The sequence below is a fragment of the Streptomyces sp. NPDC048275 genome (assembly GCF_040652275.1).
Taxonomy (GTDB): domain Bacteria; phylum Actinomycetota; class Actinomycetes; order Streptomycetales; family Streptomycetaceae; genus Streptomyces.
Window position 1 is genome coordinate 1 of sequence record NZ_JBEZLR010000030.1, and the last position, 56,392, is coordinate 56,392.

The 56,392-nt window shown below is 69.9% G+C and carries 53 protein-coding genes and 4 pseudogenes (1 of these 57 cut by a window edge); 32 read left to right on the plus strand and 25 right to left on the minus strand.

Going from position 1 to position 56,392, the window contains the following annotated elements; translation table 11 throughout:
* Positions 1–126 precede the first annotated feature (126 nt).
* On the minus strand, positions 127–702 hold the full coding sequence (locus AB0D57_RS19490) for a dihydrofolate reductase family protein (protein ID WP_362073883.1): 576 nt from the start codon (positions 700–702) through the stop codon (positions 127–129).
* Positions 703–1,070: 368 nt separating this feature from the next.
* On the opposite strand from AB0D57_RS19490, the gene AB0D57_RS19495 reads away from it, so the two are divergent.
* Positions 1,071–1,406, plus strand: a complete 336-nt coding sequence (locus AB0D57_RS19495) for a hypothetical protein (RefSeq protein WP_362073886.1) — start codon at positions 1,071–1,073, stop codon at positions 1,404–1,406.
* The gene (locus AB0D57_RS19500; RefSeq protein ID WP_362073889.1) at positions 1,403–1,798 is read left to right on the plus strand and encodes a PIN domain-containing protein; all 396 of its coding nucleotides are present in this window, start codon (positions 1,403–1,405) and stop codon (positions 1,796–1,798) included. The genes AB0D57_RS19495 and AB0D57_RS19500 overlap by 4 nt, the downstream gene beginning before the upstream one ends.
* 55 nt (positions 1,799–1,853) lie before the next feature.
* On the opposite strand, the gene AB0D57_RS19505 is transcribed toward AB0D57_RS19500, so the two are convergent.
* From AB0D57_RS19505 to AB0D57_RS19565, 13 genes are all read right to left on the minus strand, one after another.
* Positions 1,854–2,501 (minus strand): OmpA family protein, encoded by a 648-nt coding sequence (locus AB0D57_RS19505; RefSeq protein WP_362073892.1) that lies wholly within the window; start codon positions 2,499–2,501, stop codon positions 1,854–1,856.
* Between the two features lie 2 nt (positions 2,502–2,503).
* Complete coding sequence (locus AB0D57_RS19510; RefSeq protein ID WP_362073895.1) at positions 2,504–3,100, minus strand: hypothetical protein; 597 nt, start codon at positions 3,098–3,100, stop codon at positions 2,504–2,506.
* A gap of 15 nt (positions 3,101–3,115) precedes the next feature.
* Positions 3,116–3,727 (minus strand): pilus assembly protein TadG-related protein, encoded by a 612-nt coding sequence (locus AB0D57_RS19515; protein WP_362074117.1) that lies wholly within the window; start codon positions 3,725–3,727, stop codon positions 3,116–3,118.
* Entirely contained in the window at positions 3,724–3,930 is a 207-nt protein-coding gene (locus AB0D57_RS19520) for a hypothetical protein (protein ID WP_362074120.1), read from the minus strand. Before AB0D57_RS19520 ends, AB0D57_RS19515 begins: the two co-directional genes overlap by 4 nt.
* Positions 3,931–4,035: 105 nt before the next feature.
* Positions 4,036–4,767, minus strand: coding sequence for a response regulator transcription factor (locus AB0D57_RS19525; protein ID WP_362073898.1), 732 nt, complete (start codon positions 4,765–4,767; stop codon positions 4,036–4,038).
* The gene (locus AB0D57_RS19530) at positions 4,760–6,175 is read right to left on the minus strand and encodes an ATP-binding protein (RefSeq protein WP_362073901.1); all 1,416 of its coding nucleotides are present in this window, start codon (positions 6,173–6,175) and stop codon (positions 4,760–4,762) included. Before AB0D57_RS19530 ends, AB0D57_RS19525 begins: the two co-directional genes overlap by 8 nt.
* On the minus strand, positions 6,172–7,065 hold the full coding sequence (locus AB0D57_RS19535) for a DUF5936 domain-containing protein (RefSeq protein WP_362073904.1): 894 nt from the start codon (positions 7,063–7,065) through the stop codon (positions 6,172–6,174). The genes AB0D57_RS19530 and AB0D57_RS19535 overlap by 4 nt, the downstream gene beginning before the upstream one ends.
* 10 nt (positions 7,066–7,075) lie before the next feature.
* Positions 7,076–8,017, minus strand: coding sequence for a type II secretion system F family protein (locus AB0D57_RS19540; RefSeq protein ID WP_362073907.1), 942 nt, complete (start codon positions 8,015–8,017; stop codon positions 7,076–7,078).
* A 37-nt stretch (positions 8,018–8,054) separates the two neighbouring features.
* The gene (locus tag AB0D57_RS19545) at positions 8,055–9,395 is read right to left on the minus strand and encodes a CpaF family protein (RefSeq protein ID WP_362073910.1); all 1,341 of its coding nucleotides are present in this window, start codon (positions 9,393–9,395) and stop codon (positions 8,055–8,057) included.
* A 30-nt stretch (positions 9,396–9,425) separates the two neighbouring features.
* A complete protein-coding gene (locus AB0D57_RS19550; protein WP_362073913.1) occupies positions 9,426–9,818 on the minus strand; it encodes a TadE family protein in 393 nt (130 codons plus the stop codon).
* Positions 9,818–11,428: an AAA family ATPase gene (locus AB0D57_RS19555; protein ID WP_362073916.1), complete on the minus strand. Its 1,611-nt coding sequence runs from the start codon at positions 11,426–11,428 to the stop codon at positions 9,818–9,820. The genes AB0D57_RS19550 and AB0D57_RS19555 overlap by 1 nt, the downstream gene beginning before the upstream one ends.
* Before the next feature lie 39 nt (positions 11,429–11,467).
* Positions 11,468–12,181, minus strand: coding sequence for a Flp pilus assembly protein CpaB (gene cpaB / locus AB0D57_RS19560; RefSeq protein WP_362073919.1), 714 nt, complete (start codon positions 12,179–12,181; stop codon positions 11,468–11,470).
* An 84-nt stretch (positions 12,182–12,265) separates the two neighbouring features.
* Positions 12,266–12,424 (minus strand): Arc family DNA-binding protein, encoded by a 159-nt coding sequence (locus AB0D57_RS19565; RefSeq protein ID WP_362073922.1) that lies wholly within the window; start codon positions 12,422–12,424, stop codon positions 12,266–12,268.
* A gap of 50 nt (positions 12,425–12,474) precedes the next feature.
* Between AB0D57_RS19565 and AB0D57_RS19570 the strand changes: the two genes are divergently transcribed.
* Positions 12,475–13,701, plus strand: a complete 1,227-nt coding sequence (locus tag AB0D57_RS19570; protein WP_362073925.1) for a transposase — start codon at positions 12,475–12,477, stop codon at positions 13,699–13,701.
* A 185-nt stretch (positions 13,702–13,886) separates the two neighbouring features.
* On the opposite strand, the gene AB0D57_RS19575 is transcribed toward AB0D57_RS19570, so the two are convergent.
* Positions 13,887–14,762: a hypothetical protein gene (locus AB0D57_RS19575; protein WP_362073928.1), complete on the minus strand. Its 876-nt coding sequence runs from the start codon at positions 14,760–14,762 to the stop codon at positions 13,887–13,889.
* A 382-nt stretch (positions 14,763–15,144) separates the two neighbouring features.
* On the opposite strand from AB0D57_RS19575, the gene AB0D57_RS19580 reads away from it, so the two are divergent.
* From AB0D57_RS19580 to AB0D57_RS19645, 14 genes and pseudogenes are all read left to right on the plus strand, one after another.
* Positions 15,145–16,845 (plus strand): glycosyl hydrolase family 18 protein, encoded by a 1,701-nt coding sequence (locus AB0D57_RS19580; protein WP_362074123.1) that lies wholly within the window; start codon positions 15,145–15,147, stop codon positions 16,843–16,845.
* Between the two features lie 267 nt (positions 16,846–17,112).
* A pseudogene (locus AB0D57_RS19585) lies at positions 17,113–17,489 on the plus strand (iron-siderophore ABC transporter substrate-binding protein); the annotation flags it as partial.
* The gene (locus AB0D57_RS19590; protein WP_362073931.1) at positions 17,486–18,283 is read left to right on the plus strand and encodes a 2,3-dihydro-2,3-dihydroxybenzoate dehydrogenase; all 798 of its coding nucleotides are present in this window, start codon (positions 17,486–17,488) and stop codon (positions 18,281–18,283) included. The pseudogene AB0D57_RS19585 and the gene AB0D57_RS19590, both read left to right, overlap by 4 nt.
* 62 nt (positions 18,284–18,345) lie before the next feature.
* The gene (locus AB0D57_RS19595) at positions 18,346–19,542 is read left to right on the plus strand and encodes an isochorismate synthase (RefSeq protein WP_362073934.1); all 1,197 of its coding nucleotides are present in this window, start codon (positions 18,346–18,348) and stop codon (positions 19,540–19,542) included.
* Entirely contained in the window at positions 19,539–21,185 is a 1,647-nt protein-coding gene (locus AB0D57_RS19600; RefSeq protein ID WP_362073937.1) for a (2,3-dihydroxybenzoyl)adenylate synthase, read from the plus strand. The genes AB0D57_RS19595 and AB0D57_RS19600 overlap by 4 nt, the downstream gene beginning before the upstream one ends.
* A gap of 11 nt (positions 21,186–21,196) precedes the next feature.
* Positions 21,197–21,829: an isochorismatase family protein gene (locus AB0D57_RS19605; RefSeq protein WP_362073939.1), complete on the plus strand. Its 633-nt coding sequence runs from the start codon at positions 21,197–21,199 to the stop codon at positions 21,827–21,829.
* Between the two features lie 5 nt (positions 21,830–21,834).
* A complete protein-coding gene (locus tag AB0D57_RS19610; protein WP_362073941.1) occupies positions 21,835–22,062 on the plus strand; it encodes a phosphopantetheine-binding protein in 228 nt (75 codons plus the stop codon).
* Entirely contained in the window at positions 22,059–26,051 is a 3,993-nt protein-coding gene (locus tag AB0D57_RS19615; RefSeq protein ID WP_362073944.1) for an amino acid adenylation domain-containing protein, read from the plus strand. Before AB0D57_RS19610 ends, AB0D57_RS19615 begins: the two co-directional genes overlap by 4 nt.
* A complete protein-coding gene (locus AB0D57_RS19620; RefSeq protein WP_362073947.1) occupies positions 26,048–26,236 on the plus strand; it encodes an MbtH family NRPS accessory protein in 189 nt (62 codons plus the stop codon). The genes AB0D57_RS19615 and AB0D57_RS19620 overlap by 4 nt, the downstream gene beginning before the upstream one ends.
* A 277-nt stretch (positions 26,237–26,513) precedes the next feature.
* A complete protein-coding gene (locus tag AB0D57_RS19625) occupies positions 26,514–27,014 on the plus strand; it encodes a hypothetical protein (RefSeq protein WP_362073950.1) in 501 nt (166 codons plus the stop codon).
* 308 nt (positions 27,015–27,322) lie between these two features.
* Entirely contained in the window at positions 27,323–27,847 is a 525-nt protein-coding gene (locus tag AB0D57_RS19630) for a SigE family RNA polymerase sigma factor (protein WP_362073952.1), read from the plus strand.
* A gap of 82 nt (positions 27,848–27,929) precedes the next feature.
* The gene (locus AB0D57_RS19635) at positions 27,930–29,204 is read left to right on the plus strand and encodes a hypothetical protein (protein ID WP_362073955.1); all 1,275 of its coding nucleotides are present in this window, start codon (positions 27,930–27,932) and stop codon (positions 29,202–29,204) included.
* Between the two features lie 223 nt (positions 29,205–29,427).
* Entirely contained in the window at positions 29,428–30,798 is a 1,371-nt protein-coding gene (locus tag AB0D57_RS19640; RefSeq protein ID WP_362073958.1) for a M14 family metallopeptidase, read from the plus strand.
* A 179-nt stretch (positions 30,799–30,977) separates the two neighbouring features.
* Complete coding sequence (locus AB0D57_RS19645) at positions 30,978–31,430, plus strand: lipoprotein (RefSeq protein WP_362073961.1); 453 nt, start codon at positions 30,978–30,980, stop codon at positions 31,428–31,430.
* Positions 31,431–31,489: 59 nt separating this feature from the next.
* Here AB0D57_RS19645 and AB0D57_RS19650 read toward each other — a convergent pair whose 3' ends face one another.
* The 5 genes from AB0D57_RS19650 to AB0D57_RS19670 form a co-directional block, all read right to left on the minus strand.
* Positions 31,490–32,140 carry a hypothetical protein gene (locus AB0D57_RS19650; RefSeq protein WP_362073964.1) on the minus strand — a complete coding sequence of 217 codons (651 nt, stop codon included), beginning with the start codon at positions 32,138–32,140 and terminating at the stop codon, positions 31,490–31,492.
* Between the two features lie 64 nt (positions 32,141–32,204).
* A complete protein-coding gene (locus tag AB0D57_RS19655; protein WP_362073967.1) occupies positions 32,205–33,689 on the minus strand; it encodes a gluconate:H+ symporter in 1,485 nt (494 codons plus the stop codon).
* Between the two features lie 166 nt (positions 33,690–33,855).
* Positions 33,856–34,266, minus strand: a complete 411-nt coding sequence (locus tag AB0D57_RS19660; protein ID WP_362073970.1) for a RidA family protein — start codon at positions 34,264–34,266, stop codon at positions 33,856–33,858.
* Positions 34,263–35,033, minus strand: coding sequence for an IclR family transcriptional regulator (locus AB0D57_RS19665; RefSeq protein ID WP_362073973.1), 771 nt, complete (start codon positions 35,031–35,033; stop codon positions 34,263–34,265). Before AB0D57_RS19665 ends, AB0D57_RS19660 begins: the two co-directional genes overlap by 4 nt.
* On the minus strand, positions 35,030–36,067 hold the full coding sequence (locus AB0D57_RS19670; protein ID WP_362073976.1) for a sugar kinase: 1,038 nt from the start codon (positions 36,065–36,067) through the stop codon (positions 35,030–35,032). The genes AB0D57_RS19665 and AB0D57_RS19670 overlap by 4 nt, the downstream gene beginning before the upstream one ends.
* Before the next feature lie 136 nt (positions 36,068–36,203).
* Between AB0D57_RS19670 and AB0D57_RS19675 the strand changes: the two genes are divergently transcribed.
* Positions 36,204–37,487 carry an alanine racemase gene (locus AB0D57_RS19675; RefSeq protein WP_362073979.1) on the plus strand — a complete coding sequence of 428 codons (1,284 nt, stop codon included), beginning with the start codon at positions 36,204–36,206 and terminating at the stop codon, positions 37,485–37,487.
* Positions 37,488–37,590: 103 nt separating this feature from the next.
* Positions 37,591–39,183 (plus strand): D-aminoacylase, encoded by a 1,593-nt coding sequence (locus AB0D57_RS19680; RefSeq protein WP_362073983.1) that lies wholly within the window; start codon positions 37,591–37,593, stop codon positions 39,181–39,183.
* Positions 39,184–39,253: 70 nt separating this feature from the next.
* On the opposite strand, the gene AB0D57_RS19685 is transcribed toward AB0D57_RS19680, so the two are convergent.
* Positions 39,254–40,147: a serine protease gene (locus AB0D57_RS19685; protein WP_362073986.1), complete on the minus strand. Its 894-nt coding sequence runs from the start codon at positions 40,145–40,147 to the stop codon at positions 39,254–39,256.
* A 143-nt stretch (positions 40,148–40,290) separates the two neighbouring features.
* Complete coding sequence (locus tag AB0D57_RS19690; RefSeq protein WP_362073989.1) at positions 40,291–40,953, minus strand: hypothetical protein; 663 nt, start codon at positions 40,951–40,953, stop codon at positions 40,291–40,293.
* Positions 40,954–41,079: 126 nt separating this feature from the next.
* Between AB0D57_RS19690 and AB0D57_RS19695 the strand changes: the two genes are divergently transcribed.
* The 9 genes and pseudogenes from AB0D57_RS19695 to AB0D57_RS19735 all read left to right on the plus strand — a co-directional run.
* The gene (locus AB0D57_RS19695) at positions 41,080–42,291 is read left to right on the plus strand and encodes a pyridoxal phosphate-dependent aminotransferase (RefSeq protein ID WP_362073992.1); all 1,212 of its coding nucleotides are present in this window, start codon (positions 41,080–41,082) and stop codon (positions 42,289–42,291) included.
* A 103-nt stretch (positions 42,292–42,394) separates the two neighbouring features.
* Complete coding sequence (locus AB0D57_RS19700; RefSeq protein WP_362073995.1) at positions 42,395–42,814, plus strand: hypothetical protein; 420 nt, start codon at positions 42,395–42,397, stop codon at positions 42,812–42,814.
* Positions 42,815–43,103: 289 nt separating this feature from the next.
* Positions 43,104–44,177 carry a hypothetical protein gene (locus AB0D57_RS19705; protein WP_362073998.1) on the plus strand — a complete coding sequence of 358 codons (1,074 nt, stop codon included), beginning with the start codon at positions 43,104–43,106 and terminating at the stop codon, positions 44,175–44,177.
* A gap of 13 nt (positions 44,178–44,190) precedes the next feature.
* Positions 44,191–45,366: a toxic anion resistance protein gene (locus tag AB0D57_RS19710; RefSeq protein ID WP_362074001.1), complete on the plus strand. Its 1,176-nt coding sequence runs from the start codon at positions 44,191–44,193 to the stop codon at positions 45,364–45,366.
* A pseudogene (locus tag AB0D57_RS19715) lies at positions 45,363–46,903 on the plus strand (VWA domain-containing protein). The gene AB0D57_RS19710 and the pseudogene AB0D57_RS19715 overlap by 4 nt, the downstream one beginning before the upstream one ends.
* Entirely contained in the window at positions 46,890–47,495 is a 606-nt protein-coding gene (locus tag AB0D57_RS19720) for a hypothetical protein (protein WP_362074004.1), read from the plus strand. Before AB0D57_RS19715 ends, AB0D57_RS19720 begins: the two are co-directional and overlap by 14 nt.
* Positions 47,496–47,585: 90 nt before the next feature.
* Positions 47,586–47,834 (plus strand): annotated as a pseudogene (locus AB0D57_RS19725) (sulfatase-like hydrolase/transferase); the annotation flags it as partial.
* An 18-nt stretch (positions 47,835–47,852) separates the two neighbouring features.
* The gene (locus AB0D57_RS19730; RefSeq protein ID WP_362074007.1) at positions 47,853–48,287 is read left to right on the plus strand and encodes an NUDIX hydrolase; all 435 of its coding nucleotides are present in this window, start codon (positions 47,853–47,855) and stop codon (positions 48,285–48,287) included.
* A 57-nt stretch (positions 48,288–48,344) separates the two neighbouring features.
* Positions 48,345–48,558 (plus strand): annotated as a pseudogene (locus AB0D57_RS19735) (hypothetical protein); the annotation flags it as partial.
* An 18-nt stretch (positions 48,559–48,576) separates the two neighbouring features.
* Here the strand turns inward: AB0D57_RS19735 and AB0D57_RS19740 are convergent.
* Complete coding sequence (locus AB0D57_RS19740; RefSeq protein ID WP_362074011.1) at positions 48,577–48,888, minus strand: hypothetical protein; 312 nt, start codon at positions 48,886–48,888, stop codon at positions 48,577–48,579.
* A 670-nt stretch (positions 48,889–49,558) separates the two neighbouring features.
* Entirely contained in the window at positions 49,559–51,382 is a 1,824-nt protein-coding gene (locus tag AB0D57_RS19745; RefSeq protein WP_362074014.1) for a phosphoenolpyruvate carboxykinase (GTP), read from the minus strand.
* Positions 51,383–51,717: 335 nt separating this feature from the next.
* Here AB0D57_RS19745 and AB0D57_RS19750 point away from each other — a divergent pair, with 335 nt between their 5' ends.
* The 4 genes from AB0D57_RS19750 (at position 51,718) to AB0D57_RS19765 (ending at position 54,101) form a co-directional block, all read left to right on the plus strand.
* A complete protein-coding gene (locus AB0D57_RS19750) occupies positions 51,718–52,440 on the plus strand; it encodes a hemolysin III family protein (RefSeq protein ID WP_362074017.1) in 723 nt (240 codons plus the stop codon).
* Positions 52,441–52,580: 140 nt separating this feature from the next.
* Complete coding sequence (locus tag AB0D57_RS19755) at positions 52,581–52,703, plus strand: hypothetical protein (protein WP_362074020.1); 123 nt, start codon at positions 52,581–52,583, stop codon at positions 52,701–52,703.
* 5 nt (positions 52,704–52,708) lie between these two features.
* Entirely contained in the window at positions 52,709–53,371 is a 663-nt protein-coding gene (locus AB0D57_RS19760) for a TetR family transcriptional regulator (RefSeq protein WP_362074023.1), read from the plus strand.
* 4 nt (positions 53,372–53,375) lie between these two features.
* Positions 53,376–54,101 carry a Mut7-C RNAse domain-containing protein gene (locus tag AB0D57_RS19765; protein ID WP_362074026.1) on the plus strand — a complete coding sequence of 242 codons (726 nt, stop codon included), beginning with the start codon at positions 53,376–53,378 and terminating at the stop codon, positions 54,099–54,101.
* Positions 54,102–54,112: 11 nt separating this feature from the next.
* Here the strand turns inward: AB0D57_RS19765 and AB0D57_RS19770 are convergent, their stop codons facing one another.
* Positions 54,113–56,392, minus strand: partial view of a galactose oxidase-like domain-containing protein gene (locus AB0D57_RS19770; protein ID WP_362074029.1) — the 3' portion only. It continues 138 nt past the right edge of the window; the window shows 2,280 of its 2,418 coding nt (coding positions 139–2,418); the start codon falls outside the window, past its right edge; it ends in the stop codon at positions 54,113–54,115.

Below are 56,392 nucleotides of genomic sequence, written 5' to 3' on the forward strand. Positions count from 1 at the left end.
CGGGGTCTGGTGCGTGCAGCTGCAAGGCGGAGGAGGGAGTGATGGCGGAGCCATCGCGACCGACGACAACGCGGCAGATGTGCGTGCCAGACCCCCGCGACGCCGCCCACCAATTGCCGGTCGGCCTTAGGATTCAGCGGCGTTGGCACGCTCGTACCGCAGCTGCACCACCCCGTTGCCGAAGACCCGCGCCTCGATGAGCCGGAGCCGGGTCAGAGCGTCCGCCTCCGGGAACAGCGGCTTGCCGCGCCCGAGCAGCACCGGATGGACGTACACCCAGAATTCGTCCACGAGATCGTGTCGCATGAACGCGGCGGCGAGATCGGCCCCGCCGAGCCCCAGATGCCCGCCCGGCTGCTCCTTGAGGGCCCGGATCTCCTCAGGCACGACCTCCCGCACGATGGTGGTGTGCCGCTCGGCGCGCTCGATCGTCCGCGAGAACACCACCTTGGGCATGTTCCGCCAGATCCCGGCGAACTCGACCACTTCGGGCGCAGCCTCCGGATCCTTGTCGGCCGTCGGCCAGAACCCGGCCATCAGCTCGTACGTCATCCGCCCGCTCAGCAGAGCGCCCATCTTCCGGATCTCCCGATTGAAGTGCCGGTGCAGCTCGGCGTCGACCACATGCCAGTCGATCTCACGGTTCGGCCCCTCGATGAATCCGTCGAGGGACACCGACATCATCAGGACGATCTTTCGCATGCGCGGGCCTCACCTGGTCGTGTGGGAGTCATTGCTGGGGCATCGTGGCAGGAGACTCGACCGTTCGACCGGATGCCGCCGACCGTGTCGGCATGCCCCGCCGGCATCCTCCGGATACAGCGGAGTGGGAAGTCGGCCGCCCCGTGTTACTCGGCCCTACTCGGCAATTGGCACGTTTGGGCCACGCTCCTGCCGCCCAGTGCGGCTATGAGCGGGCCTGCGTTGGCCCAAATGCGCCAATCACCCAGACGAGAAGGCGGAGAGGGGCCGCCGATGACGGGCGGGAGAGGGCACGAGGGCAGGCTCGGGGACACTCCCCTGAGCACAGGTTTACCACTTTCTTTGCCACTCGGCGCTAGCCTGGTGACATGACCGGCATCGAGGAGTACGGCAAGGACGAGGGCCCGGCCCAGAAAGTCAGCGTGTCCATGCCCGCAGGGCGCATCGCGGCGGTCAAGCAACGAGTGGGCGCACGCGGCTTCTCGGCGTACGTCAGCGCGGCGGTGGAGCGGCAGATACAACGCGATCTGCTGGAGGAACTACTCCAGGCGAAGGAAGCGGAGATCGGCTCGCCATCCCCGGAGATTCAGGAGTGGGCCGCGGAGATCTTCCGCGAGGCCGAGGCATTGGCGGCGAACGAGCCGTCGACAGACACTCCCGATGGGGACGAGGACCCGGAATGGCGTGCGCACAAGGCCGGTTGAGTCACGGCATCCTGCTCCTCGACAGCGATGGACTGACCAAGTTCATGGCCGACGACCCGTACGTCACGGGATTGATCCGCACCGCACAGGCCAAGGACACGCTCGTTGCCGTGAGCAATCTGACGCTGATCGAGGCGTGGCACGCAAAGGCCCGCATGGACGGCCTCCGGTGGCATGCGTCGCGGCTGGAGGTTCTCCCCGTCACAGACGCGGTCACCTGGCGGGCCATCGACCTGTTGCGGAACGCGGGCCTACACGGCCACAAGTACGCGATCGACTCCGTCGTGGCTGCGACAGCCCTGGGCTACTCGGGGCCGCGCATCATCGTCACATCCGACGCGGACGACATGAACAAGCTCTGCGGGGACAAGGTCCGCGCCGTGGGTGTTTGACGGCGGAGCGGAGTTCCTCGGGCGAGGAGAGGGGCAGGCTCGCCCCCGCAAGGCCTCAGCTTTCGTTGGAGGCTGCCGACGCACCCCTCGGGAACGTCACCTCCACCCGGCGGTTCTTCCTGCGGCCCTGCTCCGACGCGTTGTCCGCGATCGGGTAGTCCTCGCTGTAGCCGCGCACCTCGAAGGTGACGTCCGTCGAGCCGAGCGCCGCCGCCAGCTCGTCGTGGACGATTTCCGCGCGGTTCTTGGAGAGGGTCAGGCCGTGGGCGTACGAGCCGAGGTTGTCGGTGAAGCCGAAGACTCTGACCGTCGTCGCGTTCTGGGCCTTGATCTCGTCCGCGATCGCCCGGATACGGGAGCGGGCTTCCGGGTTCAGTTTCGAGCTGTCCTTGGGGAAGAGGACCTCGGCCTGGAGAGCGAACGTCACGTTCTCGTTCGTGTCCACACGCCGCTCCTCACCACCCAGGTCTTCGACGATCGACTTGATGTCCAGCACCTTGGCAGCCGCGAGCGTCGCACCGTCGGCGAGCTTCAGCCCCGGGCTGTTCCCGTCCACTTCGGGCGGCGGGGAAGTGGTGACACTGCCCGGTGGAGCACTGGGGTCGGTGTCATCGGCGTACGCCGGGCCGACGGGGAGGCTCAGGGTGACCAGTACGGCGAGGGCCGTGAGCGTCGTCGCGGCGGTGCGGGGCGGGAGGGCCATGGCTACTCGCCCTCGGAGAGTTCGATGGTGGCGGGGGGCATGGACCCCACGAGGAAGTCGACCTGGGTGGTGTCCGCTGGGGGTGCCGGGAACTGAGCGAACCACGTGGCGGTCGCCCCCTGCTGGACGCCGCCGCTGAATTGGGTGCACAGGCAACGGCCCGAGGTGTCGCGAAGGATGAAGTACTTCTTCTTGCCCTTCTGGTCGATCAGGGTTGCGCCCGCGATGGAGGCACCGTTCTTCGCCAACTCGCGCTCGTCGCCACGCCAGTTCCCCGCGATCCAGATGTTGTCCGTGTTGTTCGTGACCGTCCCCTCAACGGTCACGAAGCCCCCCTCGGCACGCTTGGCGGACGTGACGGCGAGCGTCAGGCCGTTCTCGCCCTTGACCTCAGCGAGCGCCGAGTCCGCCGCCGGCTCCTTCGAGTCCGACGCGTCACCGTTGCCGCTGCTCTTCGCCGGAGCCGACGGCGTCGAGCCCTCCTTCTCGGACTCCCCGTCCCCTCCCCCGCCACAGCCGGCCACTGTGAGGAGCAGCCCAGCCGTGATCGCCACCGCGCTCAGCGCCCTGCGGCCCTTCATAGTGTGCCGAAAGTCCATCGGTACGGCTTCCTCTCACTCGGCCAGACGCACGGAGAACAGCACGGACGCGTCCGGAAGGTCGACCGGATCGAAATCTCCCGGGTCGATGTTCACGATCTCGCCGTCACAGTTCAGTTCAACGGGCTTTTGAGGATCCGCGTCCAGATCGAAATCGCAGCGCGGCTGGATGATGGCGACGGCATGGGCCTGTGCGTGCATGTCCTCAGTACCGGGGATGAACGACTTGCCGACGGTGTAGTTGGTCTGAATGTCGACCCGGTAGCCGGGATAGCCCCCCGTCTCAGTGGGCTGAACTCCCCCCTGGAGGGTCGAGTCGTTTTCGGCAGCCAACAGTTGAGCCGCTGCGGTGGCGCCCGCACCCTCTGGGTCCAGTATGCCGTCTATCCAGTCAAGCCAGTTGTCGTCCTCGCCGATGGCGTCACCCAGCTTGTCCATCAGCTCATCCCGCGCATCCTGCGCCGCGGCCAACGCCGCAGCGTCCGCCGCGGATTGAGCTCCATTGCGGGCGGACGCTGCTTGGGCGAATGCGAAGAAGGCGAATGCGGCAAGGAGCAGAATCCCCGTCAGCCAGATGTAGATGGGGAGAGTCTGCCCTCTGTCACTCCGCAGTTGTGCGGAGGTCAGCCGCCGCCGATGACGTCCGTAACCGCGTTGAGGATCGCGGTCGAGATCAGGTTGTCCAGCCCCAGGCTGTCGACCAACGTGAAGATCCCCGCAATGATGATCAGTAGGCCCGCATACTCCACAAACCCCGCCCCCGCATCCCGCCCCTTCCCCCGCATCCGGGAAACAACGGTCCGCGCCCACCTGCTGAACCCGTCGCTCATCGTCACAGCCCTCCCGCCCGACGCCACAACCATCAACCTGAGCACCGTACGTGAGAACGCGCGTACTCCGGGTGGGTCCAGGGGCCCAACTTCCGGCCGGCGGAGTCATCGGCTCCACCCCTCCCGTGCCGTACCCAACCAGTGGGCGATCGCTTCGCTGCGCGAAGTACTGTGCAGCTTTGCGAAGATGCGGTTGATGTGGTTCTTGACGGTCTTCTCGCTGATGAAGCAGGTGGCGGCGATCTGGCGGTTGCTCATGCCGGTCGCGATGAGGTCCATCACCTCCACCTCCCTTGAACTCAGGCCGAAGTCGAGCCGGTTGGGCACGCGGCGGTGGAGTCGTGCCGCGAAGCCGGGGTGAGCCTTTGACGACTGTGCCACAGATGGTTGCAGATGCGAAGAGGATTCGTTCGGTTCGTACGAAACACCGAGTGAAACCGGGACAGTCGGCTTCGCGTACCGCACCTCGCGTACGGCGGTGATCAGTTCGGCCGCCGTGAACTCGCCGTGGACGAGATAGCCGACGGCACCCCGGCGCAACGCCTCGGCCACGACCTCGGGTTCACGGCTGTACGTCAGCATCATCACGGGGGCGATCCGGGCCAGGTCGGGCAGGGCCGTGAGGCCGTCCGTGCCGGGCATGCGGACGTCGAGGAGGACGACGTCCGGGGTGAGGCGGTCGGCGGACCGGAGCGCCTCCTCGCCGTTCGCCGCCTCCGCGACCACCTCGAGATCCGGGTGGCCGCCCAGCAGCGCGGTCAGGCCGGCCCGGACGACCGGGTTGTCGTCGGCCACGAGTACACGGAGGGGCGGGCCGGGAAGTGCCTGGTCAGGCATGTGCGGCCTCCTCTTGGGGAGTGGGGGGACGGTGGAGGGCGGCAGTGCGGAGCGGGAGGGTCAGGTGGACCTCCGCGCCTCCTTGCGGGGAACGGTTCAGGTCGATGCGGCCGCCTACGGACGCGGCTCGTTCCACCATGCCGAGCAGGCCGAAATGGCCGGTTCTGGTCAGGTCGTCGAGGGTGGGGGTGCGGGGGATGCCCACTCCGTCGTCCTCGACTCGTAGGACGAACTCGTCGTCCGTCACCGCCAGTTCGACCGTCACCGTCGTCGCGCCGGCGTGTCGGTGGGTGTTCTCCAGGGCCTCGGACACGATCGCCAGAACGTGGTGGGCGGTGGCGTAGGGCAGGATCGGGCGGCGCCCGCCCCGGTGCCGGAGGGTGGTGGTGAGGTGTGTACGGGATGCGAATTCGCTGACACATGGCGCCAGTTCGGACAGGACGTCCGTGTCCGGGGTCGTCAGGTCCGTATGGCGGCGCAGGTCGGACAGGAGGTCGCGGGACTCCGCCGCCGCCCGGCGGGCCGCCCCCGCGACGATCGTCGCCTGGCTCTTCAGCGTGTGCGGGTCCGCGTCCTGCGCCGACGCCGAGGCCGCCAGCGCCTCCGCCGCCAACGCCAGGCCGTGCAGGGTCTTCGCGACCGAGTCGTGCATCTCCCGGGCCAGCCGGGCCCGTTCGGATTCCACGGCCTCCGCCACCGCCAGGCGGGAGTTCGCCTCCGACAGCGCCTGGCTCGCCGTACCGAAGCGGAACATGAGGTTGCGCAGGGTCACGCCGATGATGCCCGCGCCGATGCAGAAGCCCGCGATCAGGAGGGTGTTGGCGCCGGCTCCCGGGTGGTGTTGCCACGCCCTGTAGACCGTCACCAGGACGATCAGTTGCAGGCCCGTGAAGACTCCCGAGCCGCGCCACCCGTACAGCAGGCCCGCCAGGAGCGGCGTGCAGACCGTCGCGTAGGCGAGGGGGGACGCGGGGGAGGCCGTCAGGATCAGGATCGCGCCGAACGTCAGGTCCACGGCCATGAGAGTGGGGTGGGCCAGCAGGCGGGGGCCGAAGCGGTCCCAGTCCCTGAGCATGGCGTACGAGCCCATGACGCCGAGGACGGCGGCGGCCAGGACCGTGTAGCCGGGCGGGCCGTCCGTCGCGTTGGCCATCGCGAAGGGGGCGCCGATCGCGATCGCGGCGAGGCGTACGGCGAAGGCCTGGCGGCACAGGGCCTGGAGGGCGCTCAGCTGGAGGCGGATGCTGGCGGGGGCCGGAGCGTCGTCCGCCAGGTATCCGGCGCCGCCCCGGCGCCAGCCCGTGCCTGCCCCGGCTTCCGGCGACACCTTGCCGGTATCGCCGCACGGCCACCGGCGCCCGGCTTCCGGGTGCTTCGCGGCGGGGTGGGTACGGCGGCTGCTCATCATCGGCCCAGAATCGAGCCGAAGTCCGAGCCCGAGCCCAGGAACATGCCCGTCGCGATCAGGATCATCGTCGCCGGGAGCATGAAGACGAGCGTCACCATCGTCGCCTTGGGGATGGTCTTGGCGGCGCGGCGGCGGGCGTTCTGGGCATCCGTTCGGCGCATGTCCGTGGCGAGCTGGATGAGGGTCTCGGCGATCGGGGAGCCCAGCTCCTCGCCCTGTTGCAGGGCCGACACGAACTGGGCGACCTGCTCGGAGGAGTTGCGCTTGCGCAGCTCGTCGAAGGCCTGACGGCGGCTGACGCCCATGTCCATCTGGCGCAGGGTGATGCGCAGCTCGTCCGCCCACGGGCCCTCGTACTTCTCCGCCACCCGGTCCAGCGCCTGCCGGAAACCGAGGCCCGCCGAGACCACGACCGCGAGGACGTCGAGGAAGTCGGGAAGGGTGCGGTCGATGACCTCCTTGCGCTCGCGGACGGCCTGCCAGATGAGGGCGTCGGCGGCGACGAGGCCGAAGGCCAGCGTGAGGGCGGCGAGGAGGAGGCTGCCGTTGGAGAGGAAGACGAGAGCGAGTACGACGCCGAAGATGCCGTACACCGCGCGGCGGGCGGCGTAGCGGTTGAGGGTCAGGCCGCCGGGGTTGCCCGCCATGTCGATACGGCGGCGCTTGGCGTCGACGCGGCGGGGGCCCATCAGACGCAGGACCGTGGGCGCGAAGCGCATGCCGAGGCGGTCGACGGCGGAGTCCGCCTTGGAGACGCGGGTTCCGCCGACCTCCAGGGCGAGCGCGAGGTCGCTGGGGAGCTTGGCGTCGGCGCGGATCATGCGGATGCCGAGGAAGACGCCCGCGACAGCCGCGCCCATCAGGAGAGCTAGCAGCAAGGCCGGCAACATAACCCCTCCCTCATACTTCGATCTTGCCGAGGCGGCGGATGACGAAGAAGCCGACGGTGTAGAGGCCGAGCGAGATCAGGATCAGGGCCTGGCCGAGTCCTGAGCCGGTGACCCGGGCGAGGGCGCCTTCGTTCGAGGAGTTGATCAGGAGAAGTGAGCCGAGGCCCAGGAGGGGGACGGTGAAGGCCGTCGCGTTGACCTCGGAGAGCATCGTGCGGACCTCACGGCGGGTCTCCTTGCGGTCCTCCAGGGTCTGGGTGAGGTTGCGCAGCGAACTGACCACCGAACCGCCCGCCTTGTTGGCCAGGACCAGCGTCGTGACGAGGACGATCAGTTCGCGGGAGGGGAGGCGTTCCGCGAGTTCACCGAGGGCGTCGTCGATGGTGCGGCCCAGCATCAACTGGTCGGCCACATAGGCGAGTTCCTCGCCCGCTGGGGCCTCCAGTTCCTCCGCCGCCATGGCGAGTGCGGTGCGCAGGGCAAGGCCCGCCGCCGTCGCGTTGGCCAGCAGACGGGCCACGTCGGGGAGTTGGTTGATGAAGGCCTCGATGCGTTTCTGACGCTGCCAGTTGAGGAAGATGGCCGCGCTCCAGACGCCGACGAGCGCGGCGATCGGGCCGAAGAACGGCGCCAGCGCCGATGCCGCGATCAGCCACAGTGCGACGACGACCGCGGTGACGTACGTGGCGAACTCCCCCGCTGTCACATCGAGGCCGGTCGCCGACAGCCGCAGCTGGATGGTGCGGCCGAGGCGGGTGCGGCGCAGCCGGCGGTCGACGGCCGCGAAACGTCGTGCGCGCCCGGCCGCCGTACGCAGCGGGCCGCCGCCGGCGAGACGGTCGACGAGGGCCTGCCGCTGGGCACGCCCGGACGCGTACGTGTGCACGCCCGCGACGGCGAGGGTGCCGCCGAGGACGGTGGCACCGAGGGCGAGGAGGGCGGGGTCGTTCATGGCCGGCTCCCTTCCGGGGTGTCGGAGGTGGGGGATGTCATCCGATGGCCTGCCTTGTGTCGAGTACGTCGATGGCCTCGACCACGCCGAAGGCGGGCGGCAGCGGCTCGCCCGCGACGTACAGCTTCTCGGCGACCGGACGCGGCAGCGGGAGGTGCTCGAAGTGGCCGTGGACGACGCGGTCGGGGCCGGCGGGTCGGGTGACGAAGCGGGTGACGGGCACGATGCGGAACTGTTCGCGGCCGTGCGAGACCAGCAGGGCGATCTCGGTGACCTTGCGGGAGCCGTCGGCGTGCCGGGAGAGCTGGACGACGACCTCCACGGCCGAGTTGATCTGGTCCTTCAGCGCCTCGAAGGGAATCTGCACCTCGGACATCGAGCCGAGGGTCTGGAGCCTCATCAGGGCGTCCTCGGCGGAGTTCGCGTGGACGGTGGCGAGGGAACCGTCGTGGCCGGTCGACATGGCCTGGAGCATGTCGAGGGTCTCACCGCCGCGGACCTCACCGACGATGATGCGGTCGGGGCGCATACGCAGGGAGTTGCGGACCAGGTCGCGGATGGTGATCTGGCCCTTGCCCTCGACGTTCGGGGGGCGGGACTCGAGGCGGATGACGTGCTCCTGCTGGAGCTGGAGTTCGGCCGAGTCCTCGATGGTGATGATGCGTTCGTGGGACGGGATCAGGCCGGACAGGGCGTTGAGCAGGGTCGTCTTGCCGCTGCCGGTGCCGCCGCTGACGATGACGTTGAAGCGGGCGCGGACGAAGGCCGCGAGGAGCATGAGCATCTGCTCGTCGAGGGAGCCGAGGCCGATCAGCTCCGGGAGCGTGTACGCGCGGGGGAAGCGGCGGATGGTGAGGGTGGGGCCGGTGAGGGAGAGCGGCGGGATGATGACGTTGACGCGTTCGCCGGTGGGGAGGCGGGCGTCGACCATCGGATTCGACTCGTCGACACGCCGGTTGACCGTGGAGACGATGCGCTCGATGGTCTGCATGAGCTGCTCGTTCGAGGCGAAGCGGAGGGGGAGCTGTTCCACGCGTCCCGCTCGCTCCACGAAGATGGAGTCCGGCCCGTTGACCATGATCTCGGTGATCGACGCGTCGGCGAGGAGCGGTTCGAGGACACCGAGGCCGAGCGCTTCGTCCACGACGCGGCGGATCAGCTGGGCGCGCTCCGCGGAGGAGAGGACCGGGCCCTCGCGGCTGATGATGTGGCCGAGTACGCGCTCCAGGCGTACCCGGCGTTCGGCCGCCGCCAGGCTCGACATCTCGGCGAGGTCGATCTCTTCGAGGAGCTTGGCGCGGTAGATGGCGACGAGGTGTCCGTCTTCGCGGGCGGGGCCTGACTCGTCGGGGGTGGACAGTCGGCTGCGCAGGCTCATGGGTTCAGCTCCTCCCGGTCGGTCGTGGGGTCAGTCGTCGGTGGGCATGGTGGCGTGGCGGCTTATGGGCACGTCGTCGAAGAGGGGGATGATGTTGGGGACGGTGACCGTGACCTTCGCCGTGGTCAGGTCGGGGTCCTCGTAGAGCTCCGGCACGGTCGGGCTGAGCCAGCCGCTCACCGCGGCCTGTCCGGCCGCCGTGCCGTCGCCACCCTGCGAGGCGACCCGCGCGGCGGCTCGCGCCCCGGAGCCGGCCTGGTTGATGCCGTACCCGATGAGGCCGAGCTGGATGGCGGCCATCCCGATGACGAGCAGGATGGGCAGGAACCCGGCGAACTCCAGTATGGAGACGCCCCGGTCGTCGCGGAGCCTGCGCCTCAGACTCCTGTTCGGCCTCCCCCTCAGCTTCCGGATTGGCCTCATCAGTTGTCCCCCTCCAGCGCCGCGCCCGCCTTCCCGCTGACCTGCCACCCCGCGTCGAACCCCGGGAAGAACAGCGGTACGTCGACGTCGACGGTGGCCGTCATGACCGAGCCCGCCGGGTTGCAGTTGATCTCGGCGCCGTTCCACGCGCTGGGCAGGTGCTGGTTCCCTGCCGTCGCGCACGCGCCCTGGAAGGCCGCGGGGTCGAGCGCGTACGCCGCCGTGGCCGCCCGAGCCGCCTCGTCCGCCGCGTTCCCGGCCAACGAGTACGAGTAGCCGTACAGCACGCACTGCCACAGGATCGTCATCACGACGAGGAGGAGCGGGAACATCCCGGCGAATTCGAGGGTCACCGCGCCCCGGTCGCCGCCCCGGCGCCGCAGGGCCGGCACCCCGCGGTCGGCGGATGCCTTACGACGCCTGCCGCCGGTCTCCTGGGTCACGACGAGCCCCAGCTCCCCCGCAAGCGCCCACAGCGCCTGCTTGACCGTGGAGCGGGCGTCGAGGTCCTGGAGCCGGCCCGCGTCGACCACCGACTGGAGTTCCTTGAACGCGGCGGGGACCGCGGAGCGGGCGACCTTGGTGCCGGTGACGCGTTCGACGAGGGAGGGCTGGATCTCCGTACCGCGCGCGAAACGGTTGACGACGGTCGTCGTCTCCTCCGCCTTGCGGATCTGGAGGCGGTCCCACATGCGGACCATGCGTTTGGCGGCGCGGACGGCGACGACGTCGGGAGTGACGAGGAGCAGCGCCTGGTCGGCCATCTCGACGGCGGCCGCGGTCGCGGAGTTCATCTGTGAACCGCAGTCGACCACCACCACGTCGTGGCGGGAGCGCAGGGTGGACAGGACCTGGCGGGTCACCCGGTCGGTGACCTCCTCGCCGCGTTCGCCCTCGGCGGGGGCGAGGAGGAGGCCGATGCCGCTGTCGTGGGTGTAGACGGCGTCCTGGAGGACGCGCGGGTTGATGTCGCTGATCGCGGCGAGGTCGGCGACCGACCTGCGGAACTGGACGTCCAGGTAGGAGGCCACGTCCCCGGACTGGAGATCGAGGTCGACCAGGGCGACGCTGCGGCCCGACGCCTGGGCGGCGAGGGCGAGTTGGACGGCCGTGACCGTCGCGCCGACGCCGCCCTTCGCCCCGGTGACGGCGACGACGGTGCCGCCGGGGCCCGCGTACAGCTCGGGCGTACCGCTGCCGAGGTGGCGGCGCATGCCCAGCGACCAGCCCGCCGCGGCCTGGACGCGTTCGGCGAGGGCGTCGTAGCCCAGAGGCAGGCCGATGATGCCGCGGGCGCCGGAGTCCATCGCGGCGGTGAGGACGCTGGTGCTGGTGTCGGCGGTGATGAGGACGACGCCGACCGCCGGGAAGCGCAGCACCAGGTCGCGGATCAGGTCCAACGCCGGGACGGGGCCTATCCGTTCGTGGACGAGGACGACCTCGGGCAGCTCGTCGAGCGACTCGGCCGCGAGGCGGGCGAGGGTGTCGAGGAGGGCTGTGGAGTCGGGGACGGGAGGGGCGGGTTCGGCGTCCGCGAGCTGGCTCAGCAGCGTGGCGAGCGCGCGGGCCGAGTCGATGTCGCCGACGGCCGGGAGGATACGAATGGTCATCGGCACAGCCCCGTGGGCGTGGACCTCATGCGCGGCCTCCTACTTGTCCTCGTCGAGGGTGTACGTGCGGTCACCGGGGGCGACGGCCGGGTCGGAGCCGCCCGCGACCAGGGCGAGCCGGACGTGTTCGGCGAACGACTCGGCGTACGCGACGCGTTGGGCGTCGGCGGTACCGAGCGCGAAGGTGATGGGGACGGCCTGGGTGGCGGTGCGGCTGCGTTCGGAGCTGGACTGGTCGGGGTCGAGGGCGGTGAGCTTGCCGACGTCGATGACGCGGGCGCCCTCGACGATGACCCTGGACTGGTCGGTGCCCTTGCCGTCCTCGGCCTTGAAGGTGGCGTAGATGTTGACCCGTGAGCCCGGGTCGATCTTTCCGGCCACGCCCGTCGCCGCGTCGATCATGATCGCGATCTCCTGCTGGCCGGCCTCCAGTGCGGGCCGGTCCACGATCATGTCGCTCTGGAGCAGGGAGCCCTTCTCCAGCGTGGTGACCGCGATCTTCCCGCGGATCTGGGAGAGGTCGGTGACCGCCGTGTCCGACAGCCACCGCTCGGGCATCGAGATCTTCTGGAACTGATCGGCCGACAGCTCCTTGTAGGGCGCGATGTCGCTCTTCAGGCGGTACGCCGCCACCTCCGGGCCGACCTTGGAGTTCACGTCACGGATCACCGAGAGCACTCCGGCGAAGGCGCCCAGGGCGCACAGGACCGAGAGGACCAGCAGGATGATGCCGCGGCGCTGGCGCGAGTTCACCGGACTCCTCCGAGGATGCCCCGGCCTTCAGGCCGGGGAGGAAGCGGACTCCTGCGGAGCAGGGCAGGGAAAGGCGAATCGCCGTCAGGGCGATTCGCCGTCTGCTGACGGATCGGTGAGGGCGACCTCCAGGAGGTACACGATCTCGCCGTTGACCGACCTGCGGTCCCGCTTCGCCTGAGCGGCGAGGCGTTCGTGGAGCTCGGCGGGGAGTCTGACGGTGATGCGTTTCTCTTCATCCATGCCACCACTGTAGTTGCCTGAACATGCAATAGTGCCGTATATATGACGTCATGGCGACAGCAAAAGGACAGGCCGGGGATGCTGGGCACGCCCGGTACACCTACCGCCTGCGTGTGTCGTCGACCGCCCGCACCGCCCTTGAGGCGGAGTGGGCGCGGTGCCGGTGGGTGTGGAACGAGTGCTGCGCCCGCTCGAAGAAGGCGTACGCCGAGGACGAGAAGTGCGGCCCGGCCCACCTGGACAGGATGCTGACCGAGGCCCGCACCACGAACGCGTGGCTGCGTGAGGGCAGCTCGGTGCCGCAGCAGCAAATCATCCGCGACTTCGCCAAGTCCCGCGCGAAGGCTCTGAAGGACATCAAAGCCCGGCTGCCGCAGCGGCAGCGCGCCGGGATGCCGAAGTACAAGAAGAAGGACGCGGCCGATCCGACCCTGAACTACACGCAGCGCGGATTCCGGATCAAGGACGGGCGTCTGCACCTCGCGGGCGGCATCAGACTGACGGTGGTGTGGTCGAGGGACCTGCCCCAGCCGCCGTCCTCGGTCCGTGTCCACCGCGACAGCCTCGGCCACTGGTACGCCTCGTTCGTCGTGGCGGCGACCACCGCGGCCCTGCCCGCCACCGGCCACGTGATCGGCATCGACTGGGGCGTGAAGGAGACCGCGACCACCACCTCGGACACCCACGACCTCCCGCACGCGCAGCACGGCAGGACCGCGGCGCAGCGCCTGGCCCGCTACCAGCGCCAGATGGCCCGCCGCAAGCCCCAGCGCGGCCAGCCCGGGTCGAAGGGCTACCGCAAGGCGAAACGGCAGACCGCGAAGCTCCACAAGAAGGTCGCGCGGCAGCGTGAGGACACCGGCCGCAAGTGGGCGAAAAAAGTCGTGACCGACCACGACCGCCTCGCGGTCGAGGACTTCCGCCCGAAGTTCCTCGCCAAGTCCACCATGGCCCGCAAGGCCGCCGACGCCGCGATCGGCGCGACCAAGAAAGCCCTCGTGCACATGGCCCGCAAACACGGCCGCGAACTCCACCTCATACACCCCGCGCACACCACCATGGACTGCGCACAGTGCGGAGCGAGAACCAAGCACGCGCTACCTCTCTCAGAACGAACCTACGCCTGCACCGCATGCGGAGCCGTGTCCCCCAGGGACAAGAACTCCGCCCGCGTGATGCTCGTCCGGGCTGGTCTCAACCCGGCTGGTGCTGATCGTGTAAGAGCTGCTGGACCGCCGGTCCGCAGCCAACGTGAGCCAGGAATCCCCTCCCTTTAGGGAGGGGAGGATTCAATACATCTCACCTCGTGGGGCGTTGGGCGTACCGGGTAGTCGAGCGGGCCTGCTTTTTCTGCCGGGGGTCCAAGGGTTGTCCCCCGGGGGTGATGCAGCATGACGCGGACAGTTCAGGTGTAGCGATGTGTAGCCAGGTGTACAGGTGTGCATGGACGTGCCTGTGCGGCTTATGTGGCGCCTCGTGGCAGGGCGCGTACAGAAGATGCTGCCCGGATGGCCGGGGCCGGAAGCTCCTGTGGGGGCGGGAGTGGCGCGGCGCAGAACCCGCAACGGTCACCGATGAGTTCGAGGCCGCACCAGTGGCACTCCTCCCTCCTGACGGACGACACGAGCTGGTAGAGGACGGAGACGTCGTACAGACCGGCGGCGAACTCGGCGAGCTTGGTGGTGCCCCACCAGCGCGCCGACTCCTGCGGCAGCGGCACGGTCTCGACTCCCTGCACCCGCCAGGCGGGCGCGAGCGTGGCCGTGACCCAGTCGGACGGCGGCTGACCCGAGGCGACGAGCAGCCGGGTGCCGAACTCGGGTCCGGCGAGTTCCTCCTGGCCGATCCGCGCGAGCTGCGGTCGCGGATTGGCCAGTACGGCGAACTGGGCGCCCGGCACCCAGGACTTGGCGTGCGACTTCAACGTCACCGGGACCCGGTCGAGCTTGGCGACCGAACCGAGCAGGGCGCCGGCGTAGATGTAGTGGGCGAGCAGCCGGGCGGAGGAGGCGAGCACGCCCGGACTGAAGTCGCAGACCGACAGCTGCCGCAACTGCTGGGCGAGCAAGGCGACTCCGAGCGGCGGCAGGTCGATGCCGAGCAGGGCGATGCGGTCGCTCTCCAGGACGGAGCGGACGGTGCGCAGTCGGCGCGTGACCTCGGTGGGGACGGACGCCGGGTAGAGCGAGATGACGTACCCGTGCTGCTCGATGAGGGCGTGCATCGCCGTGAGGGAGCTTTCGAGGCTGTCCAGGGGCTGGACGACCGCGGGCGGGGTCTGCCGGTCGAGCGGTGGGAGCACCAGGTCGGGACTGGTGACGGCTATCGCGGTCGGCACGCTGCACACACCCCGTTCACTGCGGCGGGGTGGTCAACCACCGCCTCAGATCGCCCCTGTTTCGCCACGAACATTCACAGATGGCCGCAGATCGTCACTGTGACGTCCCCTTGCATCAGCACCATATCCAGGGCATGCCCCGCTCAACACCGACTTCGGAAGATCAACTCACTGAAGGTGTGGCTTGATCCACGGAGAGTGAGACGCATATGCCTCAACTCGACATGCCCGCAAGGGGGTTGACGGCATCGACGGACGCCGGGGGCCTTGACAACCACATTGGTCTGGACCACCTTGTACGTCCAGCGGTGGCCACCGTTCCGTATCCCCTCCCCCCCGCCCCCTCCCCTCACCGGAGGTCCCAGTGGACCGCGCGATACGCATGCCCCGACTGCCCCGACGGAGACAGAAATGGGCGGGAGTTCTCGCCACCGCCGTCACCGCCTCCGTCCTCTCCCTCACCGGCCTGGCGGGCCAGGCCCAGGCCGCGGACGTCAACAACGCCAAGAACGCCGGCTACGAGTCGGGCCTGGGCAACTGGACCTGTTCCGCGAGCAGCGGTACGACCGTCTCCTCGCCGGTGCACGGCGGCTCGGCCGCGCTCAGGGCGACGCCCGCCGGGCAGGACAACGCCCGGTGCACCCAGTCCGTCGCGGTCCGGCCCAACTCGACGTACACGCTGAGCGCCTGGGTGCAGGGCGGGTACGCGTACCTCGGCGCGACCGGCACGGGCACGACGGACGTGTCGACCTGGACGCCCGACTCCTCTTCCTGGAAGCAGCTGACGACCACCTTCACCACAGGCGCGTCAACGACCTCGGTGACGGTGTACACGCACGGTTGGTACGGGCAGGCCGCGTACTACGCCGACGACCTCTCGGTGTTCGGCCCCGATGGCGGCGGGGGCGGCGACCCGGCCCCGACGATCCCCGCGGCGCCGACCACTCCGGCCGTCTCGTCCACCACCTCCTCGTCCGTCTCCCTGTCCTGGAACACGGTGTCGGGCGCGACCGGCTACAACGTCTACCAGGGCGGTACGAAGGTGCAGTCGACGACGGGAACGTCGGCGACCGTCTCCGGCCTCGCCGCCTCGACGTCGTACTCCTTCCAGGTCACGGCGACCAACTCGGCCGGTGAGTCGGCGAAGTCGGCGGCGGTGACGGGCACGACGAAGGCGTCGACCGATGGTGGCAGCGCCTTGCCCAAGCACGCCGTCACGGGGTACTGGCAGAACTTCAACAACGGCGCGACGGTGCAGAAGATCTCCGCTGTGCAGTCCGCGTACGACATCATCGCGGTGGCGTTCGCGGACGCCACCGGCACGCCGGGCGCGGTGAGCTTCACCCTCGACTCGGCCGGGCTCGGCGGCTACACGGTCGACCAGTTCAAGGCCGACATCAAGGCCAAGCAGGCGGCCGGCAAGAAGGTGATCATCTCGATCGGCGGCCAGAACGGCACGGTGGCCGTCACCGACGCGACCTCGGCGACGAACTTCGCGAACTCCGTCTACTCGCTCATGCAGACGTACGGCTTCGACGGCGTCGACATCGACCTGGAGAACGGCCTCAACGCGACGTACATGACACAGGCGCTGAGGTCTCTTTCGGCAAAGGCGGGAGCCTCGCTGATCATCACGATGGCGCCGCAGACGATCGACATGCAGTCCACGTCGAACGCCTACTTCCAGACCGCCCTGAACATCAAGGACATCCTCACCGTCGTCAACATGCAGTACTACAACAGCGGTTCGATGCTGGGCTGCGACGGCAAGGTGTACAGCCAGGGCTCCGTCGACTTCCTGACCGCGCTGGCCTGCATCCAGTTGGAGGGCGGCCTCGCCCCGTCCCAGGTGGGCCTGGGCCTGCCGGCCTCGACCAGCGGCGCGGGCAGCGGTTACGTGTCGCCGTCCGTGGTGAACAACGCGCTGGACTGCCTGGCCAAGGGCACGGGGTGCGGCACCTTCAAGCCGTCGCGCACCTATCCGGACCTGCGCGGCGCGATGACCTGGTCGACGAACTGGGACGCGGGGGCGGGCAACGCGTGGTCGAACGCGGTGGGACCGCACGTGCACGGATTGCCGTAGGCCTCACGGGGTCTCGCCCTCGCCTCCTCCTCACGGAAGGGACGCTGCATCCCCTCGATCCGCGCCTCGGTATTCGACTCGGGGCGCGGATCGGTCTTGGTCGACACGGATTACCCCCGGACGTGCAGTGTCGCGAGCGCGGTCATCGTCGATGACACCTTCACGCTAGCCCGGGGTCCTCGTTGGCGCATCGTGGGGACGACGTGACGGGTCGGTGTCCCCGCGCCGGGTGCCCACCTTGTTGTGGAGTACGGCGTGATCAGAGGGTCCGTGGCCCGCTGCTCGGCGTACGGCACGGCCGTCGTGCGGCAGGGTGTGATGATCGGCGATATCCTGAAGCGCATCGGTTTCGAGCAGCCCGGTATCCAGACCGAGAAGGGCGAGGGGCACTCGACGCCGATCAGCGAGGAGGAGATCGACGGCGACTGATCGACGGCGACCGGCTGTTCATCGGCACCCTGTCTTCGACCTGCTCGGACGCCGAACTCCTCGACGAGCTGGCCGAGAAGCCTGCCTACCGGCAGCTGAACGCCGTACGCGACAAGCACGCGACCGCGATGAACGGCTCCAAGTGGACGAGCCGGGGCGGTGTTCAGGCGGCGGTCTCGGTGCTCGACGACATCCGGAAGGGGATGGTCAAGTGAGTACCGACCCTGAACTCTCCGAACGGCTCGCCCTCGTGACCGGCGCGGGCCGGGGTATCGGCAAGGCGGTAGTGACGGCGCTCGTGGAACGCGGCGCCCGCGTACTCGCCACCGACGTGGATCCCGAGGGCGTGGAGGAGCTCGCCGGAAAGTACGGCGACCAGGTCACCGCCCGCCCACTGGATGTCACGGACGCCGCGGCCGTCGAGGCCCTCGTGGCCGAGGCCGAGCGGGCGCTCGGCGCGATGGACATCGCAGTCAACGTCGCCGGAATCCTGCGGGGTTCCCAGGTCGTGGACCTGACGGACGAGGACTGGGCGGCCACGTTCGCCGTCAACACCAGCGGCGTTTTCCACGTCTCACGATCGACCGCCCGCCGCATGGCCGCGCGCGGCCGCGGCACCATCGTCACCGTCGCCTCGAACGCGGCCGGCATTCCCCGCGCGGGCCTGTCCGCCTACGCCGCCTCCAAGGCCGCCGCTGTGATGTTCACCAAATGCCTGGGCCTGGAAGTGGCCTCACGGGGCGTCCGCTGCAACACGGTCTGCCCCGGCTCGACTCTGACCGACATGCAGCGCGCGATGTGGACCGCCGCCGACGAGCAGGACCCGGCAGCCGCCGAGCGACGCGTCGTCGAGGGAGACCTCGCGACGCACCGCACCGGCATCCCGCTCGGCCGGATCGCCGACCCCTCCGACGTCGCCGAGGCGGTCGCCTTCCTCGTGTCCGACCGCGCGCGTCACATCACCCTGCACGACCTGTACGTCGACGGCGGCGCCACCCTGCGGGCCTGAGCCCGCCCGCGCCACAGCGGCTCCGCCGACCCCGGGCCGTTCCCTCCCCGCAGGAGACATCGATGTCCACTTCTCTGCGCGAACCCACAGCCACCCCTCTGGTCTCGCCCGGCGCGGCAACCGCCCTGCTCGACGCCTACCGCCCGGGCATCGACCGGTTCCTCGCCTCGCCCCACCACACCCTGCTGGGTAAGGGAGCCACCGCATACGTCCCCCACGACACGCGGCCGTTGACATGGCGGGTGCGCGACGTGCTGAACGCACTGCGGCGGGCGGGCGCCGTGGCACCGATCGTCGTCGGCTCCGTGCCCTTCGCCCCGGACGCGCCGCACTCGCTGGCCTCCCCCCGGTCCGTCCAGTGGGCGCCGCCGCTGCGACAGGACCCGCTCATCGCCCTGCCCGGGCCGCTCCCCCTGGAAGACACCGTCTGGCAGGTGCGGGAGGTTCCGACGGCCGAGCGGTACAGCCAGGCGGTCGCCGACGCGGTGGAGCGGATGCGGGCCGGGGAGTACACCAAGGTCGTCCTCGCCCGCACACTGGAGCTGACCGCACCCGACGAGCCGGATCTGGCGGCCATGCTGAGCCGCCTGGCCCGCCGCGACCCTGCCGGATACACCTTCGCCGTCCCCAGCGGCCCCGGTCGCACACTCATCGGAGCCAGCCCCGAACTGCTCGTCGCCCGCAGACGCGGCCGCCTGATCGGCAACCCACTGGGCGGATCCGCGCCACGCAGCCCCGACCTGGCCGAGGACGTCCGACGCGCGGCCGCCCTGCTGGAGTCGCCCAAGGACCTGCACGAACACGCCGTCGTCGTCGACGCCGTACGCGAGGCGCTCGCGCCGTTCTGCACCCGCCTGGAGGTGCCCGAGCGGCCCACACTGGCGCGTACGGCGGCCATGTGGCACCTGTCGACCACGGTCACGGGCGCGCTCGCCGACCCTGACGTCACCGCCCTGGAGCTGGCATCCGCCCTGCATCCCACCCCGGCGGTGTGCGGCACCCCGACCGACGTGGCCCGCGCCGTCATCGCCGAGTCGGAGCCCTTCGACCGCGGCCCCTACACCGGCATGGTCGGCTGGCAGGACGCGGACGGCGACGGCGAGTGGGTCGTGACGATCCGCTGCGCCGAGGCCGAAGGGCACTCGCTCAGGCTGTTCGCGGGCGCCGGGGTGGTGGCCGCCTCGTCGCCGGAGGCCGAGACCGCGGAGACCGGCGCCAAGTTCCGTACGTTCCTCGACGCTGTGGGAGCTTCGCTGTGACCGTGTCCGCCACCACCCCGGGGATCGACGCACCCACGTGGCCCCCGGAGTTCGCCGAGCGCTACCGCGCCGCGGGCTACTGGCGCGGCGAGACCTTCGGGGGCATGCTGCGCGAGCGCGCCGCCGCCCACCCCGACCGGATCGCCCTGGTCGACCCGGCCCCCGAGCGCCGTACCTGGACCTACCGGGAACTGGACGAGCGCGCCGACCGGCTGGCCGCCGGATTCGCGGCGCGCGGGATCTCCCGGGGCGACCGGGTCGTCCTGCAGCTGCCGAACATCGGCGAGTTCATCGAGGTCGTCTTCGCACTGTTCCGCATCGGCGCGCTGCCGGTGTACGCGCTGCCCGCGCACCGGGAGACGGAGATCGGCCACTTCTGCACCTTCGCCGAAGCCGTCGCCTACGTCGTCCCCGACCGGCACGCGGGCTTCGACCACCGCGAGCTCGCCTCACGGATCAAGGAGCGCACGCCGGGCCTGCGGCACGTCTTCGTCGTCGGCGACCCGGGCGAGCACACCGCACTCGCCGAGGTGCCGTGCGATCCGGTCGTCCTGCCCGTCGGGCCACAGCCGCACGAGCTGGCGTTCCTCCAGCTGTCGGGCGGTACGACGGGAGTGCCGAAACTCATCCCGCGCACCCACGACGACTACCTCTACTCGCTGTGGGGCTCCAACGAGATCTGCGGAGTCGACGCGGACACCCGCTTCCTCGTCGTCCTGCCGGCCGCACACAACTTCCCGATGAGTTCGCCGGGTTGGCTGGGCACGCTGTACGCCGGAGGCACCGTCGTACTGTCCCCCCGCCCCGACCCGGCGACGGCGCTGCCGCTCATCGAGCAGGAGCGGATCACGATGACGGGGCTGGTGCCGCCGCTCGCCCTCCTGTGGACCGAGGCCGGTCCGGCGACGGAACACGACCTGTCGAGCCTGGACCTCGTGCTCGTCGGCGGCGCCAAGTACAGCGAGCAGGCGGCGCGCCGTCTGGAACCCGCCCTGGGCTGCCGGCTGATGCAGGTCTTCGGCATGGCCGAGGGCCTCGTCAACTACACACGACTGGACGACGACGAGGAGACCGTCGTCACCACACAGGGCCGCCCGATCTCCCCGGACGACGAGATCCGCATCGTCGACGACACCGGACAGGAAGTCCCCGAGGGCGCGTTCGGGCACCTGCTGACCCGCGGCCCCTACACGATCCGCGGCTACTGGCGCGCCCCCGACCACAACGCGCGCGCCTTCACACCGGACGGCTTCTACCGCACTGGTGACATCGTGCGCCGCACCCCGAGCGGCCATCTCGTCGTCGAGGGCCGGGCCAAGGACCAGATCAACCGGGGCGGGGAGAAGTTCGCACCGGAGGAGGTCGAGAACATCATCCTCGCCCATCCGGCCGTGCACGACGTCTCCGTGGTCGCGGTGCCCGACGCCTACCTCGGGGAACGCTCCCTCGCCTACGTCATCCTCCGTGACAGCGCAGAGCTGCTGAAGCCGGTCGCCATCAAGCGGTTCGTCCGTGACCGCGGCATCGCCGACTACAAGGTCCCCGATCTCGTCGAGTTCGTCGACGCCTTCCCGCGGACGGGGGTCGGCAAGGTCAGCAAGAAGGGGCTGCGGTCCGCCGCGGCCGCCACCGAGCGGCACTGAAAGGATTTGCCATGGCACTTCCCGCCATCGCCTCCTATCCGCTGCCGGCAGCGGACGAGCTGCCGGACAACCGCGTCGCCTGGACCGCGGACCCCGCCCGCGCCGTGCTGCTCGTCCACGACCTGCAGAACCACTTCCTCGGCGCGTTCCCGTCCGGCGAGCAGCCGCTGACGGGGATGCTGGGCAACACCGGCCGGATGCTGGAGCGCGCCCGCGGCCTCGGCGTGCCGGTCGTGTACTCGACGCAGCGCGGCGGTCAGACGCCCCAGCAGCGCGGGCTCCAGCTCGACTTCTGGGGCCCCGGCGTCGCCGACGACGCCGATGCGCTCGCCGTGCCGGACGAGGTCGCGCCACAGCCAGGCGACAGGGTTCTGACCAAGTGGAAGTACAGCGCGTTCGTCCGCACCCGGCTGGCGCAGCTGCTGCGTGAGACGGGCCGCGACCAGCTGGTCGTCATCGGTGTGTACGCGCACATCGGGGTGCTGGTGACCGCCTGCGACGCGTGGATGCGGGACATTCAGGCGTTCGTCGTCGCCGATGCCGTCGCCGACTTCTCCCGCGACGACCACGACATGGCCCTGCGCTGGGCCGCCGGCCGCTGCGCGTTCGTGACCACCACCGACGCGCTCATCAAGGAGTTCTGAGCACCGTGGCCCTCACTCTGGAGCAGCTCCGCAGCGATATCGCCGACTGTCTCGGCGAGGACCCCGCCGACATCCCCTTCGATGAGAACCTCGTGGACTTCGGACTCGACTCGGTCCGCATCATGGCGCTGCTCGAACGATGGCGCCGCGAGCACGGCGTCGAAGCGGAGTTCGTGGACCTCGCCGAGCAGCCGGCCATCAACGCCTGGGCACCGCTGCTGAGGGCGTCATGACCGCCCCCACGACCGTCGGCACCGGCACCGGCCCCCCGGCCACCGTGCTGCCGCTGACGGCGGCCCAGTCGGGCATGTGGTACGCGCAGGCCCTCGATCCGCTCAGCCCCACGCACAACACCGCGGAGTGCCTGGACATCGACGGGCCGCTCGACCCGGACCTCTTCGCCGCGGCCCTGCGTCGCGTCACCGCCGAGGCCGATGCCCTGCGGGTGTGCATCGAGAACGGCCGGGACGGTCCGCGCCAGCGGGTACGCGCCACCGTCGAGCTGCCGCTGACCGTGCACGATCTGCGCGGCGGTGACGGCACCGACCGGAAGGCCGAGATGTGGATGCGCGACGGTGAAGGCGACGCCGAGCGCAAGGCCGAGATGTGGATGCGCGCCGATCTCGCCAAGCCCTGCGATCTGGCGACCGGCCCGCTCTTCCGCCATGCCCTGTTCCGGATCGGCGAGCGGCGGTGGCTGTGGTACCAGCGCATCCACCACCTCGTCATCGACGGCTTCGGCTACTCGCTCCTCGTACGACGCACCGCCGAGGTCTACACGGCGCTCGTCCGCGGCGAGGAGCCCGCCCCGCGCACCTTCGGGACCCTCGCCGACCTCGTCGCCGAGGATGCCGTCTACCGCGCGTCCGACGCCTTCGCGGCCGACCGCGCCCACTGGACGAAGGCGTTCGCCGACCGGCCCGAGGCGCCCCGGCTCGCGGGCCGCGGCGCGCTGCCCTCGCGCACGTTCCGTCGCCGCACGGCTCATCTGCCTCCCGAGACCACCGAGCGTCTGCGCGAAGTGGGCGCCCGGCTCCGCGCGACCTGGCCGGAGATCCTGATCGCCGCGCAGGCCCTCTACACCTCCCGCGCCACCGGCCGCTCCGACGTCGTGCTCGGACTGCCCCTGATGGGCCGTATGGGGTCGGTCTCCCTGCGCGTGCCCGGCATGGTGATGAACGTGCTCCCGCTCAGGCTGGCCGTCTCCCCCGACGCCACCTTCGCCGACCTGGTGCACCAGGTCGTGCTCGGCATCCGCGAATCGCGCCGCCACCAGCGCTACCGCTACGAAGACATCCGCCGCGACCTGAGCCTGCTCGGCGAGAACCGCGCGCTGATCGGCCCGGTCGTCAACGTCATGCCCTTCGACTACGACGTCGACTTCGCGGGTGCGCCCGCGAAGGCCCACAACCTCGCCACAGGCCCTGTCGACGACCTGACGGTCCACATCTACGACCGCGCCGACGGCCGCGGCCTGCGCATCGACCACGACGGCAACCCGGCCCTGTACGAGGACGCCGAACTCGCCGCCCACCAGGAGCGCTTCGTACATCTGCTGGACCGTCTCGCCGACACCGACCCGCGGCAGCCGCTGGCCGTTCACACCATCGCGACGCCCGCCGAACACACCTTGGTCCTGAACGAGTTCAACCAGACCGAACGCGCACTGCCCGCGACCACGCTCATCGGCCCCATCGAGTCGCGCGCCATACGCACCCCGGACGCGACCGCGCTGGTGTACGGGGACACCTCATGGACGTACGCGGAGCTGAACGCCCGGGCCAACCGGCTGGCCCGGCACCTGCAGAGCCTCGGCGCCCGGCCGGGTGCGGTGGTCGCGGTCTCGGTGCCCCGCTCGGTGGAGCTGGTCGTCGCCGTGCTCGCCGCGCTCAAGTCGGGTGCCGCGTACCTGCCGCTCGACCCGGACTACCCGGCGCAGCGACTCGCGTACATGATCCAGGACGCGGCGCCGGTGTGCGCCGTGGTCGACCGTGCGGGACGCCTTCCCGAGGACACCGGCACGGTCCCACTCGTCGTCCTTGACGGACTCGACGTCTCCCCCTACCCGCCGGTGAACCCGGCGCGTCCGCTCACGCCCGCCCACCCCGCGTACGTCATCTACACCTCCGGCTCCACGGGCCGCCCCAAGGGCGTCGTCGTCTCGCACGGAGCGATCGACAACCGGCTGCGCTGGATGCAGCACACCTACCCGCTGACCGCCGAGGACCGGGTGCTGCAGAAGACTCCGTCGTCGTTCGACGTGTCCGTATGGGAGTTCTTCTGGCCGCTGCGCGAGGGCGCGGCGATCGTCGTCGCCGAGCCGGAGGTCCACCAGGAACCGGCCGAGCTCTCCCGCCTGATCCGTGAACAATCCATCACCACCTGCCACTTCGTGCCGTCGATGCTCCAGGTCTTCCTGGCCGAGGCCGACACGGCCGCCTGCGCGGGGCTGCGCCGGGTCTTCTGCGGCGGTGAGGCCCTGCCCCGCGAGACGGTGAACGCCTTCGTGCGGGCGCTGCCCGACGTCGAACTGCACAACCTGTACGGGCCGGCGGAGGCCGCCGTCGATGTCACGTACCACGCGTGCGCCCCGCCCACGCTCCCGGACAGCGGCGGCCCGGTGCCGATCGGCAGCCCAGTCTGGAACACGCGCCTGTACGTGCTGGACGCGGCGCTCCAGCCGTGCCCACCGGGCATCACGGGTGAGCTGTACCTGGCAGGCCGGCAGTTGGCCGACAGCTATCTGAACCGCCCCGCGCTGACGGCGTCCCGGTTCGTCGCCGACCCCTTCGGGCCGCCCGGAAGCCGGATGTACCGCACGGGCGATCTGGCGCGCTGGACCCGGCAGGGCGAGATCGAGTACCTCGGCCGCACCGACCACCAGGTGAAGCTGCGCGGGCAGCGCATCGAACTGGGCGAGATCGAGGCCGCGCTGGTGGCGCAGCCCGGCGTGGAGGGCGCCTGCGCCGTGGTGCGGGAGGACCGGATCGTCGGGTACGTGACCGGAGGCGCCGACCCCACGGCCGTACGGGCCCAGCTGGCACGGATGCTGCCGGACCACATGGTCCCGGCGGCGGTCGTCGGCCTCGACGCGTTCCCGCTGAACCCCAACGGCAAGCTCGACCGCCACGCACTGCCCGCCCCTGTCTTCACCGGCGCCATGGGCGCCGGACGACCGGCCAAGCCGCGCGAGGAGGCACTGACGCGGCTGTTCGCGGAGGTGCTCGGGGTCGAACTGGCCGGTCCCGACGAGGCGTTCTTCGACCTGGGCGGCACATCGCTGCACGCGGTGAAGCTGATGGCGCGCGTGCGGGAGGAGTTCGGCATCGAGCTGACCATCGGCTCGCTGTTCGAGGCGCCGACCCCCGCCGCTCTCGCCACCCGTCTCAAGGCAGCGGGACCGCGACGCGGCGCCCGCCTCGGAGGGAGCGCGGCCGAGGACTCCCTCGAGGTCCTCCTTCCGCTGCGCACCGACGGCGAGCGGCCCCCGCTGTTCGCGTTCCACCCCGGCGGTGGCATCTCCTGGTGCTACGCGGGCCTGTCCGCCCGACTCGATCCGGACCAGCCTCTGTACGGCATCCAGGCGCGCGGCCTGGTCCGCGACGAGCCACTGCCGGGCACTCTGCGGGAGCAGGCAGCCGACTACGTCGACCACCTCCGCACGGTGCGGGCACACGGTCCGTACCGGCTGCTCGGCTGGTCCCTCGGCGGCATCCTCGCCCACACCGTGGCCTGCATGCTCCAGGAGGCCGGGGAGAAGGTCGAACTCCTCGCGCTGTTCGACGCGTTCCCGGCCGAGCAGTGGCGGGAGCGGCCCGCGCCCGAGGAAGGCGACGCGCTCACCGCGGTGCTGCGTATGGCCGGCTTCGACCGCACCGACGAGCGCACCCGCGACGACGTGCTGGCCACGCTGCGGCGGGCGGGCAGCCCGCTCGCCGGGCTCACCGACCGGACCCTGTCGAAGATCATCGAAATCGTGCCCCACCACGCGCGCATCGTGCGTGAGCACCAGCACCGCCACTTCGAGGGCGACCTGCTCTTCTTCACGGCAGCCGCGCCGCGGACGGAGAACTGGCTCACCTCGAAGGCATGGCATCCGCACATCAGCGGCGCGATCGTCAACCACGACCTGGACTGCACCCATCCGCAGCTGTTGCAGGACCGCCACCTCGACGACATCGCCACCATCCTGGCGGCGCGCCTGAAGGAGCTCGACGCATGAGCCGTGAAGCCGGTCCGTTCGATCCGGGCCCCGACGGCAAGGACACCCACCTCGTGCTGGAGAACGCCCACGGGCAGCTGTCCCTGTGGCCCGTCTGGTGCGCCGTACCGCCGGGTTGGAGCGCCCGCTTCGGCCCCGCCCCGCACGACGCCTGCGCGCGCGAGGTGGATGCGGCCCGGGAATGACCGCTCCTTGAGTCGACACAGCGCACGGGTGGCGGGACGATGGAGAGACCTCTTGAGAACCTTCGGGGCTCGCGACTGAGAGAGCGGCGCCCTGTGAGGAAGATGCGGGGCCCATGGACGGCCCACCACTCGGGGTCCTTCGGCGAGGCGACTTTCTCGCGGAGCCGGCACGCACCGTCCAGGCGCGGTGTCGTACGCCCGCCGCAACGTCCCGTGCATGTCCCTTCCCCGCCCCGTGCCCGATTTCTGTGATCGCCCCACGAGAAGAGCTGGAACAATGAACGGATACAGGCGTCTGGCCGTGCTGGCACCCCTGACGGTGTCGTCCCTGGTGCTCGGATCACTGACGTTCTTGGCGGCACCGGCACACACAGCACCGGCTCCCAGCTGCGGTTTGTCCAAGAGCCAGACTGCGGGCGAGGCCACGGTCAACGGCAAGGATTTCAAGCCGAACAAGAGCGTGGCCTTTGAGTCCGCGGCGGGTACCGAAGGCACCACGAAGGCGGACGCGAGCGGGAAGTTCACGTTCACGGTCAAGGAGGCCGAGGGCACGGTCACCGCACAGCAGATCGGCGGTCCCGAGGTCAAGTGCGGCACGATCGCGGAGACCGAGAAGAAGAACGCCGAGGAAGAGTTCCGCCGGGGCTTCAGGGACGGTCTCCGTGAGACCAGGGAGACCTGTAAGAAGGAAAAGCCGAAGACGGCGGACGCACTCGATCCCAACTATGAGAGGGGCTACGACAAGGGCGCAGCAAGAGCACTCGAGAGGTTCTGCTAGAACCAAAGGCGGCCTGGGTTTCCAGGCAGGTGTGCCCCGGCTGGAGCCGGGGCACACCTGCCTGATCGTCCCGCACCGCCGCGAGCCCTGACGGGGAGTGGCCTCGCCGCCGCTCCCCGTCAGGGCTGCGCTCGGTCCTCCCGCAACTCCCGGAGCACGCGTCGCCGTCGTGCACGAGGTGGCGCTTGCGCGCGTTCCCGGAGTGCCGGACAGACCGGATCGACAGCTCCCACAGGCCTCTGAAACATTTCCGGGGGTCCACCGCATCAATGAGGTGAAGGCGGCGGACGCGAACTCGGGGGAAGTGCATGAGGCAGGTCCGGACCGACGAGTACCAGGAGTTCGCGGCGGCGCGTGCGGGGCATCTCTACCGGTCCGCCTGTCTGCTCACCGGAGGTGACACCCATCTCGCCGAGGACCTGGTGCAGGAGGCCCTCGGTCGGATCTACGTCCGCTGGAGCCGGGTCTCGCGGGTCGACAACCCGGCGGGGTACGCCCAGACCGTGCTCACCCGTGCGTTCCTGGCCCACCAGCGACGCCACAGCAACAGCAAGGAGCGGGCCACCGATCTACTCCCCGATGTTCCCGATCCGCGTTTCCCCGGGCCCGACGCCGACACCCCGCTGCGGCTGACGCTCGTCGAGGCGCTCGGGCGGCTGTCCGCCAAGGACCGGGCCGTGGTCGTCCTGCGTTACTGGGAGGACCGCAGCATCGAGGAGACCGCCGACGCGATGAACGTCAGCTCCGCCGCGGTGCGCACCCGGTGTGTCCGTGCGCTCGCCAAGCTGCGCGTGCTTCTCGGCGAGAGCCTGGACGAGTACGCCGCTCCCTGAGCAGACCCCATGACCTCCTGGGCCTCGTAGGCCTCCTGAGACTCATGGCCTCAACAGCCCCTTGCAGAAACGGTGGTTCGGCATGCCCGATGACCTCAACGAACACGTCGACAGCTACTTCGAGGAGCGGTTCGGTGCCGCCCTGCGCGACGCCGGGGGCGCCTTCGAGGCCGACCGGCGCGTCCTCGTCGACGCCGGTGAGGCGCACGGCCGGCGGCTGGTGGTGCGGCGGCGCCGGGCCGCCGTGGCGGGCGGCGTGGCCGGTGTCGCGCTCGTGGGGCTCGGCGGGGCGCTGCTCGTGCCCGGGGGCGGCGGCAGCGAGCGCGAGACCGGGAAGCGGTCCGTCGCCTCAGGCGGTTCCGCCTCGGCCTCGGCCTCCGCCACGCCCACGGGCCCCGTCTCCGGCCCCGAACTCGTCCGCACCCTCGAGGAACTACTCCCCCAGGGCACGTTCAGCGGGGCACAGTCGCGCGGTACGGACGCGAAACTGGGGCCGCTCGCGTACGTCGTGTACGACGACGGCCAGGGCAAGGCGGCCATCAGCGTCTCCCTGAGCCGGATCGAGACCGGAGGCCTGATGGCGGCTCAGGCGACCCAATGCCCGGACAAGGTGCTGACCCCGTACGACGACTGCGTGACGAGCACGCTGCCCGACGGGTCGGTGCTCAGGCTCTTCCGCGGGTACGAGTACCCGGACCGTCGCGAGGACACGAAGATGTGGACCGCGGACCTCGTCACGCCGCAGGGGCAGCACATCGGTGTGAGTGAGTGGAACGCCGCGGCGGAGAAGGGCGCGGCGATCAGCAGGGACGAACCTCCTCTGTCCACCGCACAGTTGAAGGAACTGGTCACGGCTCAGGCGTGGCGGGCTGTCGTCGACGCCATTCCCGAGGAACCCCGGCAGCCGGACCAGGAGACCGTCCCGAACACGCCGCCGGGCATCAGCGGCAAGGTGATCCGCTCCACGCTCGCCTCCCTGGTCCCCGAAGGGGTCCAGGTGGTGGCCCAGGGTGGCCAGGAGACCGAGTACGTGTACCTCGTCCTCGACGACGGCAAGGGCAGGAGCCTGCTCCAGATCAATGTGCAGCCCGACATGTCCGACGTCGAGCACCAGCTCTTCGGTCCGGACGCGGAGACCCTGCCCGACGGCACGAAGGTCACCACGCATCAGGCAGAGCAGGGCGGCGGGGTCGTGATGTGGACCGCCGACACCATCAGGACCGACGGCAGGCGGGTGGTGGTCAGCGCCCTCAACACCGGTGGGCTGGAGGATCCCAAGACCCGCGCCACCCCCGCCCTCACGATGCAGCAGCTCAAGGCGATCGCCACGAGCGAGAAGTGGCTGAAGCTGCGCTGAGCCATCCGGAGGACAACGGGCCCCGACGGCAGTGAGTGCCGCCGGGGTCTGGCCTATTTTCGAAGGATTCCCGCCACCGGCCCTTTGTTCACTCTTGACCAGCGCATGACATACACCCACGATGAGCGCCACACCCGCACCGGTACGTCGCACGGATCCACCCCCCAGCTCCACACCCCCCACTTCCGGAGACCCCGGAATCCCTGGAGAACAAGGAGACTTCATGCGACTTCGCATCCGCGGCAGTGGCGCCGAAGGCACCAGCCCCAGACGCGGCAAGCGCACCGCCGCCTTCGCCGTCCTGCTGGCCCTCGCCCTGGCGGCCCCGATCACGGCCACGACGACCGACGCCACCGCGACCAGCGCCGCGCGCCCCGCGCCCTCGGCGGACGACGTTCGCCAGTACGAGATCCAGATGCAGTCGGACTCCAAGTCCCGCACGGCGCTCATGCAGTCGGGTGTGACGGTGGACGAGGCCGACAGCCACGGCGTCGTGATCTCCGGCCGCGCGGACCAGGTCAAGAAGCTGCGCCAACTCGGGTACGAGGTCACGCCGTTGGGCCAGGTACCGGACCGGTCCGACGGAACCGGCGACGTGCAGCCGTTCGACTTCCCCACGGCCGACGCCCGCTACCACAACTACGCGGAGATGACGAGCGAGATCAACTCGATCATCTCGGCCAACCCGGGCATCGCCAGCCAGCGGGTCATCGGCACCTCGTACCAGGGCCGGAACATCGTCGCCATCAAGATCAGCGACAACGTCGGCACGGACGAGGCCGAGCCCGAGGTGCTGTTCACCCACCACCAGCACGCCCGTGAGCACCTGACCGTCGAGATGGCGCTCTATCTGCTGCGCGAGCTGACCTCGGACTACGGCACGGACTCCCGGGTCACCAGCATGGTCAACTCCCGCGAGATCTGGATCGTCCCGGACCTCAACCCGGACGGCGGCGAGTACGACGTCGCGACCGGCTCGTACCGCTCGTGGCGCAAGAACCGCCAGCCCAACAGCGGTTCGACGGCCGTAGGTACCGACCTCAACCGCAACTGGAACTACCGCTGGGGCTGCTGCGGCGGCTCGTCCGGCACGACGTCCTCGGAGACCTACCGTGGCGCGTCGGCCGAGTCGGCCCCCGAGGTCAAGGTGGTCGCCAACTTCGTGCGCAGCCGGGTCGTCGGCGGGGTCCAGCAGATCAAGGCGGGCATCGACTTCCACACGTACAGCCAGTTGGTGCTCTGGCCGTTCGGCTACACCACGGCCGACACCACCACCGGTATGACGGCCGACGACCGCAACGCGTTCGCGACCGTCGGCAGGAGCATGGCCACCAGCAACGGCTACACGCCGGAGCAGGCCAGCGACCTGTACATCACGGACGGCTCGATCGACGACTATCTCTGGGGCTCCCAGAAGATCTTCTCCTACACCTTCGAGATGTATCCGGGTTCCGCCAGTGGCGGCGGCTTCTACCCGCCCGACGAGGTCATCGACCGGGAGACGGACCGCAACCGGGACGCGGTGCTGCAACTGCTGGAGAACGCGGACTGCATGTACCGCTCCATCGGCAAGGAGGCGCAGTACTGCAGCTAGGGAGCGGAGACAGGCACGTAGACAGGTAGCCGAGTCGCCAGGTAGCCGGGGAACTGCGGGCCGGTTGTTGCCGGTCGTGCGGTTCCCCGCGCCTCGGCTCGAGTCTCTTGGCGCAGCCCGGCGGTCCAGGGACCGCCGGGGGTCGGCTACGGTTCGGTGCACCGTCGTGAGGGGCTGACATGCGTCGAATCATCTGTGCTCTGTTCACGGCGACAGCCCTGACCGGTTGCTCGTTCTTCGGCCAGGACGCCCCGTGCACCCTGACGAACATGGACTCGGGTGCCGCCGCCGTGTGGCGGCCCGCCGACTTCGGGGGTCCGGACGAGGCGACGATCCGCCTGTGTGTCGACGACACCTGCAAGGAGAGGACGTCCGGCAGCCCCGATGACCCCATCGCGCGGGTGTCGATCCGGCTCCCGGACGACATCGGCGCCACCACCGTGCCGGTGCGTCTGACCGTGACGTCGACGGACAGCGGCCGTGTCGTCGTCAAGGACAGCGGCCAGGCACGGCTGACGGAGCAGCACCCCAACGGTGCTTCCTGCGCGCCGACGGCCTGGACGGCGACATTCCGCGCCGACCCCGTCGAGGGACTCACCTCGGCGGAAGGCATGTCCTTGCAGACCAAGTGACGAATGTGCCCGTTCCGTCCGGCGACACCGGGGGGAACGGGCACTTGGGTCTTACTCGTTTAAGGCTCGTCGACCTCGGCCGGAGCCTCATCCGCGGCCTTGTCCTCGCCGCCGTCGACACCCTCGTCGAAGTAGGTGTCGAGGACCGCGTCCAGTTGTGACTCCCACTCCTTGAAGCGTGCCCGGGCCGTCGCCTCGATCTCGATCGGGTACCAGCGGCGGTCCGGCGTGTGCACCGTGATGGTGAACCGCTTCCCGAAGCGCGGCGACTCCGTCTCGACGGCGCCGATCTCGTCCCAACGGAACTCCGCCGCCTGGTCGTCCAGGCGCAGGTGTACGCCGCTGTGGTCGGCCTTGATCGAGGCGCGCCGGTCGGAGGCCTCGAAGACGGGCCCGTCGGGATCGGCCTCGGGCTCAGACTCGGAGTCAGGTTCCGTTCCGGGGGCGGTTTCGGCGTCGGCCTCCTCTTCGGAAGAGGCTTCGGAGGACGCTTCGGAGGAGGCCTCGGCGGCGGGCGCCGCGTCCGAGACAGCCTCGTCCGAGACAGCCGCGTCGGAAACGGCCTCCTCGGAGGCGGTTTCCTCCGCCGCAGCCTCCTCCACTGCGTCCTTCGGCTCCGCGGGCACGGGTGACGTAAGCCCGGGGATGTACGCCGGGTTGACCGCGGCGGCGTCCAGGGGCTGGCTCTTCGAACCTATGCGCTGCTCCACAGCGGGCAGTATGGTCGAAGATCCTGTGTCAGGAACAGCCAGCCCCTACATAGCTACACGGCCGTTATACGAAAACGCTCAGCACCGCCGCCACCGCGAACCCGGAAACGGACAGGACCGACTCCAGAACCGTCCAGGACTTCAGGGTGTCGCGCTCGCTGATGCCGAAGTACTTGGCGACCATCCAGAAGCCGCCGTCGTTGACGTGCGAGGCGAAGATCGAGCCCGCCGAGATCGCCATGATGACGAGGGCGACGAAGGCCTGGGAGTGGTCGCCCTCGGCGAGGAGCGGCGCCACGATGCCGGCCGTCGTGACGATGGCGACGGTGGCCGAGCCCTGGGCGACGCGCAGGACCACGGAGATCAGGTAGGAGAGGACGAGCACCGGCAGGCCGACGTCGTTGAAGGTGTCGGAGAGGGCCTGGGCGACACCGCTGGCCTTCAGTACGGCGCCGAAGATGCCGCCCGCGCCGACCACGAGCAGGATGTTGCCGACCGGCTTCAGCGACGAAGTCGACACCGTCTCAAGGGACTTGCGGGACCAGCCGCGCCGGATCCCGAGAAGGTAGTACGCGAGCAGCAGGGCGATGGTGAGGGCGACGAAGGGGCTGCCGAAGAACTCGATGACCGAGCGGCCGGTGGAGGGGTCCAGCGCGATGGAGGAGAAGGTGGCGGCCAGGATCAGCACCAGCGGCGTACCGATGATGCCGAGGACCGTGCCGAGCGGCACCGGGCTCTCGCGCGGCTCGACGCCCGATGCCCGCTGCTCCTCGATGACGGCCAGTTTCGACTCGGCCGCCGCCTCGACCATGTCCTGCGGTACGGCGACGAAGATCCGCTTGCCGATCCAGGCGGAGAAGACCCAGGCGGCGAGCACAGCGGGCAGTCCGCAGACGATGCCCATGAGGATGACCCAGCCGAGGTCGACGTGCAGGAGGCCCGCCGCGGCCACCGGGCCCGGGTGCGGGGGCAGGAACGCGTGGGTCATCGACAGGCCCGCGAGCAGCGGCATGCAGTAGAGCAGGATCGACTTGCCGGAGCGCTTGGCGGCGGCGTACACGATCGGCGCGAGGACGAAGATGCCGACGTCGAAGAAGACCGGGATACCGAAGATCAGGCCGGTCAGGCCCATGGCCAGGGGCGCCCGCTTCTCACCGAAGAGGTTCAGCAGCCGGGACGCCAACACCTCGGCGCCGCCGCTGACTTCGAGGATCGCGCCGAGCATCGTGCCCAGGCCGATGATGATCGCGACATGGCCGAGGATGCCGCCCATGCCGGACTCGATGACCGAGACGGCTGTGGATCTCTGGACCGTGCCGAAGAGTTCCGTGACCGACAGTCCGGCCGACAGGCCGACGGCTATGGAGACGGCGAGCAGCGCCACGAAGGGCTGGAGCCTGAGCTTGATGATCAGGACGAGGAGGAGGGCGATTCCGAGGGCTGCGACCGTGAGCAGGCCCGCGGTGCCGTCGATGAGGAGGAGCAGGCCGCCGGTGTGGGGTGGGGTCTCGGGGGCGGGCGCTGTCGCTGCGAGCGGAGAGGAGAGCAAGGGGGACCTCTTCTTGTCGTTAAGAACATCGTCCGGAGGTTGGGGGGTGTCCCCCGTCCGGCGCAGCCGGGCAGGGGGTATCGCGGTGCGGCGCCCCGGGGATGTCGGATGCCCGGCGCCGCACCGTGATGACGTACGAGGTGCGGGAGAGGTGGGGAGAGAGACGTCAGCCGAGTACGGCCAGCGCGTCGATCTCGATGAGGAGTCCGGCCGGCAGACCGACGTAGACCGTCGTGCGGGCGGCGGGAGGCGCGGTGAGACCCTGCTCCTCGAAGTAGGTGTTGTAGATGCCGTTCATCTCGGCGAAGTGGTCGACGTCCGTGAGGTAGACGCGGATCATCATCACGTCGTCCCAGCTCGCGCCGCCCTCTTCGAGGATCGCCTTGACGTTGGCGAGGGTCTGCAGGGTCTGCTCGCGCAGGGTCGGGCCGGCGGCCGTCGGGGGCTGACCCTCGACGGCGGGCAGGAAGCCGACCTGCCCGGCGACCTGAAGGATGTTCCCCTTCTTCACGCCGTGCGAGAACTTGGCGGGCGGGGTGGTGTGGGTCTTCGGGGTGAGGGCGATCTTCTCGGTCATGAGGTGGCTTCCTTGGAAGGGGCTGGGGGTCTGCCGGAGTACTCGCCGCTGATCGTGTCCGCCGTACGGCGCACCAGCGGGAGCAGCGTGAGGAGTTCGTCGGCGGTGACGACGACGTTCGGGGCGGAGACCGACATCGCGGCGACGACCCGCCCGTCGGCGCCGCGGACGGGGGCGGCGACGCAGTTGATGGACTCCTCGTGGCCACCGAGGTCGGTGGCCCAGCCCTGTTCGCGTACCGTCGCCAACTCCTTGAGAAAGGCGGGGGCGTTGGGGATCGAACGGGCCGTGTACATGGGGTAGTCGAGCCTCTCCGCGAGGGCGCGGCGCTCGGCCTCGGGCAGGTCGGCGAGGAGGAGTTTCGCGACGGCCGCGACGGTGATGGCGACGGGCTTGCCGATCCGCGAGTACATCCGCACGGGATAGCGGCTCTCCACCTTGTCGATGTAGAGGACCTCGTTCTCCTCGTACACCGCGAGGTGCACGGTGTGCCCTACCTGTTCGTTCAGCCGTACGAGATGGGGGTGCGCGATCTCCCGGACGTCCAGGTTCTCGATGGCCTCCTGGGCGAGCGCGAAGAGGCGGGCGCCGAGGCGGTAGCGCTGGTCGGACTGGCGGTGGACGAGCCCGTGCTCGTGCAGCGTGCGCAGGAGGCGCAGCGCCGTGGACTTGTGGACGCCGAGTCGCTCGGCGACCTGCCCGAGGTCGGCGGGGCCCTCGGCGAGCAGCGGCAGGATGCTCAGCGCTCGGTCGACGGTCTGACTCATGGGGTGCATACCTCCTCGTCGGCCCGCGTGACGGCGTCGGTCCAGCCGGGGCCGAGTCGAAGTGTCTCCCACGCCTGGTCGTCCAGGGCGGCCAGCCGGTCGGCGTGGTCCCGGGAAGGGGGCGCGGCCAGGTCACCCGGGACGGTGAGGGCGGCTGCCGCCATGACGTGGCCGTGCCGCAGGCGCTCCAGGGCGGGCAGGCCGCGCAGGGTGGCGGAGAGGAACCCGGCGGCGAAGGCGTCACCGGCGCCGACGGGGGCGACGACGTCGACGTGGGGGGAGGGGACGAAGGTGACGGTGTCGGCCTCGAAGAGGGTGGCGCCCTGGGCTCCCTGTTTCACGACCAGCACCCGGGGCTCGGGCAGCGCGGCCCGGATCGCGGCCGGTCCGCCGGTGATCCCCCAGGCCGCTTCGGCCTCGTCCTCACCCACGAACACGAGGTCGCTGCCGCGGGCGAGGTTCAGCAGGATCTTGCCGGCCCCTTGGTGGTGCCAGAGGTCCACGCGGTGGTTGACGTCGAAGGAGACGAGAGGGCGGGCGGGCCGCGGGGCGGTCAGTTCCCGCAGCAGCGCCAGACAGTCCTCGGAGAGCGCGGGGGTGATGCCGGACAGATGCAGGACGCGGCCCGAGCGGACGGCGCCCAGGTCCACGTTGTGGGCGGCCATCGCGGAGGCGGCCGACCCGGCCCGGTAGTAGGCCACCTCGTGGGCGTCGGTCGCCCGGTCGTTCGCCGTACGGAAGTAGACGCCGGTCGGCCGCGCGGGATCACGGTGTACGGCGGAGGTGTCGACGCCGAACGAGGTGATCGCCGCCACCAGGTGGTCGCCGAACCCGTCGGCGCCGACCCGGCTGACCCATCGCACGGAGTGCCCGGCCGCGGCGAGCGCGCACGCCACGTTGGACTCGGCGCCCCCGATGGCCCGCTCGAACGACGGTACGTCGGCGAGCCGTCCCGGCCGGGACGGCAGGAACGTGACCATGGACTCGCCGAGCGCGACGACATCCACGGGATCGGTGCATCCGTTGTCCGTCACGATGGCTGGAGCTCCTTGCTTTTGCGGTCAGCGGCGCCGTTGACCCTGCGTCGGCTGGGATGTTAGACAGCACTGAGCACCATACGCAATGACCGTTGCACATCATGCAACGCACGCACTTCATCAGGGAGGCCCCATGGGAGCCGACACCGCCGCAGCACGCCTCGCCGCCCTCGCGGCCGACCGCGTCGACCACCGCTTCAAGGGCCTCCCCCCGGACGCCGAGGGCCTGACCGTCGGCGAGCTGACCGCCCAGCGCCGCAACCTCTTCACCGGCGGCTTCACCACCCCCGTCCTCGCCCTCTCCGCCGAGCGCCTGACACACAACCTCGCGCTCATGGAGACGTACACCACCCGCCACGGCCTGGCCTTCGCGCCGCACGGCAAGACCTCGATGGCCCCGCAGCTGTTCCGGCAGCAGATCGAGCGCGGCGCCTGGGGCATCACCCTCGCGGTCCCCCACCAGGTCCGCGTGGCAAGAGAGTTCGGCATCCAGCGGGTGTTCCTCGCAAACGAACTCGTCGACGCGGCGGCGCTGACGTGGATCGCCGCCGAGCTGAAAGCCGACGCCGACTTCCACTTCATCTGTTACGTCGACTCCGTACGCGGCGTCGAACTGATGGACGCCGCGCTGCGGGGTACGGCGACGACCCGCCCCGTGGACGTGGTCGTCGAGCTCGCCGCCGGTGCCGGGGCCCGTACGGGCGCCCGCACGGAGGCGGAGTGCGTGGCCGTCGCGGACGCGGTGGCCGCCACGACGACGCTCCGCCTGGTCGGCGTGGCCGGCTACGAGGGCGAGGTCCCGAAAGCCGACCCGGAGCGCGTCCACGCGTGGCTGCGCCGGCTGACCACGCTGGCGGTGGACTTCGACAAGGCGGGGCGGTTCGCGCAGGTGGCGGAGATCGTCGTCAGTGCGGGCGGCAGCGCATGGTTCGACGCGGTCGCGGACGTCTTCGCGGAGATCCCCGAACTGTCTTCTCCCGTACTGAAGTTGCTGCGCTCGGGCGCGTATGTCTCGCACGACGTCGGCCACTATCGCCGGGTGACCCCGTTCAACCGGGTACCGGAGGAAGGCGCCCTCCACCCCGCGTTCCGCCTCTGGGCCCAGGTCGTCTCCCGGCCCTCCCCCGAGCAGGCCTTCGTCAACGCGGGCAAGCGGGACGCGGCCTACGACCTCGATCTGCCCGAGGCGCAGGTCGTACGCCGGGACGGGGCCGAGCGCCCCGCGACGGGCGTCACCGTCACCGGCCTCTCCGACCAGCACGGCTGGCTCGAGACGACGCCTGAGGCGGACCTACAGGTCGGGGACTGGGTGGGCATGGGGCTTTCCCATCCCTGCACGTCCTTCGACAAGTGGGAGCTGATTCCGGTGGTGGAGGGGGACGGGACGGTCGTGGATTACGTGCGGACGTTCTTTTAGCGGGAGGGGGCGCGACGGGGCCGCGCGGAGCGCGGGAAATGGACTGGAAACGGGCGGTTGGGCGGGAAAACTCGCGCCGAAGGCGCGGAAGGAGACGACACGCATGGACCTGGTGATCAGAAACGCCACCGTCGTAGACGGCACAGGCAGGCCCCCGTATGACGCCGACATCGGGATCGACGCGGGCCGCATCACCGCGATCCGAAGAGACGGACCCCACCTGCACGGACGCCGGACGCTGGACGCCGACGGTCTCGTCCTCTCCCCCGGTTTCATCGACATGCACGCCCACAGCGACCTGGCCCTGCTGCGCGACCCGGATCACAGCGCGAAGGCGGCACAGGGGGTCACCCTCGAAGTCATCGGCCAGGACGGACTGTCGTACGCCCCCGTCGACGACCGCACCCTCGCCGAGGTCCGCCGCGCGATCACCGGGTGGAACGGCCCCGGCGACGACATCGACTTCAGCTGGCGCTCCGTGGGCGAGTACCTGGACCGGCTCGACGAGGGCATCGCGGTGAACGCGGCCTATCTCATCCCCCAGGGCACCGTCCGCATGCTCGCCGTCGGCTGGGACGACCGCCCGGCGACCCCGGCGGAACTGGACCGCATGCGGCAGCTGGTCGCCGACGGCATGCGGGAGGGCGCCGTCGGCATGTCCTCCGGCCTCACCTACACCCCCGGCATGTACGCCGAGGACGCCGAACTCACCGCACTGTGCCGGGTGGTCGCCGAGTACGGCGGCTACTACTGCCCGCACCACCGCTCGTACGGAGCGGGCGCCCTGGCGGCGTACGAGGAGATGGTGGCCCTCACCCGCGAGGCCGGCTGCCCGCTCCACCTCGCCCACGCCACCATGAACTTCGGCGTGAACGAGGGCCGGGCGCCGGAGCTGCTCGCCCTCCTCGACCACGCGCTCGCCGAGGGCGCGGACATCAGCCTCGACACGTACCCCTACACCCCCGGATCCACCACCCTCGTGGCGATGCTGCCGAGCTGGGCGAGCGAGGGCGGCCCGGAGGCGATCCTCGCGCGCCTGGAGGACGACGACACCGCCGAACGGATCCGGCACCACATGGAGGTCATCGGCGCGGACGGCTGCCACGGCGTCCCCATCGAGTGGGACACGATCGAGATCTCCGGCGTCACCGACCCGGCGCTCGCCGCCCACATCGGCCGCACGATCCAGCAGTCCGCCGACGAACACGGCGAGACCCCCTGGGCCATCGCCCGCCGTCTCCTCCTCGACGACCGGCTCGGCTCCACGATCCTCCAGCACGTCGGTCACGAGGAGAACGTCCGCGCGATCATGCGGCACCGTGTGCACACCGGCGGCTCGGACGGCATCCTGCGCGGCGCCAAGCCGCATCCGCGCGCGTACGGCACCTTCCCGCACTATCTCGGCCGGTACGTACGGGAGTTGGGCATCCTCTCCCTGGAGGAGTGCGTCGCCCACCTCACCTCGCGCCCGGCGGCCCGGCTGCGCCTCCCCGACCGCGGCCTGGTCCGCGAGGGCTACCGCGCCGACCTGGTCCTCTTCGACCCGGACACGGTCGCCGCCGGCTCGACCTTCGAGGCGCCGCGCACGCTCCCGGTAGGCATCCCGTACGTCCTGATCGACGGCCACTTCGTCATCGAGGACGGGCGGCGCACGGACGTCCTCGCGGGGCGGGCGGTCCGCCGTACTCCCCGGTGACCGCCCGCCCCGTACCCCTTACTCCTTTACTCGTTGCTTCTTTACTCGTTGCTCCTTTACTCGTTGCTCCTTACGGCTGGGGCAGGGTGCACCCGGTGCGGCTCAGGTCGAGCTTGTTGTCGAGGCCGAAGCAGGGGACGATCTGGTAGGTCTCCTGGGCGTAGTTGATGCCCTGGCGGACGGTGACGTTGCCGCTCGCGTCGACCTCGCAGGGGTTGTTCAGGGTGCAGGTGGCGCCGTCCTCGTTGCCGGTGTTGTTGACGGCGACGACCTTGCCGGTGGCGTTGTCGATGACGGGCGAGCCCGAGGTGCCGCCGATGGTGTTGCAGGCGGAGGTGTAGCGGACCGAGTCCTTCCAGGTCCAGTCGCCCTCCTTGACGCGGTACACGAAGCCGTCGATGGCGCAGGTGTAGATCCGTTTCCAGTACCCGGAGACGACCTTGATGGCGGTGCCGGCGACCGGGTGCGTGTCCTGAAGGGTGAGCGCGCTGATGCCGTACGCGCTCTGGATCTGCGCGTAGGTGCTGGTGAGCTGGTAGATCGTGACGTCGGTGTCGGTCATCGTCGCGTACGCGACCTTGCTGGCGCGCAACGTCGCGACCCTCGTACCGGCCGAGTTGAGCAGACCGAAGGTGCGGGTGGAGGCCTGGTCGACGATGACCTCGCCGGGCTCCGGGAAGCCGGTCTCCAGGCAGTGGCCGTTGGAGAGCACGAGCGCGGGGTCGTCGGCCTCGGAGGCGGGCATGCGGATGACCGAGCCGGAGCAGTTGCTGAGCGAGACGGTGCCGGCGAAGTCGACGGCCTGAATGACGGGTGCGGCCGCGGTTTCGGCGGGTGCGGCCGCGGTCTCGGCGGTCACGGTTTCCGCGGGTGCGGTTTCCGGCGCGGGAGCCGCGACCGCGGGTGCCACGCCCGCCCCGGCGATCACCAGGGCGAAGAGCGCGGCGACGAGAGGCTTTCTCATGTGGGGGTCCCCTCTTGCGACGTGGGCGACCGGAGATCTTCCGGCCACTTCCAGTTTTGTCATGCGCATTGTGAAGGGAGGGGCATGAGGGGGCAAGGAGTTGTTTCCGGCCTACAGATCGCCCAACCAGTGGGAAGCGGCGGCTAATTGGGCTTCTTGGTGGCGCCCTTGCCGCGACCGGGGTTGCCGTTCGAGGTCTCCTGGCCCGGTTCGGTCGTGGCGGTGGACGCTCCGGTCCCGGTCGGCTCCGCCGCGCTCGCGGAGGCCGCGGCCGAGGCGGACGCGGACGCGCTCGGGGAGGCCCCGGCGGGACCCCCGGACGCCTGGGACCCTCCGGGCGACGCGGCCGTGGCCGACGCTCCCGCGGCCGTCGTCGTACCGTCCGTCGACACCGTCGCCCCGGGAGACGAGGTCGTCTCCGGGTCGCCGTCGCTCTCGCTCCGCCCGGAGGGCCGGGGATCCGTGGACGTTCCGGAGTCGAAGAGCCCCGAGACCACCGCGGCGAGCAGCACGACGCACACCGCCCCACCGGCCACCGCCCCCCGGCGCAGCAGCCGGGCCCGGCGACGGCGCAGCAGCCGGTCGTGGCGGCCCGACGGACCCTCGGCCATGGCATCCCGTACGTCGGGGACCGCGTCGAGCACGGCGGTGTCGCCGCCGTCCGCGTACGTCTTCCGCCAGCCGTGCGCCTCGGCCGGGTCCGCGTACGCCTCGTAGACCGGCGGCGCCGCGCCATCGCTCTGTGGGAGGTACACCTTCGGTGCGGCTTCGGGTGTGGCTTCGGATTCGCCGTTCTGCCTGGACATGAGGGCGGATTGTAGATACCGCAAGGGCTTGCGGCACAGCGAGAAGACAAAAGGGGCCATAGCGTCACGTCTCACGTGGTGGAAAACACGCCCCGCGATGCGTTACGCGGCCGTAAGCTCGCGGACATGCAGGTGATCCAGTCCACGAAGCTCTCCAACGTCTGCTACGAGATCCGGGGTCCGGTGCTCGAGGAGGCGATGCGGCTCGAAGCGGCCGGTCACCGCATCCTCAAGCTGAACACGGGCAACCCGGCAGCCTTCGGTTTCGAGTGCCCGCCGGAGATCCTCGAGGACATCCTCCGCAACGTGTCGTCCGCGCACGGCTACGGCGACGCGAAGGGCCTGCTGGCCGCGCGCCGCGCCGTCGTCATGCACAACCAGACCCTCGGCATCGAGACGGACGTCGAGCACGTCTTCATCGGCAACGGCGTCTCCGAGCTGATCGTGATGGCCATGCAGGGCCTGCTGGACGACGGCGACGAGGTGCTCGTACCGGCGCCGGACTACCCACTGTGGACCGCCGCCGTGTCCCTGTCCGGTGGCACGGCCGTCCACTACCGCTGCGACGAGCAGGCGGACTGGATGCCCGACCTCGCGGACGTGGAGCGGAAGGTCACCGACCGCACCAAGGCCATCGTCATCATCAATCCGAACAACCCGACCGGCGCGGTGTACGACGAGGCGATGCTGCGCGGGCTGACCGACATCGCCCGCCGGCACAACCTCCTCGTCTGCTCGGACGAGATCTACGACAAGATCCTGTACGACGACGCGACCCACACCCCGACCGCCTCGGTCGCCCCGGACCTGCTCACCCTCACCTTCAACGGCATGTCGAAGGCCTACCGGGTGGCCGGCTACCGGGTCGGCTGGGTGGCGATCTCCGGCCCCCGCGCGCACGCCGACTCCTACATCGAGGGCCTGACGATCCTCGCGAACATGCGACTGTGCGCGAACATGCCCGGCCAGCACGGGGTGGTCGCCGCACTCAGCGGACGGCAGACCATCAACGACCTGGTCCTGCCGGGCGGGCGCCTGAAGGAGCAGCGGGATGTCGCGCACGAGCTGCTGACGCAGATCCCGGGGGTGACCTGCGTGAAGCCCAAGGGGGCGCTGTATCTCTTTCCGCGCCTCGACCCGAAGGTCTTCAAGATCAAGGACGACCGGCGGATGGTCCTCGACCTGCTGCGCCGCGAGAAGATCATGGTCGTCCAGGGGACCGGCTTCAACTGGCCCGAGGCGGACCACTTCCGGGTGGTCACCCTGCCGACCGTGGGCGATCTGACGGACGCGGTGACCCGGATCGGGAACTTCCTGGACGGCTACAGCCAGCCGTGACGCTCACCCTGTGTGCGCGTTCTGACGAGCTCCGCGACCCGACTCAACTTTAGACGGAATCCAAGCTAGGATGGCTTCCTGTCAGAGCACAGGAGGCCATCCCATGTACGAACCGATCCGTACCAAGTCGGTGCACACGATGGCCGGCACCACCTCCGACTTCCCCCACCGGTCGCGCGAGGAGGAGCTGGACATCCAGCTCGCGGGTCATCTCGCGGCGCTGCTGGCGGTGACGGACGAGCTGCGCGCGCTGGCGCCGTCCGACGATCTGGACGCCGCCGCCGAGCGGCTCGTCGAGCAGGTGGCCCGGCTGCGCGGAGGACTGCCGCCCCTGCGGTCGCCGGTCACCGCCGCCCACCACGAGTCACGTCTCGCGCTCCTGCACCAGCGGGCGCACGCCCTCGCCGGCCGCGCCCTCGTCGTCGCGGCGTCCCGCGCGGACACGGCGGCGGCGATCCTGTCCGCCGAGCGCATGGACGCCCACGCCTCCACCACCGACCCGAGGGAACTCGCGTCCCACTGAGCGCCCCGTACGGAGCGCTCCGTACTGAGCGCCCTGTACCGAGCGCCCCGTGCTGAGCGCCCCGCGCTGAGCACGCACCGAGCCCAAGGGCTCCCCGGAGCCCGAGGCTCCCCCTGTACGGCCCCGGTCCGCGCGCACCCGCAGCGACGCGCGGACCGGGAGCCACACACCCGTCGGCCGGTCCGGTCATCGGAGGCTGCCGTTCCGGTTGCATACCGGGATAGGTCCGACACTCCCCGTTCACTCGCCGACACGGGGAATGTTGGGTTCCGGGAGCACTCTCCTCGGTGTGAGACGCATCGCGGGAATCGTCCTGGCGGTCCTGCTGATCGGCGGCGTGGTAGCAGCCGTCGTCGCAGGCCGCGAAGACCAGGACAAGGGCACGGCAACGAAGACCGTGCAAGGAGTGATCGGATCGGAGAAGGCGGAGTTCTTCGCCGATCCCGACGTGGTGAAGGCCCTCGCTGCCAAGGGCTACACCGTGAAGACGGAGACCTCCGGGTCCTGGGCCATGGAGGGCCTGGACCTCAAGGGGTATGACTTCGCCTTCCCTTCCAGCCAGGCTCCGGCCGACGAGCTCGCCGACAAGTACGACGTACGGCAGCCGTTGCCCCGGCCGTTCTACTCGCCCCTCGTGGTCGTCGCCCATCGCAGCGCCGCCGAGGTGCTCGAGGACAACGGCCTGACGACGCTGGACAAGAACACCGGCACCCTCAAGATGACCGCGTATCTCGACGCGGCCCGCCGCGACCGGACGTGGCAGCAGCTCAAGGGGGCCAAGGCGCACGGTGAACTGACCGGCACCCTCTACATCGCCACCACCGACCCCGCCACCTCCAACTCCGGCGCGCTCTACCTCGCCGCCGCCTCGTACGTCGCCGACGGCGGCCGGGTCGCCGCGGACACCGCCGCCGTGGAGCGCACCGCGCCCCTCATGCGCAAGCTCATCAGCGTCCAGGGGGCCCAGCAGCCGAGCACGGACGCGGCGTTCCGGGACTTCATCAGCGGCGCCGGCAACCCGCTGGTTCTCGCATACGAGTCCCAGGTCGCCTCGCTGCTCATCCAGGGCGAGGACGTCGGCGACCTCACCGTCCTCTACCCGGACACCACGGCGAACAGCGACCACACCGTCGTACCGCTCACTGCCGAAGGCCGCGCACTCGGTGAACTCCTCAGCACCGACCCGGCGTTGCGCAAGCTCGCCGTACGGCACGGGTTCCGGCCGCAGGGCACGACCGCGGAGTTCACGGCGGCGACCGCCGACCGGGCCAGGTATCTCAACCAGAAGCTGACCGGCGTCCGGCAGGCGCCTGTGCCCGCCTCCAAGGTGCTGCACGAGATGACGCGCCGGGCCGGGAACTAGGGGGAAGCATCACATGACCACCGAACACAACGAGTTGACGCTCACACCGCCCGAGGCCGTCACGCCCGTGCCCCGCGAGAAGGCGGGCGGGCTGGTGCCCGTCGACCCGTCCGTGCAGGACGAGATGGCACGGCGCGCGGCCGAATACGTCGGCGGGCTCGCCGTCCTGGACGCCCGCTCCCCGGAGTTCGCTGGGAAGGTGGGAGAGATCGCGGGCCTGGGCGCCGGTGAGATGCGGGGCGCCGCGGCGCAGTCCAACCGCATGCTGGAGCGCACCATCCGCAGTCTGCCCTCCAAGGGCGAGGACGCGCAGTCGCACGTCGCGGGCTCGCTCGTCGAACTGCGGCGCGTAGTGGAGGACCTGGACCCGCGCGACCTGTCCGCGAACAAGGGGCGGAAGTTCCTGTCGAAGCTGCCGGGCGGCAACAAACTGCGCGACCACGTCGCCAAGTACGCCTCCTCGCAGGCCACCTTGAACAAGATCGTGGGCTCACTGCGCGGCGGCCAGGACGAACTGCGCCGCGACAACGCCGCCCTGCAGACCGAGCGCGTCCGGCTCTGGGAGACGATGGGCAAGCTCCAGGAGTACGTCGTGCTGACCCAGGCTCTGGACACGGCGGTCGAGGAACACATCGCCACCGCCGAGGCCACGGACCCGGCCCAGGCCGACACCCTCCGCTCCGACGTCCTCTTCCCCGTACGCCAGAAGCACCAGGACCTGCTCACCCAGCTCGCGGTGTGCGCGCAGGGCTACCTCGCCATGGACGTCGTACGCCGCAACAACGACGAGCTGATCAAGGGCGTCGACCGCGCGGCCACCACCACGGTCTCCGCGCTGCGCATCTCCGTGATGCTCGCCTCCGCCCTCGACAACCAGCGCAAAGTCGTCGACCAGGTCAACGCCCTGCGCGGCACCACGGAGGACCTCATCCGCGGCAACGCCGAAATGCTCGCCACGCAGAGCGGCGAGATCCAGCGCATCGCCGCCGACCCGGCCGTCGGCGCGGAGACCCTCCGCACCGCCTTCCAGCAGATCTACCGCACGCTCGACGCGATCGACACGTACAAGGTCCAGGCCACCGAGGCCATGGCCGCGACGGTCGAGTCCCTGACGTCCGAACTCCAGTACGCGTCCGCCTACTTGGACCGCAGCCGCTCACAGAGCGCTCTGGAAGGCGGGCTCGCATGAGACACGTACGACTGGCCGCCCTGGCGGTGCTCGCGCTGCTCACCGCGTGCACGGCACAGGAACAGCAGCAGCCGCAGCCCGAGGACAACGCCCCCGGCCCGGCACGCTGCGCGTCCTCGCCTCCAGCGAACTCGCCGACATGGCCCCGGTGCTCGAACAGGTCCGCAAGGACACCGGCATCACGGTCCGCCCCACCTACATGGGCACGCTCACCGCCGTCGGCCTGCTCGCGAAGGGCACGGTGGACGGCTCGTACGACGCGCTGTGGCTGTCCTCCAACGACTATCTGCGGCTGCTGCCCGAGGCGGCGAAGAAGGTCGTCTCGGAGACGCCGATCATGTCGAGCCCGGTGGCCATCGGAGTGAAGCCGGCGACCGTGAGCGCCCTGGGCTGGCAGCCGGACGACGTCACCTGGTCGCAGGTGGACCAGGCCGTGGCGGACGGGAAACTGACGTACGGCATGACCGACCCGGCCCGCTCCAACACCGGTTTCTCCACGCTGATCTCGGTGGCCTCGGGCCTGTCCGGAGCACAGTCGGCACTCACCGACGCGGACGTGGACGAGGCGACGCCGCGGCTGAAGCAGTTCTTCAAGGGGCAGAAACTGACCTCGGGCTCCTCCGGCTGGCTGGCGGAGGCGTACGAGCGTCGCGGCACCGTGGACGCCCTGCTCAACTACGAGTCTGTCCTCAAGGGCATGAAGGGGCTCACCGTCATCCGCCCGAGCGACGGCGTGGTGACCGCCGACTATCCGCTCACGTCGCTGGCCTCCTCCAGCAAGGACACCCGTGAGACGGTCCGTCGTCTCACCGAGGCGCTGCGCACCCCGGCCGTCCAGCGGCAGATCACCAAAACCACCCTGCGCCGCCCGGTCGTCCCCTCCGTCGCCCCGGCCGCGGGCCTCGACACCGGCCGCCGGCGCGAACTGCCCTTCCCCGGCAGCCGGTCCGTCGCCGACGGGCTCCTCCACTCGTACGAGAACCAGCTCCGCCGGCCCTCCCGGACCGTATACGTCCTGGACACCTCGGGCTCGATGCGCGGCGACCGCCTCGACCGCCTCAAGAAGGCACTCGCCTCCCTGACGGGCGACTTCCGCGAACGCGAGGAGGTGACGCTGATGCCCTTCGGATCGGAGGTCAAGAGCGTCCGCACCCACCTCGTACGTCCCGCCGACCCGCAGACCGGGCTCGACGGCATCCGCGCCGACACCCGCGCCCTCAGCGCCGGCGGCGACACCGCGATCTTCACCTCACTGGAGAAGGCGTACGAGCATCTCGGCGCCGACAAAGACACGTTCACGTCGATCGTGCTGATGACGGACGGCGAGAACACGGCAGGCGCGGGCGCGGAGCACTTCGACGGCTTCTACCGCGCGCTGCCGGGCGCACAGCGCGAGATCCCCGTCTTCCCGATCCTCTTCGGCGACTCCGACCGTGGCGAACTCCAGCACATCGCCGACCTGACCGGCGGCCGTCTCTTCGACGCCCAGAAGGGCTCGCTCGACGGCGCCTTCGAGGAGATCCGTGGCTACCAATAAATTCATCGGCTATCTCGAGTCCCGCAAGAACCTCACCGGCAGCGCCTGCGGGCTCGTCGGCCTCGCCCTGACCTTCACCGGGCTCGCGGGCGCGTACTGGCCGGTCGTCGTCGTGGGCCTGTACGGCGCGGGCGCCCTGATCGCCCCGCCGGAGCGCCCATCGCTCCCCGACTTCCCGGACCCCTCGGCCCAACTCGACGAACTGCGCGTCGACTTCGCAAAGCTCCGGGACTATCTGAACGGCATCGAGCTGCCCCCGGCAGCCGCGGGCCGGCTCACCGAGCTGACCGACCTCCTGACCGCCCTGCTGGACCCCGGCTGGGTGGCCGCGGTCCTCGCCCAGGACCCGGAGGGCGTACACGCCCTGTCCCGCGCCGTACGCCAGGACATCCCCGAGGCCGTCGACACCTTCGTACGCACAAGATGGTGGACCCGCCTGACCCCCGGCACCGAACCCCCGGAGCGCCACCTGGAACGCCAACTCACCCTGCTCCACGAGGAGGCGGACCACCTGGCCACCACCCTGCACGAGACGGAGGCCCGCCGCCAGGAGTCACACACGCGCTATCTGGAGGACCGGGGGCGCTCGTAGTCATCAGCCCAGCCTGTTCACGACCGCCGCCAGGATCACCACCAGGCTGGACGTGAACAGCCGACTCGACCTCACCCCCGCAGTTACTCCGCCACGCACGTACCGCACGGTCACTACCTCGGCAGCAGCGAGGACAGCACCGCCTCGCAGGCCGCAGCGCTCACCTACGCAGACGCGCACCTGGGCCGGCTGCTCGACGGGCTCACCGCCAAGAGACGGTGGCTGGTCATCATGTGCGCCGACCACGGCGACGCCTATGGGGACGACGGCTTCCACGGCCGCGGCATCGCCCACCCCGTCGTGTGGAACGTGCCTTTCGCCTCCTGGGTACACGGCTGACCTCTACGCTCGCTCCGTATGAGCGATGGATCACTGCGTGACGCCTCCGTGGTCGTGGCGCGCGACGCCGACGGCCTTGTTGCCCTGCTGAGCGCCGACTTTCCCGCCCACGGAGGCGATTACTTGTTCCTTCCCGGCGGCCGTCGGGAAGACGGAGAGACCCCGCTGGAGTGCGCCCGCCGTGAGCTCCGCGAGGAAGCCGGTGTGACTGCCCAGCAGTGGCGGTCTCTGGGCTCACACGCGATCATGTTGGGCTCCACAGCGCGCGTCCACCTCTTCGAGGCCCGCGACCTGACGCTCGGCCCCCAGGAGCTCACCGAGACCGAGGCAGACTTCAAACTGATGTGGTGGCCAATGAGCGATGCGCTCCGGGCCGTGCATGAGGGGCGGTTCCTCCTCCCCGCCGGGCCGCTGGCCCTGCTTTTGGCAGATCACCGGCTCGTGGACGGCTGACGCAGTACCGCCCCCAGCGTGTTCTGAAACCCCCGCCCCCGCGGGGATAGTCCCGGGAACGCGCAGCGGCTGGCCATGACGGGCCGGACCACGCCCGATCCGCGGCACGCCCGCCCGCTGGACGACTCCGTCGCCCGGCTGGAGCGGGCGATCCCCACGTTGGAGGGGCGGCACCCGGACTACTGCACTCCTCACGGAGACGGAGGCGGTGCGGCAGACGGTAGCGCGGGTAGTGGCGCAGATCCGCGAGGAGCGCGGGGGCGGCCACTGAACCGCCGTCGCGCAGCCCTCAGCTGCTGCCCTGCCACCATTCGATGACGATCTGTGCCTTGCGGTCGAACTCCCGGTCCAGGAAGGACGTCGGGGCGCGCAGCATCGTGCGCCGACCGTCCGTGGTGTACACCGCGATGAGGCTGACGCCCAGGCTGCGTTGCACCTCCAGGCGGAGGATGTCCGTGCGGAGGATCGGGCGGCGCCGGTCGCCGCTGAGGACAAGGGCCTCCTCGGTGAGGCTCACGCCGTAGCCCCGGCCCGTGAGCGCGACGACCGCGCAGCTCACCGGCGTTGCCCAGAGGAATGGCGCAAGTTCGCCAGCGCTCATCGGATCGCCACTGGCGGCCAAGCCCACGTACACGAGCGCTATGGCGGTCAGGCAGCCCAGGAGGACTGGGAGAACGAGCTGACGAGCTCCCAGCTTGAACGAGATCACTTCGGTCTCCGCTCTTGTGGTCGAATACGGCGGTGTCGGTGGCGCCGTCTCAGCGCCACCGACACCTCCCCGTCGGTGAACGTCCGTCAGTGAACGTCGTTCACCGGCCGGGCTACTTCTTGCAGTACTTGTTCTTCTTGCTCACATTGCCTGGCGCTGCCCAACCGTGCACACCATGCCAACCGACGGACGCTCCGAAGGTCCAGGTGAAACAGCCACCTCGTGCGATCGCGGCTTTGACGTGGTGAACCGACCACGCGAGGTACGTCCAAGCGAGCACCACGCAGGCTGCAACGGCGGCAGGGGGTCGGTCTGCAAGAAGCGGCCCGACTCCGGGTTGTACAGACCCACGCCCATCAGAACGTCCCCGCTCACCGTCTCGCGGCACCCATGGGGTGCGGGAGACACCGCCGACCGGATTCGCCAACGGCATCACCAGAAGGCCGGGGCCCGCGCACCGTTGTGCGGGCCCCGGCCTCCCGGGATGGTGCAACCGCGTCCGGTCACGACGACGTCGCAGGTCAGGGTATGTCGGACCGGCCGCGGAGATTCATTGCGGGTGCTAGCCCAGGCGCTGCACCAGCGCCCGGTACTCGTCCCACAGCTCCTTCGGGGTGTGCTCGCCGAAGGTGTTGAGGTGCTCGGGCACGAGCGCCGCCTCCTCGCGCCACACGTCCTTGTCGACGGTGAGCAGGAAGTCGAGGTCGGACTCGGACAGGTCGAGGCCCTTGGTGTCCAGGGCCCCCTTGGCCGGCAGGATGCCGATCGGTGTCTCGACACCCTCGGCCCTGCCGTCGAGGCGGTCCACGATCCACTTCAGGACACGGCTGTTCTCGCCGAAGCCCGGCCACACGAACTTGCCCGCGTCGTTCTTGCGGAACCAGTTCACGTAGTAGATCTTCGGGAGTTTCGCCTGGTCCTTGTCCTTGGCGACGTCGACCCAGTGACCCATGTAATCGCCCATGTTGTAGCCGCAGAACGGCAGCATGGCGAACGGGTCGCGGCGCAGCTCGCCGACCTTGCCCTCGGCGGCGGCGGTCTTCTCGGAGGCGACGTTCGCGCCGAGGAAGACGCCGTGGTTCCAGTCGAAGGACTCCGTCACCAGCGGTACGGCGGTGGCGCGGCGTCCGCCGAAGAGGATCGCCGATATCGGCACGCCCTTGGGGTCCTCCCACTCCGGCGCGATGATCGGGCACTGCGCGGCGGGAACGGTGAAGCGGGCGTTGGGGTGTGCGGCGGGCGTCCCGGACTCCGGTGTCCAGTCGTTGCCCTTCCAGTCGGTCAGGTGGGCCGGAGTCTCCTCCGTCATGCCCTCCCACCAGATGTCGTTGTCGTCGGTGAGCGCGACGTTGGTGAAGACGGAGTTGCCCCACAGCGTCTTCATCGCGTTGGCGTTGGTGTGCTCACCGGTGCCGGGCGCGACGCCGAAGAAACCGGCCTCGGGGTTGATCGCGTAGAGGCGGCCGTCCTCGCCGAACCGCATCCAGGCGATGTCGTCGCCGATCGTCTCGACCGTCCAGCCGGAGACGGTGGGCTCCAGCATGGCGAGGTTGGTCTTGCCGCAGGCGCTCGGGAAGGCGGCGGCGACGTACTTCGACTCACCCTGCGGGGGCGTGAGCTTGAGGATCAGCATGTGCTCGGCGAGCCAGCCCTCGTCGCGCGCCATCACGGACGCGATACGCAGGGCGTAGCACTTCTTGCCGAGCAGCGCGTTGCCGCCGTAGCCCGAGCCGTACGACCAGATCTCGCGGGACTCCGGGAAGTGCGAGATGTACTTCGTGGAGTTGCACGGCCACGGCACGTCCGCCTCGCCCTCGGCCAGCGGCGCTCCGAGCGTGTGCACAGCACGCACGAAGAACCCGTCGGAACCGAGCTCGTCCAGGACGGGCTGTCCCATGCGCGTCATGGTGCGCATGGACACGGCGACGTAGGCGGAGTCGGTGATCTCGACGCCGATCGCGGAGAGGTCCGAGCCCAGCGGGCCCATGCAGAACGGGACGACGTACATCGTCCGGCCCTTCATCGAGCCACGGAAGACGCCTTGCTCCCCCGTGAAGATCTCCCGCATCTCCGCGGGATCCTTCCAGTGGTTCGTCGGGCCCGCGTCCTCCTCCTTCTCGGAGCAGATGAACGTCCGGTCTTCGACCCGCGCGACATCGGTCGGGTCGGAGGCGGCGTAGTAGGAGTGGGGTCGCTTGATCGGATCGAGCTTCTTGAAGGTGCCCTTCTGGACGAGCTCCTCGCTCAGCCGCTCGTATTCGGCCTCGGATCCGTCACACCAGACCACGCTGTCCGGCTGCGTCAGTTCTGCGATCTCGTTGACCCACGAGATCAGTTCCTTGTGCTGGGTGGGAACGGTGGAGGGAGCCGCGATGTCGCGCGCCACGATTGCTCCTAGATGAGGGGTTTTGTTTTTGGTGCCCCGTGGGGGCTGCGACCCGGATGCTTCGGGGCGTGAAAGCCCATGGCGCTCATCCGGTGCCGACCGCACTCATTTGATCATCCGACTGTACCGCGCATCTGTCCAGAGGGCCGCACAACTGAGCGGAGTGACCATCGCCACTCACGCGCGACTCACCTCGGGGTTTCCTTCCGCACATCGCGGGTTCACCAGGGACGCCCCTCGCGGGCCCGGACAACGCGTGAGATCATGGCCACTTCTGGCCGATGATTGCCTCGTACTGATACGTAACTTACGGTTCCGTAGGTACGATTCGGCGCATGACTGCGCCCGTCCCCGACGCGCCCACGGACTCGCCGGCCGCAGGCCGCGGTCCCGTGGCGTCCTCCCTGCCGCACGAGACGCACGAGATCAAGCCCAAGCTGCGCGGCTGGCTGCACCTGGGCATGTTTCCGGCCGTTCTCATCTCCGGCCTGGTGCTCACCGCTCTCGCGAACTCGACCCGCGGCCGCATCGCCTGCGGAATCTTCGCCCTGACGGCCTGCCTGCTGTTCGGGGTGAGCGCGCTCTACCACCGCGGCACCTGGAGCCCGCGCATGGACGGCGTGCTGCGCAGGCTCGATCACGCCAATATCTTCCTGATCATCGCGGGCAGTTACACACCGCTGACCATGCTGCTGCTGCCGGGCGCCAAGGGGCAGTGGCTCCTGTGGGGCATCTGGGCCGCGGCGGCGGCCGGTATCGCCTTCCGGGTGTTCTGGGTGGGCGCCCCGCGCTGGCTCTACACCCCCTGCTACATCGCGATGGGCTGGGCGGCCGTCTTCTTCCTGCCGGACTTCATGCGCACGGGCGGGATCGCCGTCCTCGTCCTGGTGATCGTCGGCGGACTGCTCTACAGCGCGGGCGGCGTGATCTACGGGATCAAGCGCCCCAACCCGTCACCGCGCTGGTTCGGCTTCCACGAGGTCTTCCACTCCTTCACCCTCGCGGCGTTCGTCGTGCACTACGTCGGCATCTCGCTGGTGGCCTACCAGCACGCATAACCCACCGGCGGGAGCAACCCGCCCGACCAGCCTCTTCCCAGGGCCGCGGCTTCAAGCCGCGGCCCTTTGCCATGTCTTGACGACTCATGAAAGCCCCCACCCATTGACAGTAACCATCTTTTAGAAGCTACTCTCATTTCATGGTGACTCCCACGCTCGTCGCACTGCTGGCCGCGGCGCTGCTGCCGGGGACCCCGCAGGTCGAGCCCGCGTCGAAGGAGGACACCGCCATGGCTCCGACCCCCATGAATGCCGGACAATGAACAGCATGGCCGCCACCGCACACAGCACCTCTTCCCCTCCCGAACCCCAGCTGGGGCTCCGGGAGCGGAAGAAGATGAAGACCCGGATCGCGATCCGCGACGCGACGTACCGACTGATCCAGCAGCAGGGGTACGAAGCGACGACCATCGAGCAGATCGCGGAGGCGGCCGAGGTCTCCCCGTCCACGGTGTTCCGCTACTTCCCGACCAAGGAGGACATCGTCCTCACCGACGAGTTCGACCCCCTCCTCGAGGAGGAGCTGCGGTCGCGGCCCGCGGACGAGCCGTGGTTCGACTCCCTGCGGTATGTGATGGCGAAGGCCGTCGGGATCGGGACCGCCGAGGAGCCCGAGGTGAGCCGGCTGCGGACGCGGCTGATGGTCGAGGTCCCCGCGGTGCGCTCCCGGATGATGGAGAGCATGTCGCTCACCGGCCGCCTGCTGTGCCGTGCCATCGGGGAGCGCACCGGCCGGGACCCCGACAGCCTCGAAGTGCGGGTGTTCGCGATGTCGCTGATCGGCGGGCTGCTGGAGACCTCCCTGTACTGGGCCGAGGGCGGCCACCAGGAGGATTTCGCCGAGATCGTCGGCCGCGGGGTGGACGTCCTGGAGCACGGTCTGACCGCCGCCGACCCGGAGGCAGGCGGCGCGCCCCGCATGACATCCTGACCTGGTGAACGGACCGGAGATCCACGTCGAATTCGCCGCCGACCTGGGGCTGTTCGTCCCGCACGGGCGGCGCGCGGGTGCCACCCCGGTGGGCACCGACGGTTCCTCCACGCTCGGCCATGTCGTGGAGTCGCTCGGCGTCCCGCTGACGGAGGTCGGCGCCCTGATCGTGGACGGCCGGGAGGTGCCCTTCTCGCACATCCCGGCGGCCGGCGAGTTCGTACGGGTGCTCACGGTCGAGCGTCCGCAGGACGTCCCCGGTGCCCCGCTCCGCTTCCTCCTCGACGTTCACCTCGGCACCCTCGCCCGTCGGCTGCGCCTGCTGGGCGTGGACACGGCGTACGAGTCCACGGACATCGGCGACCCGGCCCTCGCCGCCCGTTCCGCGGCCGAGCGGCGCGTCATGCTCAGCCGTGACCGCGGACTGCTGCGGCGCCGCGAGCTGTGGGCGGGCGCCTTCGTCTACAGCACCCTGCCCGACGACCAACTCCGTGACGTCCTGGGCCGGTTCGCACCCGAGCTGAAGCCCTGGACGCGCTGCACGGCGTGCAACGGCCTGCTCCGGGCCGCCACGAAGGAGCAGGTCGCGGATCAGCTGGAGGGCGGCACCGAGCGGTCGTACGACGTCTTCGCGCAGTGCGGGGAGTGTGGACGCGCCTTCTGGAAAGGCGCGCACCACGACCGCCTGGAGGCCATCGTGGGGCGCGCCCTCGCCGAGTTCGGGAGCTGACCGGACAGGCCCTAGCGGCGCTTCAGGTCCTTCGCGCCGCAGGCCACCCGGTCCTTGTTCGGATCGAGGCCCAGCGGATCGTCCTTGCCGTTGACCTTCAGCCGGCCGTAGTCATTGGTCTTCAGCCAGGCGCAGCGCGAGGCCGTCGTCTTCTTCACCTCGTCCGGGAAGACCGTCGGCACGCAGACATTGATCGAGCCGTAGTGCCGGTCGCAGCCGGCAAGGGTGGGACTGACCTTCTGCGAGGCCCTCTTCTTGCCGGGCTCCTTGACGGTTCCCTCCAGGGAGTCGGCGAAGGAGTGGACGTGCGCGGAGGCGGTGTCCGCGGCGGCGAGTGCCGACGGACCCTGGAGGTGCACCCACTTGGCGATCGAGGGGACGCCGTTCGCGTCGACCGCGAAGAGCATGTACCAGCCGGGCGGCGCCAGGTTGGGGTTGCTCGTCACGTTCAGGTCGACGTTGTTGCCGTCCACGCTCAGCGGCAGGTCCACGAACCGCTGGTTCGGGTCCGAGGAGTGCGTCACCGCGGCCGGGCGGATCAGCTCGGCCTTGGCGATGGGCCGGTCGACCGTGATGCGCTGCGTGTCGCCGTACACCCACTCGTTGTCGATCACCGAGGTGATCGTCGGACGGGTGCCCTTGAAGAGGTAGGGCGGGGTGTAGATGGACACGTCGTGGTTCCAGGTGCCGTTGCCCGGGTTGTCGCCGGTGGTCATCACCCGGCCGTCGGGCAGCAGGAACGCGGACGAGTGGTAGCCGCGTTCCTCCGGGTCGGTCGCCACCTGGTCGAAGGTCGAGGTCGCCGGGTCGAAGATCGACGTCTCGTACACCGGGTTGGCGCGGTTGTGCAGGGCGCCGCCCGTCTCCAGGACCTTGCCGTCGGGCAGCAGGACGGCGGAGACGTACATCTTGCCCTGGGCGCCGGTCTGGGCCACCTTGCCGTTGCCGAGGTCGACCGTGCCCTGCGGGATCGGCGGGCCCGCGACGTACGTCGGGTTGGCGGACTTCAGGTCGATGATGTCGGTGAGCCGGTTGGCTTCCGGGTTGGAGTCGATGTTGCCGCCGCCGATCGTCAGCACCTTCTGGTCCTGGGCCGGGGGCAGCAGCACGCTGGCGGACTGGTCGCGTTCGTCCTTGCTCTGAAGGCCCGGGATCGCCGTCGTGGTGTTGGCGTCGTAGTCGTAGATCGCCGAGCCGGTGCCGGGGGTGCCGTTGCCGAAGACATGGCTGCCCGAGTAGAAGAGCCGGCCGTCCTGCATCAGGATCATCGACGGGTACAGGCCCCAGTACGACCAGGTCTGGTTGACCTGCCACATCGGCAGCCACTGCTGCTGGGCGTCCGACCAGAGCTCGGCGGTCACCGAACCGGTGGAGTCCTCGCGCAGCCCGCCGAACGAGATGATGTCACCGTTGCCGAGCTCGGTGGCCGACGGATACCAGTGGCCGTCGTTCATGTCGTTCGTCTTGATGTACGTCTCGGTGGCCGGGTCGAAGATGTACGAGTCCTTGTATCCCTCGTAGCCGTGGGAACCGTCCGCCGCCGGGAACGCCTTGTTGCCGCTCATCACGAGCACGCGCCCGTCCTGCAGCTGCACATGCCCCGCGCAGAACATGTCCTTGGGCGTGGGGATCGTCTTGTACGTGCCGTTCACCGGGTCGTAGACCGCGCTCGTGAAGGTGCCCGCGTTGAACTGCTCCTCGCTGTTGCCGGAGCCCGCGATCAGCAGCACCTTGCCGTTGTTGAGGACGACGGAGTGCATGGAGCGCACCGGGTTCTGGGTGGGCAGCACGTCCCACTTGCCGTTGGCGCACTGTTCGGCGGTGCCGGTGCAGGTGGCGGGCGGGGGTGTGTCGGCGACCTGTTCCATCGTGTAGTCGTCGGTGGTGGCGGCGCCGGTGCCGTACACGGAGACGCCCCAGGTGATGCGGTCGGTGCCGGCCGGGACGGCGGGCGTGCGGACCGTGGCCTCGGTCCAGCTGCCCGCCATGTCGAGGGTCTTGAGGTCGGTCCAGTACTGCCAGCCCGCCGTCGTGTCGTGCCGGAACAGCGTGAGGGAGGCGTCCGGGGTGGTCGTCTTGTACCAGAGTCCGAGGTCGTACTGCTTGCCCACGGTGACCACCGGCGCGCAGGCGGTGGACTCGGTGATCAGCGCCTTGCGGTCGCCGTCGACGCGCCGGGTCAGCTCGACCTTCATGGCCTTGGTGCCGGAGTGCGCGCCGGCGACGGTGGAGAAGGTGAAGTCGTTGTCGCCCCAGCCGGACTTCTCCCAGCAGTACGGCATCCCGTCCGT

Bases quoted from the DNA above. Each gene is read 5' to 3' on its own strand.
- AB0D57_RS19490 (WP_362073883.1), bottom strand. From the start codon at position 702: ATGCGAAAGATCGTCCTGATGATGTCGGTGTCCCTCGACGGATTCATC.
- AB0D57_RS19495 (WP_362073886.1), top strand. From the start codon at position 1,071: ATGACCGGCATCGAGGAGTACGGCAAGGACGAGGGCCCGGCCCAGAAA.
- AB0D57_RS19505 (WP_362073892.1), bottom strand. From the start codon at position 2,501: ATGGCCCTCCCGCCCCGCACCGCCGCGACGACGCTCACGGCCCTCGCC.
- AB0D57_RS19510 (WP_362073895.1), bottom strand. From the start codon at position 3,100: ATGGACTTTCGGCACACTATGAAGGGCCGCAGGGCGCTGAGCGCGGTG.
- AB0D57_RS19520 (WP_362074120.1), bottom strand. From the start codon at position 3,930: ATGAGCGACGGGTTCAGCAGGTGGGCGCGGACCGTTGTTTCCCGGATG.
- AB0D57_RS19525 (WP_362073898.1), bottom strand. From the start codon at position 4,767: ATGCCTGACCAGGCACTTCCCGGCCCGCCCCTCCGTGTACTCGTGGCC.
- AB0D57_RS19530 (WP_362073901.1), bottom strand. From the start codon at position 6,175: ATGATGAGCAGCCGCCGTACCCACCCCGCCGCGAAGCACCCGGAAGCC.
- AB0D57_RS19535 (WP_362073904.1), bottom strand. From the start codon at position 7,065: ATGTTGCCGGCCTTGCTGCTAGCTCTCCTGATGGGCGCGGCTGTCGCG.
- AB0D57_RS19540 (WP_362073907.1), bottom strand. From the start codon at position 8,017: ATGAACGACCCCGCCCTCCTCGCCCTCGGTGCCACCGTCCTCGGCGGC.
- AB0D57_RS19545 (WP_362073910.1), bottom strand. From the start codon at position 9,395: ATGAGCCTGCGCAGCCGACTGTCCACCCCCGACGAGTCAGGCCCCGCC.
- AB0D57_RS19550 (WP_362073913.1), bottom strand. From the start codon at position 9,818: ATGAGGCCAATCCGGAAGCTGAGGGGGAGGCCGAACAGGAGTCTGAGG.
- AB0D57_RS19555 (WP_362073916.1), bottom strand. From the start codon at position 11,428: ATGACCATTCGTATCCTCCCGGCCGTCGGCGACATCGACTCGGCCCGC.
- AB0D57_RS19565 (WP_362073922.1), bottom strand. From the start codon at position 12,424: ATGGATGAAGAGAAACGCATCACCGTCAGACTCCCCGCCGAGCTCCAC.
- AB0D57_RS19570 (WP_362073925.1), top strand. From the start codon at position 12,475: ATGGCGACAGCAAAAGGACAGGCCGGGGATGCTGGGCACGCCCGGTAC.
- AB0D57_RS19580 (WP_362074123.1), top strand. From the start codon at position 15,145: ATGCCCCGACTGCCCCGACGGAGACAGAAATGGGCGGGAGTTCTCGCC.
- AB0D57_RS19595 (WP_362073934.1), top strand. From the start codon at position 18,346: ATGTCCACTTCTCTGCGCGAACCCACAGCCACCCCTCTGGTCTCGCCC.
- AB0D57_RS19605 (WP_362073939.1), top strand. From the start codon at position 21,197: ATGGCACTTCCCGCCATCGCCTCCTATCCGCTGCCGGCAGCGGACGAG.
- AB0D57_RS19615 (WP_362073944.1), top strand. From the start codon at position 22,059: ATGACCGCCCCCACGACCGTCGGCACCGGCACCGGCCCCCCGGCCACC.
- AB0D57_RS19620 (WP_362073947.1), top strand. From the start codon at position 26,048: ATGAGCCGTGAAGCCGGTCCGTTCGATCCGGGCCCCGACGGCAAGGAC.
- AB0D57_RS19625 (WP_362073950.1), top strand. From the start codon at position 26,514: ATGAACGGATACAGGCGTCTGGCCGTGCTGGCACCCCTGACGGTGTCG.
- AB0D57_RS19630 (WP_362073952.1), top strand. From the start codon at position 27,323: ATGAGGCAGGTCCGGACCGACGAGTACCAGGAGTTCGCGGCGGCGCGT.
- AB0D57_RS19635 (WP_362073955.1), top strand. From the start codon at position 27,930: ATGCCCGATGACCTCAACGAACACGTCGACAGCTACTTCGAGGAGCGG.
- AB0D57_RS19640 (WP_362073958.1), top strand. From the start codon at position 29,428: ATGCGACTTCGCATCCGCGGCAGTGGCGCCGAAGGCACCAGCCCCAGA.
- AB0D57_RS19645 (WP_362073961.1), top strand. From the start codon at position 30,978: ATGCGTCGAATCATCTGTGCTCTGTTCACGGCGACAGCCCTGACCGGT.
- AB0D57_RS19660 (WP_362073970.1), bottom strand. From the start codon at position 34,266: ATGACCGAGAAGATCGCCCTCACCCCGAAGACCCACACCACCCCGCCC.
- AB0D57_RS19665 (WP_362073973.1), bottom strand. From the start codon at position 35,033: ATGAGTCAGACCGTCGACCGAGCGCTGAGCATCCTGCCGCTGCTCGCC.
- AB0D57_RS19675 (WP_362073979.1), top strand. From the start codon at position 36,204: ATGGGAGCCGACACCGCCGCAGCACGCCTCGCCGCCCTCGCGGCCGAC.
- AB0D57_RS19680 (WP_362073983.1), top strand. From the start codon at position 37,591: ATGGACCTGGTGATCAGAAACGCCACCGTCGTAGACGGCACAGGCAGG.
- AB0D57_RS19685 (WP_362073986.1), bottom strand. From the start codon at position 40,147: ATGAGAAAGCCTCTCGTCGCCGCGCTCTTCGCCCTGGTGATCGCCGGG.
- AB0D57_RS19690 (WP_362073989.1), bottom strand. From the start codon at position 40,953: ATGTCCAGGCAGAACGGCGAATCCGAAGCCACACCCGAAGCCGCACCG.
- AB0D57_RS19695 (WP_362073992.1), top strand. From the start codon at position 41,080: ATGCAGGTGATCCAGTCCACGAAGCTCTCCAACGTCTGCTACGAGATC.
- AB0D57_RS19700 (WP_362073995.1), top strand. From the start codon at position 42,395: ATGTACGAACCGATCCGTACCAAGTCGGTGCACACGATGGCCGGCACC.
- AB0D57_RS19710 (WP_362074001.1), top strand. From the start codon at position 44,191: ATGACCACCGAACACAACGAGTTGACGCTCACACCGCCCGAGGCCGTC.
- AB0D57_RS19730 (WP_362074007.1), top strand. From the start codon at position 47,853: ATGAGCGATGGATCACTGCGTGACGCCTCCGTGGTCGTGGCGCGCGAC.
- AB0D57_RS19740 (WP_362074011.1), bottom strand. From the start codon at position 48,888: ATGAGCGCTGGCGAACTTGCGCCATTCCTCTGGGCAACGCCGGTGAGC.
- AB0D57_RS19750 (WP_362074017.1), top strand. From the start codon at position 51,718: ATGACTGCGCCCGTCCCCGACGCGCCCACGGACTCGCCGGCCGCAGGC.
- AB0D57_RS19755 (WP_362074020.1), top strand. From the start codon at position 52,581: ATGGTGACTCCCACGCTCGTCGCACTGCTGGCCGCGGCGCTGCTGCCG.
- AB0D57_RS19760 (WP_362074023.1), top strand. From the start codon at position 52,709: ATGGCCGCCACCGCACACAGCACCTCTTCCCCTCCCGAACCCCAGCTG.